The sequence below is a fragment of the Ottowia sp. genome (assembly GCF_046348305.1).
In the GTDB taxonomy this organism is placed as follows: domain Bacteria; phylum Pseudomonadota; class Gammaproteobacteria; order Burkholderiales; family Burkholderiaceae_C; genus Ottowia.
The window spans coordinates 55,946-111,301 of sequence record NZ_JAXMEM010000004.1 but is presented as its reverse complement, the minus strand read 5'-3'; the positions used below and the strand labels follow the sequence as shown (position 1 = coordinate 111,301).

53 protein-coding genes and 1 tRNA gene (2 of these 54 only partly in view) are annotated in these 55,356 nt (G+C 67.8%); 31 read left to right on the top strand and 23 right to left on the bottom strand.

From position 1 onward, the window contains the following. The 3 genes from U1F38_RS04675 to ptsP all read left to right on the top strand — a co-directional run. Positions 1 to 805: the 3' portion of an IS110 family transposase gene (locus U1F38_RS04675; protein ID WP_409985785.1), read on the top strand. Its footprint begins 167 nt before the window's first position; only the last 805 of its 972 coding nucleotides appear in the window; the start codon falls outside the window, past its left edge; its stop codon occupies positions 803 to 805. Position 806: 1 nt separating this feature from the next. Beyond that, positions 807 to 950: a hypothetical protein gene (locus U1F38_RS04670; protein ID WP_409985898.1), complete on the top strand. Its 144-nt coding sequence runs from the start codon at positions 807 to 809 to the stop codon at positions 948 to 950. 187 nt (positions 951 to 1,137) lie between these two features. Continuing rightward, a complete protein-coding gene (gene ptsP, locus U1F38_RS04665) occupies positions 1,138 to 2,871 on the top strand; it encodes a phosphoenolpyruvate--protein phosphotransferase (RefSeq protein WP_409985897.1) in 1,734 nt (577 codons plus the stop codon). A 7-nt stretch (positions 2,872 to 2,878) separates the two neighbouring features. Here the strand turns inward: ptsP and U1F38_RS04660 are convergent, their stop codons facing one another. Beyond that, positions 2,879 to 3,754: an EamA family transporter gene (locus U1F38_RS04660; protein WP_409985896.1), complete on the bottom strand. Its 876-nt coding sequence runs from the start codon at positions 3,752 to 3,754 to the stop codon at positions 2,879 to 2,881. A 158-nt stretch (positions 3,755 to 3,912) separates the two neighbouring features. Between U1F38_RS04660 and U1F38_RS04655 the strand changes: the two genes are divergently transcribed. Beyond that, positions 3,913 to 4,800, top strand: coding sequence for an amino acid ABC transporter substrate-binding protein (locus U1F38_RS04655; protein WP_409985895.1), 888 nt, complete (start codon positions 3,913 to 3,915; stop codon positions 4,798 to 4,800). An 84-nt stretch (positions 4,801 to 4,884) separates the two neighbouring features. On the opposite strand, the gene lipB is transcribed toward U1F38_RS04655, so the two are convergent. From lipB to U1F38_RS04640, 3 genes are all read right to left on the bottom strand, one after another. Continuing rightward, positions 4,885 to 5,577, bottom strand: coding sequence for a lipoyl(octanoyl) transferase LipB (gene lipB / locus U1F38_RS04650; protein WP_409985894.1), 693 nt, complete (start codon positions 5,575 to 5,577; stop codon positions 4,885 to 4,887). A gap of 189 nt (positions 5,578 to 5,766) precedes the next feature. After that, the gene (locus U1F38_RS04645; RefSeq protein ID WP_409985893.1) at positions 5,767 to 6,054 is read right to left on the bottom strand and encodes a YbeD family protein; all 288 of its coding nucleotides are present in this window, start codon (positions 6,052 to 6,054) and stop codon (positions 5,767 to 5,769) included. Then, positions 6,051 to 6,947: an aminotransferase class IV gene (locus U1F38_RS04640; protein WP_409985892.1), complete on the bottom strand. Its 897-nt coding sequence runs from the start codon at positions 6,945 to 6,947 to the stop codon at positions 6,051 to 6,053. Before U1F38_RS04640 ends, U1F38_RS04645 begins: the two co-directional genes overlap by 4 nt. Before the next feature lie 155 nt (positions 6,948 to 7,102). On the opposite strand from U1F38_RS04640, the gene U1F38_RS04635 reads away from it, so the two are divergent. The 10 genes from U1F38_RS04635 (at position 7,103) to U1F38_RS04590 (ending at position 15,217) form a co-directional block, all read left to right on the top strand. After that, positions 7,103 to 7,621 (top strand): ATP synthase subunit I, encoded by a 519-nt coding sequence (locus U1F38_RS04635; RefSeq protein WP_409985891.1) that lies wholly within the window; start codon positions 7,103 to 7,105, stop codon positions 7,619 to 7,621. A 6-nt stretch (positions 7,622 to 7,627) separates the two neighbouring features. Further along, on the top strand, positions 7,628 to 8,527 hold the full coding sequence (gene atpB / locus U1F38_RS04630; protein WP_409985890.1) for a F0F1 ATP synthase subunit A: 900 nt from the start codon (positions 7,628 to 7,630) through the stop codon (positions 8,525 to 8,527). Positions 8,528 to 8,594: 67 nt separating this feature from the next. Continuing rightward, positions 8,595 to 8,858, top strand: a complete 264-nt coding sequence (atpE, locus tag U1F38_RS04625; RefSeq protein ID WP_377479387.1) for a F0F1 ATP synthase subunit C — start codon at positions 8,595 to 8,597, stop codon at positions 8,856 to 8,858. A 100-nt stretch (positions 8,859 to 8,958) separates the two neighbouring features. After that, positions 8,959 to 9,429: a F0F1 ATP synthase subunit B gene (locus U1F38_RS04620; RefSeq protein ID WP_409985889.1), complete on the top strand. Its 471-nt coding sequence runs from the start codon at positions 8,959 to 8,961 to the stop codon at positions 9,427 to 9,429. Between the two features lie 17 nt (positions 9,430 to 9,446). After that, the gene (locus tag U1F38_RS04615; RefSeq protein WP_409985888.1) at positions 9,447 to 9,977 is read left to right on the top strand and encodes a F0F1 ATP synthase subunit delta; all 531 of its coding nucleotides are present in this window, start codon (positions 9,447 to 9,449) and stop codon (positions 9,975 to 9,977) included. A 59-nt stretch (positions 9,978 to 10,036) separates the two neighbouring features. After that, the gene (gene atpA, locus U1F38_RS04610) at positions 10,037 to 11,596 is read left to right on the top strand and encodes a F0F1 ATP synthase subunit alpha (protein WP_409985887.1); all 1,560 of its coding nucleotides are present in this window, start codon (positions 10,037 to 10,039) and stop codon (positions 11,594 to 11,596) included. Between the two features lie 24 nt (positions 11,597 to 11,620). Next, positions 11,621 to 12,499 (top strand): F0F1 ATP synthase subunit gamma, encoded by an 879-nt coding sequence (atpG, locus tag U1F38_RS04605; RefSeq protein WP_409985886.1) that lies wholly within the window; start codon positions 11,621 to 11,623, stop codon positions 12,497 to 12,499. 48 nt (positions 12,500 to 12,547) lie between these two features. Next, positions 12,548 to 13,954 (top strand): F0F1 ATP synthase subunit beta, encoded by a 1,407-nt coding sequence (gene atpD, locus U1F38_RS04600; RefSeq protein WP_409985885.1) that lies wholly within the window; start codon positions 12,548 to 12,550, stop codon positions 13,952 to 13,954. 125 nt (positions 13,955 to 14,079) lie between these two features. Then, positions 14,080 to 14,505, top strand: a complete 426-nt coding sequence (locus U1F38_RS04595) for a F0F1 ATP synthase subunit epsilon (protein WP_409985884.1) — start codon at positions 14,080 to 14,082, stop codon at positions 14,503 to 14,505. Positions 14,506 to 14,605: 100 nt separating this feature from the next. Further along, on the top strand, positions 14,606 to 15,217 hold the full coding sequence (locus tag U1F38_RS04590) for a cyclic nucleotide-binding domain-containing protein (protein WP_409985883.1): 612 nt from the start codon (positions 14,606 to 14,608) through the stop codon (positions 15,215 to 15,217). Between the two features lie 24 nt (positions 15,218 to 15,241). On the opposite strand, the gene U1F38_RS04585 is transcribed toward U1F38_RS04590, so the two are convergent. The 3 genes from U1F38_RS04585 to U1F38_RS04575 form a co-directional block, all read right to left on the bottom strand. After that, complete coding sequence (locus U1F38_RS04585) at positions 15,242 to 15,781, bottom strand: TPM domain-containing protein (RefSeq protein WP_409985882.1); 540 nt, start codon at positions 15,779 to 15,781, stop codon at positions 15,242 to 15,244. Between the two features lie 2 nt (positions 15,782 to 15,783). Continuing rightward, positions 15,784 to 16,692: a TPM domain-containing protein gene (locus U1F38_RS04580; protein ID WP_409986143.1), complete on the bottom strand. Its 909-nt coding sequence runs from the start codon at positions 16,690 to 16,692 to the stop codon at positions 15,784 to 15,786. Positions 16,693 to 17,034: 342 nt separating this feature from the next. Beyond that, positions 17,035 to 17,649, bottom strand: coding sequence for a LemA family protein (locus tag U1F38_RS04575; RefSeq protein WP_409985881.1), 615 nt, complete (start codon positions 17,647 to 17,649; stop codon positions 17,035 to 17,037). A 164-nt stretch (positions 17,650 to 17,813) separates the two neighbouring features. Here U1F38_RS04575 and U1F38_RS04570 point away from each other — a divergent pair, with 164 nt between their 5' ends. Together U1F38_RS04570 and U1F38_RS04565 are read left to right on the top strand one after the other, a co-directional pair. Then, entirely contained in the window at positions 17,814 to 18,260 is a 447-nt protein-coding gene (locus tag U1F38_RS04570; RefSeq protein WP_409985880.1) for a YybH family protein, read from the top strand. A gap of 30 nt (positions 18,261 to 18,290) precedes the next feature. Further along, a complete protein-coding gene (locus U1F38_RS04565; protein ID WP_409985879.1) occupies positions 18,291 to 18,833 on the top strand; it encodes a DUF2946 family protein in 543 nt (180 codons plus the stop codon). A gap of 43 nt (positions 18,834 to 18,876) precedes the next feature. Here the strand turns inward: U1F38_RS04565 and U1F38_RS04560 are convergent, their stop codons facing one another. From U1F38_RS04560 to U1F38_RS04545, 4 genes are all read right to left on the bottom strand, one after another. Then, positions 18,877 to 19,743, bottom strand: coding sequence for a c-type cytochrome (locus U1F38_RS04560; protein ID WP_409985878.1), 867 nt, complete (start codon positions 19,741 to 19,743; stop codon positions 18,877 to 18,879). Positions 19,744 to 19,873: 130 nt separating this feature from the next. After that, the gene (locus U1F38_RS04555; protein ID WP_409985877.1) at positions 19,874 to 21,385 is read right to left on the bottom strand and encodes an efflux transporter outer membrane subunit; all 1,512 of its coding nucleotides are present in this window, start codon (positions 21,383 to 21,385) and stop codon (positions 19,874 to 19,876) included. Then, entirely contained in the window at positions 21,382 to 24,642 is a 3,261-nt protein-coding gene (locus tag U1F38_RS04550; RefSeq protein WP_409985876.1) for an efflux RND transporter permease subunit, read from the bottom strand. The genes U1F38_RS04555 and U1F38_RS04550 overlap by 4 nt, the downstream gene beginning before the upstream one ends. Positions 24,643 to 24,660: 18 nt before the next feature. Continuing rightward, complete coding sequence (locus U1F38_RS04545; RefSeq protein ID WP_409985875.1) at positions 24,661 to 25,953, bottom strand: efflux RND transporter periplasmic adaptor subunit; 1,293 nt, start codon at positions 25,951 to 25,953, stop codon at positions 24,661 to 24,663. Positions 25,954 to 26,155: 202 nt separating this feature from the next. On the opposite strand from U1F38_RS04545, the gene U1F38_RS04540 reads away from it, so the two are divergent. Both U1F38_RS04540 and U1F38_RS04535 read left to right on the top strand, forming a co-directional pair. After that, positions 26,156 to 26,788, top strand: coding sequence for a TetR family transcriptional regulator (locus U1F38_RS04540; protein WP_409985874.1), 633 nt, complete (start codon positions 26,156 to 26,158; stop codon positions 26,786 to 26,788). Positions 26,789 to 26,816: 28 nt separating this feature from the next. After that, a tRNA-Arg gene (locus U1F38_RS04535) sits at positions 26,817 to 26,892 on the top strand. A gap of 122 nt (positions 26,893 to 27,014) precedes the next feature. On the opposite strand, the gene U1F38_RS04530 is transcribed toward U1F38_RS04535, so the two are convergent. From U1F38_RS04530 to U1F38_RS04510, 5 genes are all read right to left on the bottom strand, one after another. Next, positions 27,015 to 28,544 (bottom strand): catalase, encoded by a 1,530-nt coding sequence (locus tag U1F38_RS04530; protein WP_409985873.1) that lies wholly within the window; start codon positions 28,542 to 28,544, stop codon positions 27,015 to 27,017. Between the two features lie 147 nt (positions 28,545 to 28,691). Beyond that, complete coding sequence (gene mrdA / locus U1F38_RS04525; RefSeq protein WP_409985872.1) at positions 28,692 to 30,626, bottom strand: penicillin-binding protein 2; 1,935 nt, start codon at positions 30,624 to 30,626, stop codon at positions 28,692 to 28,694. Between the two features lie 266 nt (positions 30,627 to 30,892). After that, a complete protein-coding gene (gene mreD, locus U1F38_RS04520) occupies positions 30,893 to 31,411 on the bottom strand; it encodes a rod shape-determining protein MreD (protein ID WP_409985871.1) in 519 nt (172 codons plus the stop codon). Then, on the bottom strand, positions 31,408 to 32,403 hold the full coding sequence (gene mreC / locus U1F38_RS04515; RefSeq protein ID WP_409985870.1) for a rod shape-determining protein MreC: 996 nt from the start codon (positions 32,401 to 32,403) through the stop codon (positions 31,408 to 31,410). The genes mreD and mreC overlap by 4 nt, the downstream gene beginning before the upstream one ends. Positions 32,404 to 32,549: 146 nt before the next feature. Beyond that, positions 32,550 to 33,593 carry a rod shape-determining protein gene (locus U1F38_RS04510; protein ID WP_409985869.1) on the bottom strand — a complete coding sequence of 348 codons (1,044 nt, stop codon included), beginning with the start codon at positions 33,591 to 33,593 and terminating at the stop codon, positions 32,550 to 32,552. Between the two features lie 207 nt (positions 33,594 to 33,800). On the opposite strand from U1F38_RS04510, the gene gatC reads away from it, so the two are divergent. The 3 genes from gatC to gatB are packed head-to-tail and all read left to right on the top strand — an operon-like array spanning position 33,801 to position 37,013. Then, positions 33,801 to 34,100 (top strand): Asp-tRNA(Asn)/Glu-tRNA(Gln) amidotransferase subunit GatC, encoded by a 300-nt coding sequence (gatC, locus tag U1F38_RS04505; RefSeq protein WP_409985868.1) that lies wholly within the window; start codon positions 33,801 to 33,803, stop codon positions 34,098 to 34,100. After that, entirely contained in the window at positions 34,100 to 35,563 is a 1,464-nt protein-coding gene (gene gatA / locus U1F38_RS04500) for an Asp-tRNA(Asn)/Glu-tRNA(Gln) amidotransferase subunit GatA (RefSeq protein ID WP_409985867.1), read from the top strand. Before gatC ends, gatA begins: the two co-directional genes overlap by 1 nt. A gap of 1 nt (position 35,564) precedes the next feature. Then, positions 35,565 to 37,013 carry an Asp-tRNA(Asn)/Glu-tRNA(Gln) amidotransferase subunit GatB gene (gene gatB, locus U1F38_RS04495; protein WP_409985866.1) on the top strand — a complete coding sequence of 483 codons (1,449 nt, stop codon included), beginning with the start codon at positions 35,565 to 35,567 and terminating at the stop codon, positions 37,011 to 37,013. Positions 37,014 to 37,031: 18 nt separating this feature from the next. On the opposite strand, the gene U1F38_RS04490 is transcribed toward gatB, so the two are convergent. Both U1F38_RS04490 and pyrE read right to left on the bottom strand, forming a co-directional pair. After that, positions 37,032 to 37,748: a DUF4124 domain-containing protein gene (locus tag U1F38_RS04490; protein WP_409985865.1), complete on the bottom strand. Its 717-nt coding sequence runs from the start codon at positions 37,746 to 37,748 to the stop codon at positions 37,032 to 37,034. An 8-nt stretch (positions 37,749 to 37,756) separates the two neighbouring features. Further along, positions 37,757 to 38,440, bottom strand: coding sequence for an orotate phosphoribosyltransferase (gene pyrE / locus U1F38_RS04485; RefSeq protein ID WP_409985864.1), 684 nt, complete (start codon positions 38,438 to 38,440; stop codon positions 37,757 to 37,759). A 13-nt stretch (positions 38,441 to 38,453) separates the two neighbouring features. Here pyrE and U1F38_RS04480 point away from each other — a divergent pair, with 13 nt between their 5' ends. Next, the gene (locus U1F38_RS04480; RefSeq protein ID WP_409985863.1) at positions 38,454 to 39,245 is read left to right on the top strand and encodes an exodeoxyribonuclease III; all 792 of its coding nucleotides are present in this window, start codon (positions 38,454 to 38,456) and stop codon (positions 39,243 to 39,245) included. Between the two features lie 79 nt (positions 39,246 to 39,324). Here the strand turns inward: U1F38_RS04480 and U1F38_RS04475 are convergent, their stop codons facing one another. Continuing rightward, positions 39,325 to 40,233: a LysR substrate-binding domain-containing protein gene (locus U1F38_RS04475; protein WP_409985862.1), complete on the bottom strand. Its 909-nt coding sequence runs from the start codon at positions 40,231 to 40,233 to the stop codon at positions 39,325 to 39,327. Positions 40,234 to 40,356: 123 nt separating this feature from the next. On the opposite strand from U1F38_RS04475, the gene gcl reads away from it, so the two are divergent. The 5 genes from gcl to pyk all read left to right on the top strand — a co-directional run bounded on the left by gcl (position 40,357) and on the right by pyk (position 46,942). Then, positions 40,357 to 42,144 (top strand): glyoxylate carboligase, encoded by a 1,788-nt coding sequence (gene gcl, locus U1F38_RS04470; protein WP_409985861.1) that lies wholly within the window; start codon positions 40,357 to 40,359, stop codon positions 42,142 to 42,144. Positions 42,145 to 42,171: 27 nt separating this feature from the next. Next, the gene (hyi, locus tag U1F38_RS04465) at positions 42,172 to 42,951 is read left to right on the top strand and encodes a hydroxypyruvate isomerase (protein ID WP_409985860.1); all 780 of its coding nucleotides are present in this window, start codon (positions 42,172 to 42,174) and stop codon (positions 42,949 to 42,951) included. 38 nt (positions 42,952 to 42,989) lie between these two features. Then, positions 42,990 to 43,895 (top strand): 2-hydroxy-3-oxopropionate reductase, encoded by a 906-nt coding sequence (locus tag U1F38_RS04460; protein ID WP_409985859.1) that lies wholly within the window; start codon positions 42,990 to 42,992, stop codon positions 43,893 to 43,895. A 316-nt stretch (positions 43,896 to 44,211) separates the two neighbouring features. Continuing rightward, on the top strand, positions 44,212 to 45,507 hold the full coding sequence (locus tag U1F38_RS04455; RefSeq protein ID WP_409985858.1) for a glycerate kinase: 1,296 nt from the start codon (positions 44,212 to 44,214) through the stop codon (positions 45,505 to 45,507). A gap of 13 nt (positions 45,508 to 45,520) precedes the next feature. Next, positions 45,521 to 46,942, top strand: a complete 1,422-nt coding sequence (gene pyk, locus U1F38_RS04450) for a pyruvate kinase (RefSeq protein ID WP_409985857.1) — start codon at positions 45,521 to 45,523, stop codon at positions 46,940 to 46,942. A gap of 78 nt (positions 46,943 to 47,020) precedes the next feature. On the opposite strand, the gene U1F38_RS04445 is transcribed toward pyk, so the two are convergent. The 4 genes from U1F38_RS04445 to U1F38_RS04430 all read right to left on the bottom strand — a co-directional run bounded on the left by U1F38_RS04445 (position 47,021) and on the right by U1F38_RS04430 (position 49,644). Next, a complete protein-coding gene (locus U1F38_RS04445; RefSeq protein ID WP_409985856.1) occupies positions 47,021 to 47,236 on the bottom strand; it encodes a 4-oxalocrotonate tautomerase in 216 nt (71 codons plus the stop codon). Between the two features lie 20 nt (positions 47,237 to 47,256). Next, on the bottom strand, positions 47,257 to 48,006 hold the full coding sequence (locus U1F38_RS04440; RefSeq protein ID WP_409985855.1) for a class II aldolase/adducin family protein: 750 nt from the start codon (positions 48,004 to 48,006) through the stop codon (positions 47,257 to 47,259). An 80-nt stretch (positions 48,007 to 48,086) separates the two neighbouring features. After that, positions 48,087 to 48,419 (bottom strand): hypothetical protein, encoded by a 333-nt coding sequence (locus U1F38_RS04435; protein ID WP_409985854.1) that lies wholly within the window; start codon positions 48,417 to 48,419, stop codon positions 48,087 to 48,089. Positions 48,420 to 48,441: 22 nt separating this feature from the next. After that, the gene (locus U1F38_RS04430; protein WP_409985853.1) at positions 48,442 to 49,644 is read right to left on the bottom strand and encodes a DUF262 domain-containing protein; all 1,203 of its coding nucleotides are present in this window, start codon (positions 49,642 to 49,644) and stop codon (positions 48,442 to 48,444) included. Positions 49,645 to 49,861: 217 nt separating this feature from the next. Here U1F38_RS04430 and U1F38_RS04425 point away from each other — a divergent pair, with 217 nt between their 5' ends. The 4 genes from U1F38_RS04425 to U1F38_RS04410 form a co-directional block, all read left to right on the top strand. Continuing rightward, positions 49,862 to 50,515, top strand: a complete 654-nt coding sequence (locus U1F38_RS04425; protein ID WP_409985852.1) for an MBL fold metallo-hydrolase — start codon at positions 49,862 to 49,864, stop codon at positions 50,513 to 50,515. 198 nt (positions 50,516 to 50,713) lie between these two features. After that, positions 50,714 to 51,412, top strand: coding sequence for a helix-turn-helix transcriptional regulator (locus U1F38_RS04420; protein WP_409985851.1), 699 nt, complete (start codon positions 50,714 to 50,716; stop codon positions 51,410 to 51,412). A gap of 6 nt (positions 51,413 to 51,418) precedes the next feature. Further along, entirely contained in the window at positions 51,419 to 52,099 is a 681-nt protein-coding gene (locus tag U1F38_RS04415; protein ID WP_409985850.1) for a Crp/Fnr family transcriptional regulator, read from the top strand. 152 nt (positions 52,100 to 52,251) lie between these two features. Then, positions 52,252 to 55,356, top strand: the 5' portion of a protein-coding gene (locus U1F38_RS04410; RefSeq protein ID WP_409985849.1) for an AAA family ATPase. It continues 36 nt past the right edge of the window; only the first 3,105 of its 3,141 coding nucleotides appear in the window; it begins with the start codon at positions 52,252 to 52,254; its stop codon lies beyond the right edge, outside the window.

The following is a 55,356-nucleotide window of genomic DNA, read 5'->3' as shown; positions in this document are numbered from 1 at the left end:
TGGTGGCTACGAGCGTGAACTGGTGTGGGCGCTGCAACGTGCCGGCATTGCGGTCGCGCGTGTCAATCCGCGTCAGAGCCACGACTTCGCCAAGTCGATGGGTGAGTTGGCCAAGACCGACAAGGTCGATGCCCGCATCCTGCGCGACTTTGCCGACGTGTTGGCGCGCCACAAGGATCGAGCCAAATACATCACGCCTATGGAGGATGTCCGGCGCCAGGAGTTGGCAGTGCTGATGACACGGCGTCGGCAGCTCATCGAGATGCGAGTGGCTGAAGGCCACCGCTTGGAGCAGGCCAGCGCACGCGCCGCGCGCAGCATCAAAGCCGTCCTCGGGATGCTGGACAAGCAGATCGCGGCCATTGATGCGGACGCCGACTCGCACCTGGATCGACACTTCAAGCAGCAGCGCGCGTTGCTCGACAGTGTCAAGGGCGTCGGTCCGGTGGCGATTCTCACCCTGAGCGCGGCGCTGCCCGAATTGGGCCGGCTCAAGCGACGCCAGATCGCCAAGCTGGTGGGTGTGGCTCCCCTGGCCAATGATTCGGGCGAGCGCAGTGGCAAGCGTCGTATCTGGGGTGGGCGCGCCGAGGTGCGGGCCGTGGTGTACATGGCCGCGCTCTCAGCCATTCGCTACAACCCCGTGTTCAAGGTCTTCTATGAGCGTTTGCTACAAGCGGGCAAACCCAAGAAAGTGGCCATCGTCGCTTGCATGCGCAAGCTCTTGACGATTCTCAACGCCATGCTCAGAGATAAAACCGCCTGGGATCTGTCCAAGCATGAAAATTTCATTCAACAGACTTGACTTGAGAACACAGTTGCTCAAGGGGGCATCGCCCCTGGCCGGGGAGACCCCGGCCACGGCGATCACGGGCGTGGCCTGCTTCGCGGCCTTTGGCGTCCTTGGGTTTCATCCGCGGCGGGTCGTGCGCAGCGCCATGGACAACTGAGATGAAACACCCCCAGTCTTCACTCGCTGCGCGATGTTTCGCCCACCCCCTCGAGGGGGCATCGCCTCTGGCCGGGGGGACCCCGGCCACGGCGATCACGGGCGTGGCCTGCTTCGCGGCCTTTGGCGTCCTTGGGTTTCATCCGCTGCGGGTGGCGTGCAGCGCCATGGACAACTGAGATGACGCCATGACCTTCGCCGTCCACGGCCTGCCGGTTGCGCGTGGCATCGCGATTGGGCGCGCGGTGCTGGTGGCGTCCAGTCGGGTGGAGGTGGTGCACGACTTCATCGAGCCCGAGCAGGTGCTGGCCGAGCTGGCGCGCCTGCGCACCGCGCGCGACGCGGTGGTGTCCGAGCTGCAGCGCATGCAGCGCGAGCTGCCCAAGGATGCGCCGCCCGAACTGGGCGCCCTGCTGGACGTGCACCTGCTGCTGCTGCAAGACGAGACTATCGGCGCCGGCGTGCGCCAGTGGATCGTGGAGCGCCACTACAACGCCGAATGGGCACTGGTGACGCAGCTGGAAGTGCTGGCGCGCCAGTTCGACGAAATGCAGGACGAGTACCTGCGCGAGCGCAAGGCCGACCTGGAGCAGGTGGTCGAACGCGTGCTGCGGCGCCTCAAGGGCGTGCCGCCGCTGAATGCCATCGCCGCGCCGCGCGCCGCCCGCGCCGAAGGCGAGTCGCTGGTGCTGGTGGCGCATGACCTGTCGCCCGCCGACATGCTGCAATTCAAGAAGAGCGTGTTTGCCGGCTTCGTCACCGACGTGGGCGGCAAGACCAGCCACACCGCCATCGTGGCGCGCAGCATGGACATACCGGCCGTGGTGGGCGCGCGCGCGGCCAGCGACCTGGTGCGCCAGGACGACTGGGTCATCATCGACGGCGATGCCGGGGTGATGATCGTCGATCCCACGCCCATCATCCGCGACGAATACGCCTACAAGCAGCGTCAGGGCGAGCTCGAGCGCAGCCGCCTGGCGCGGCTCGCGCACACCCCCGCCGTCACGCTGGATGGCGAGCGCGTCGAGCTGCTGGCCAACATCGAGCAACCGGGCGATACCCAGGCCGCGCTGGCCGCGGGCGCCGTGGGCGTGGGCCTGTTTCGCAGCGAATTTCTGTTCATGGGCCGGCACGGCAAGCTGCCCGACGAGGAAGAGCAATACCAGGCCTATCGCCAGGCCGCCGAGGCCATGCATGGCATGCCGGTCACCATCCGCACCATCGACATCGGCGCCGACAAGCCGCTGGACGACCGGCGCGAAAGCACGCACCTGAACCCGGCCCTGGGCCTGCGCGCCATTCGCTGGAGCCTGTCCGAGCCGGCCATGTTCCTGACCCAGCTGCGTGCGCTGTTGCGCGCCGCCGCGCACGGGCAGGTGCACATCCTGATTCCGATGCTGGCGCACGCCAGCGAGATTCGCCAGACGCTGGAGTTGCTGGCGCAGGCGCGTGCGCAGATCGATGCGCGCGGCCAGGTGCATGGCGCGGTCAAGATCGGCGCCATGATCGAGGTGCCGGCGGCGGCGTTGACGGTCAAGATGTTTCTGCGCCATTTCGACTTTCTGTCCATCGGCACCAACGACTTGACGCAGTACACCCTGGCCATCGATCGCGCCGACGACTCCGTGGCCCACCTGTTCGATCCGCTGCACCCGGCGGTGCTGCAACTGGTGGCCGGCACCATTGCCGCGGCGCGCGCGCAGGGCAAGGGCGTGACGGTGTGCGGCGAAATGGCGGGCGACCCGCAGATGACGCGCCTGCTGCTGGGCCTGGGCCTGCGCAGCTTCTCCATGCACCCCTCGCAGATCCTCACCGTCAAGCAGGAGCTGCTGCGCGCCGACGCCGGCCAGCTGGCGCCCTGGGCGCAGGCCGTGCTGGCCAGCGACGAGCCGGCGGCGCTGCTGACGCCGCACGATCCGTGAAGGCGCTTCAGCGCGAGCGCGTGCCGATCACAGCGGCGCCCAGAATGAGTGCGGTGGCCCCGGCGATGGACAGGCTCAGCGGCCGTCCCGTGCTCCACAGCAGCAGCAAGGTGGACAGCAGCGGCGTCAGATAGCTCAGCACCCCGATGTGGCGCGCATCGCCCAGCTTCAGCGCCCTGTCCCACAAGAAGAATGCCCCGCCCAGGGGCCCCAGGCCCAGCGCCGCGATCAGTGCCACGTCGCGCGCCGACAGGCTCGTCGCCGGCTCCAGCAGCACGTGGCAAACCAGCGCCAGCAAGCCCGACACCAACCCGAACGTGCCGATGGCGGCAGTCGGAAAATTGCGCCCCGTCAGCGCCAGGCGCTTGGTCAGCAGCGAATAGCTGGACCAGATGAAGGCCGCCCCGGCCGCGCAGGCAAAACCCAGCGCCACGTTGCCCGGCGCTGCGCTGTCGCCGCCGGGCCCCACAATGGCCAACGCCGCGCCCGCAAAGCCCGCCAGCGCTGCGCCCACGTGCGCCGCCGTCAGGCGCACGCCGGGCAGGATCAGCGGCGCCATCAGCACGATGCCCAGCGGCCACAGGTAGTTCACCAGGTTGGCCTCGACGGCCGGGGCCTGCCCCAGCGCCGTGAACAGCAGAAAGTGGTAGCCGAACAACCCGTACACGCCCACGGCCAGCGTCGGCCAGGGCACCGCCAGGCGGCGCAGGTCAAAACGCACCAGCGGCAGCGCGATCAGGCTGCCGGCCAGCAGGCCCAGGCCGGTCAGCAAAAACGGGGGCACGTGGCGCAGTGCCGCGCCCAGCGCGGCCAGCGAGGCCCACAGCGCGATGGTGGCCAGCGCCAGCCAGTTGGCCGCGCGGGCGGAATGTTGAGGGGGCATGAAGCAAAAAGCCGGAAACCGTGACTTCCTGCATCTTACGGGCGGGCCAACCCGGGGAGCTTCCCTGATTGCCGGCCGCCGCGCCGCGCCGCATCATGCGCACAGCCTGCCGCACCCCGCACAGGCTTGTTGCCAACGATCTCACAAGGACCGCATCCATGAAACGCCCCGTCTTGCTGGCCGCCGCCGCGCTGGCCTGCACCGTCACCCTGCCCGCCTACGCCGCCGATACCCTGGGCACGGTGGCCGCCAACAACAAGATCACCTTTGCGTACCGCGACTCGTCGGTGCCCTTCAGCTACCTGGCCGGGGCCGACAAGCCGATCGGCTTTGGCGTGGACATCTCCAACGCCGTGCTGGCCGCCGTCAAGAAGGAGCTGGGCAAGAACGACATCCAGGTCGGCTGGCAGTCGGTCACCTCGGCCAACCGCATTCCGCTGCTGGTCAACGGCACGATCGATCTGGAGTGCGGCTCGACCACCAACAACAGCGCGCGCGGCAAGGAGGTCAGCTTTGCCACCAACTACTTCTACACCGGCACGCGGCTGATGGTCAGAAAAAGCTCGGGCATCCAGAACTGGGCCGAGCTGAAGGGCAAGAAGGTGGCCATCACCACCGGCACCACCAACATGCAGGTGGTGCGCCGCTACAACGACGAGAAGAACCTGAACCTGGAGATCATCGGCACCAAGGACCATGCCGACGCCGCCATGCTGGTGGAGACCGGCCGCGCCGACGCCTTTGCCATGGACGACATCCTGCTGTTCGGCCTGAAGGCCAACGCCAAGGATCCGGCGGCGCTGGACGTGGTGGGCGAGTCGCTGCAGGTCGAGCCCTACGCCTGCATGGTGCGCAAGGACGACCCCAAGTTCAAGGCCTTGGTCGACGGCGTGATCAACGGCATGATGAAGACGGGCGAGTTCACCAAGCTCTACAACAAGTGGTTCATGGAGCCCATCCCGCCGCGCAACCAGGCCATCGGGCTGCCGATGAGCCAGGAGCTGCAAGACAACATCAAGGCGCCGTCGGACAAGCCGGCGACATAGGCCAGGCCCAAGTCCCGCTTGCTGCGCCCGGTGCTCGCCGGATCGGATTCGCCCCTGATTTCTGAGCGCGCCGCGGATGGGGCGCTACACCGCCAGCAGGCGCTGCAATTGCCCGGCCAGTTCGCGCGCCGCCTCATCCCAGGCGGCCGCCACGCCGAGGCTTCGCAGGTCCACCGTGCGCAGGCCGGGGTAGCCGCAGGGGTTGATGCGCTCGAAGGCTGTCAGATCCATGGCCACGTTCAGGGCCAGGCCATGGTAGGTGTGGTGCCGGGTGACCTTGATGCCCAGCGCCGCGATCTTGCCCAGGCCGGTGAAGTCCGGCGGCGGCGCGGGCGTGCCGGGTGGGCGCTGCTGCGGCCGTTGCGCGAGCACGGCGTGGCTGAAGGGATCGTCCAGCCGCACGTAGATCCCGGGCGCGCCGCTCACGCGGTGCCCCACCACGCCCCACCGCGCCAGTGCGCGGATGGCCGCTTCTTCCAGCCGATACACGTATTCCTTGACGAAGATGCCGCGGCGCTGCAAGTCGATCAGCGGGTAGGCCACCACCTGTCCGGGCCCGTGGTAGGTCACCTGTCCGCCGCGGTCGGTGGCGACGACCGGGATCTCGCCAGGGGCCAGCACGTGCTCGGGCCGCCCCGCCAGGCCCAGCGTGAATACCGGTGGGTGCTCGCAAATCCATAGCTCCTCGCGCAATGTCGCCGACGGCTGGCGCGCGAAATCCTTCATGGCCTGGAAGGTGGGGGCGTACTCCACCCGGCCGAGCCATTGAATCTGCATGTTAAGTTTCTCGGTGACTCATGGCGCTGCGTGTCATCAGCTGGTGATGAAACCCAAAGAGCCGAACGGCCGCGGAGCAGGCCACGCCGGTGATCGCCGTGGCCGGGGTCTCCCCGGCAACTGGCGATGCCCCCTGCAAGGGGGTGGGCGAAACATCGCGCAGCGAGTGCAGACTGGGGGTGTGCATGATCACAGAACCCAGCGCGCCATTGGATGCGTGGACAGCGCGCGGTACAGCTCGTCGAGCTGTGCGCGGCTGGTGGCCAGCACGGTGATCGTCACGCCCAGGTATTTGCCGCCGCCGCTTTCGCGCAGCTCGATGGTCGTGGCGTCGAATGTGGGGTCGAACTGCCGCGCGATGTGGGTGATGGCATGCACGAAGCCATCCTCGTTGACGCCGACCACCTTGATGGGGAACGGGGTCGGGTACTCGATCAGGTCGTCGCGGCGCGCGCCGCTGGGCATGGCATCGGTCATGGCGTGAACAAGGCGTCCTTGGCGCGCTGGTAGCCTGCGTAGAGCTTCTCGTAGATCGGACCCGGGCGGCCATGGCCCACCGGGCGGCCATCCAGCGTGGTGACGGGCAGCACTTCCTTGGTGGCCGAGGACAGCAGCAGCTCATCGGCCGCTGACACCTCGGCCTGGGCGATGCGGCGCAACTCGAAGCCGATGCCCTGCTCGCGGCACAGCGCCTCGATGGCGCCGTAGCGGATGCCTTCCAGCACCAGGTGGTCCCGCGGCGGTCCGCAGACGACGCCGTCCTTGACCACCCACACGTTGCTGGACGCCGCCTCGCTCAGAAAACCGTCGCGGAACATCACGGTCTCCAGCGCGCCCGCGTCAAAACTGATCTGGCGCGCCATCACGGCGCCCAGCAGGCTGATGGACTTGATGTGCGCCTTCTTCCAGCGGAAGTCTTCCGCGGTGACGCAGGCCACGCCCTGAGCGCGCAGCGTCGGCGCAATGGGCTTGAGCGGCAGGCAGGTGGCAAACACCGTGGGCGTCAGGCCTTCGATCATGTGGTGTTCGCGCAACGCCACGCCGCGGGTCACCTGAAAATAGTAGAACCAGTCGTTGTTCGTGGCGTGCTCGGGGTGCGCGGCAATCAGGTCGAGCGCGATGCGCCGCCATTCATCGGGCGTGTGCGGGTTGGGGATGCGCACCTCGCGCAGGCTGCGATCCAGCCGCGCCATGTGCTGCTCGAAGCGAAACGGCTGCGGCGCGTGGCCCGGCTTGCCATAGACGGCGATGCCCTCGTACACCCCGTCGCCAAAGATGAAGCCGCGATCCAGCGGGCTGATGCGCGCGGCGTCCAGCGTGGTGACTTCGCCGTTCAGGTGACAGGGCAGGGCGGGCAAGGAGGCAGGCATGGTAAAGGGGGCGAGATGCAGTGGGGGCAGCCCGCATTCTGATCCAGCCGCAGGCGCTGCGTTTGCGCGCCACTGGATTGGGCTGCGGGTTACCACGTATAATTTCATGGCTTTGCAGCACGTTGGCTGAGAGAGTAACCGCGGCGTCAGGTGGCATGAAGAAAATCACACCCCAGTCGGCGCCCGGTGTCTCGGGTTGGGCCGATTCCGAGGTGGGCGAGGACTTGCCCACGCCGCTTTCGGCCGAGCAGGCGCGCCGCTGGCGCACGCAACATCCGCAAGTGTCGGTGGGGCGGGCGCTGGTGATGCAGGGGCTGACCGGCATGGTCGTCGCTGCTTCGGCTTGGTTGTTGACCGGTCGGGTGGAGGTGGCTTGGTCGGCGGCCTATGGCGCGCTGACCGGGATCATCCCGGCGGCGGTGGCGGCCAAGGGCACGCGGCGTTGGGCAGCGCCCGGGTTTCCCCCGGGGGCGGCACTGGCCGGTTTGCTGCTGTGGGAGGGAGTCAAGCTGGCCTTGACCGTGGGAATGCTGATGGCGGCCCCGCGATTTTTGGGAGCATTGAGCTGGCCAGCGCTGCTGATCGGCTTGGTGCTGACGATCAAGATGTACTGGGTCGGCCTGTTGTGGGCCCGGCCCAAAAAGTCCGCACACGGACAGGCGCACGAAGAGTAAACACCGATGGCTGCTGAAAACGCTGTTGCATCCGCCGCTGAGCACGGGCCCACTGCGGGCGAATACGTCGTCCACCACCTGCACTTCTGGCAGAACAAGGCGTCCAACGCCGTGGTCGACTTCTCGGTCATTCATTACGACACGGTGCTGTTTTCGGTGCTGCTGGCGGCCCTGACCTTTCTGCTGCTGTGGGCGGCCGCGCGCAAGGCCAGCGCCGGCGTACCGGGGCGCTTCCAGGCGGCGGTCGAGATGCTGGTGGAGTTTGTCGACAACGAGGCCAAGGGCATCGTCAAGAACGCCGAAAGCCGCAAGTTCGTGGCGCCGCTGGGCCTGGCCGTCTTCGTGTGGGTCACCTTGATGAACACCATGGACTTGCTGCCGGTGGATCTGATTCCCTCGATCTGGGCCAAGCTCGTCGGCGCCGCCGGCCATGACCCGGCGCACGCCTACATGCGTGTGCTGCCCACGGCCGACGTGTCGGGCGCCATGGGGCTGTCGGTGGCGGTGCTGCTGATCTGCCTGTACTACAACGTCAAGATCAAGGGCATGGGCGGCTGGGCGCACGAGTTGGTCACGGCGCCGTTCGGCACCAGCAAGAATCCGGTCATGGCGGTACTGCTGGGCATCGTCAACTTCGCGATGCAGATCATCGAATTTGCCTCCAAGACCCTCTCGCACGGCCTGCGACTGTTCGGCAACATGTATGCCGGCGAACTGATCTTCATGCTGATCGCGCTGATGGGCGGCGCCTTCGCCCTCACGGGCACCGGCATCGGCCTGGCCATCGGCCACATCATCGCAGGCCTGGCCTGGGCCATCTTCCACATCCTGATCATCATCCTGCAGGCCTTCATCTTCATGATGCTGGCTCTGGTGTACATCGGCCAGGCACACGATCACCACTGATCGGCGATTTCGTTTTCCCTTTCGTTTTCATCCTCAACTCAACCAACCACGTCCCTTAGGAGTCATCATGGAAGTTATCAGCTTTGTCGCTCTGGCCGCCGGCCTGATCATTGGCCTGGGCGCTGTCGGCGCTTGTATCGGCATCGGCCTCATGGGCAGCAAGTTCCTCGAATCGGCCGCACGCCAGCCCGAGCTGATGGGCGAATTGCAAACCAAGATGTTCCTGCTGGTCGGCCTGATCGACGCGGCCTTCATCATCGGCGTGGGTATCGCCCTGTGGTTCGCCACGGCCAACCCGTTCCTGGGTCAGCTCGCCCAGATCGCCAAGTAAGTTCCGGGTCGGGTTGGGATGAGGCCCGCGCCTTCACGGGCGCGGGCATCCCGCGAATGAGTCTTGCGGCCCCAGCGCCGCTGCAATCCAAGGAACCACCGTGAGCATCACCGGTACCCTCATCATCCAGATCATCGTGTTTCTGCTCCTGGTGGCGTTCACGATGAAGTTTGTGTGGCCGCCGATCGCCAACGCGCTCGACGAGCGCGCGCAAAAGGTCGCCGACGGCCTGGCCGCCGCCGACAAGGCCCGCACCGAGCTGGACGCCGCCAACAAGCGCGTCGAGGCGCAGCTGGCCGAGTCCCGCAGCGAAAACGCCCAGCGCCTGGCCGATGCCGAGCGCCGCGCGCAAGCCATCATCGAAGAGGCCAAGGCCCGTGCCAACGACGAAGGCGCCAAGATCATCGCCGCCGCCCGGGCCGAGGCCCAGCAGCAGACGGTGCAGGCGCGCGAAGCGCTGCGCGACGAAGTGGCCAAGCTGGCCGTGCGGGGCGCCGAGCAAATCCTGCGCAAGGAAGTCAACCCTGCCGTGCACGCCGATCTGCTCAATCGCCTGAAAACCGAGCTCTGAGCCACGAGGACACCCAGATGGCCGAACTTGCCACCATCGCCCGGCCCTACGCCGAAGCGCTGTTCGAAACCTGCCGTGGCGACGCCGCCGGCACGCAAAGCTGGCTCGACACCATTGCGGCCGCCGCGCAAACGCCCCAGCTGCTGCAATTTGCCGCCAACCCCAAGGTGGGCGCGGCCGAGGTCTTCAAGCTGGTCACCTCGGTGCTGCCGCAGGCCCTGTCCGAGCGCGGTGCCAACTTCCTGCGCACCGTGATCGACAACGGTCGCCTGGCGGCGCTGCCCGAGGTGGCCGCGCAGTTTCGCGAACTGGCCAATGCGCAAAGCGGACGTTCGGACGCGCAGATCTACAGCGCGTTTCCGATCGATGGCGGCGAGCTGGCGCAACTCAAGACCGTGCTCGAAAAGCGCTTCGGCCGTCAGCTCGAGACCCAGGTGCACGTCGATCCCGAGCTGATCGGCGGCGTGCGCGTGGTCGTGGGCGACGAGGTGCTGGACACCTCCGTGCGCGCGCGCCTGCAACAAATGAAAGCGGCCCTCACCGCCTGACGCCTTGCGCATCGGCACGAGAGTCCTCGATAACCATCTAGCTTTGTAAGGAAAGAGTCATGCAACTCAATCCCACCGAAATTTCCGAACTGATCAAGAGCCGCATCGAGGGCCTGGGCGTCAGCGCCGACGTGCGCAACCAGGGCACCGTGGTGTCCGTGACCGACGGCATCGTGCGCATCCACGGCTTGTCCGATGCGATGCAGGGCGAAATGCTGGAGTTTCCGGCCACCGCCGACGGCCAGCCCACCTTCGGCCTGGCGCTGAACCTCGAGCGCGACTCCGTCGGCGCCGTGATCCTGGGTGAGTACGAGCACATTTCCGAAGGCGACACGGTCAAGTGCACAGGCCGCATTCTCGAGGTGCCCGTCGGTCCCGAGCTGATCGGCCGCGTGGTCAACGCGCTGGGCCAGCCCATCGACGGCAAGGGCCCCATCAACGCCAAGATGACCGACGTGATCGAGAAGGTCGCGCCGGGCGTGATCGCGCGTCAGTCGGTCAGCCAGCCGGTGCAGACCGGCCTCAAGTCGATCGACTCGATGGTGCCCATCGGTCGCGGCCAGCGCGAGCTGATCATCGGCGATCGCCAGACCGGCAAGACCGCGGTGGCGATCGACACGATCATCAACCAGAAGGGTCAGAACATGACCTGCGTGTACGTCGCCATCGGCCAGAAGGCGTCGTCCATCAAGAACGTGGTGCGTGCGCTGGAGCAGGCCGGTGCCATGGCCTACACCATCGTGGTGGCCGCATCGGCTGCCGAATCGGCCGCCATGCAGTACGTGGCCGCGTATTCGGGCTGCACCATGGGCGAATACTTCCGTGATCGCGGCGAGGATGCGCTGATCATTTATGACGACCTGTCCAAGCAGGCCGTGGCCTATCGCCAGGTCTCGCTGCTGCTGCGCCGCCCGCCGGGCCGCGAAGCCTATCCCGGCGACGTGTTCTATCTGCACAGCCGCCTGCTGGAGCGCGCTGCGCGCGTCAACGCCGACTACGTCGAGGCCTTCACCAAGGGCGAGGTCAAGGGCAAGACCGGCTCGCTGACCGCGTTGCCCATCATCGAGACGCAGGCCGGCGACGTGTCCGCCTTCGTGCCGACCAACGTGATCTCGATCACCGACGGCCAGATCTTCCTGGAGACCAGCCTGTTCAACGCCGGTATCCGCCCCGCCATCAACGCCGGTATCTCGGTGTCGCGCGTGGGTTCGGCGGCGCAGACCGACCTGATCAAAAAGCTGTCGGGCGGCATCCGTACCGACCTGGCGCAATACCGCGAACTGGCCGCGTTTGCGCAGTTTGCGTCTGACCTGGACGAGGCCACGCGCAAGCAGCTGGATCGCGGCGCGCGCGTGACCGAGCTGCTCAAGCAGCCGCAATACAGCCCGCTGCCCATCAGCCTGATGGCCGCCTCGCTGTTTGCCGCCAACCAGGGCTACATGGACAGCCTGGAGATCAAGCAGGTGCTGCCGTTTGAATCGGGCCTGCACGCCCACCTGAAGGACAAGCACGCCGCGCTCTTGCAGCGCATGGAAGGCGGCAAGGCGCTGGACAAGGACAAGGAAGCCCAGGCCGAGCTCACCGCCGCCATCGAGGCGTTCAAGAAGTCCTTCGCCTGATCGGCCGCACAAGGAGCATCCGCCATGGCAGTCGGCAAGGAAATTCGCGGCAAGATCAAATCGGTGGAGAACACCAAGAAGATCACCAAGGCGATGGAAATGGTCGCCGCGAGCAAGATGCGCAAGGCGCAGGATCGCATGCGCGCGGCGCGTCCTTACGCCGAGAAGGTGCGCAACGTCGCCACCCACCTGGGCGAGGCCAACCCCGAGTACGTGCATCCCTACATGAAGGCCAACGACGTCAAGCGCGCCGGCCTGATCGTGGTGACCACGGACAAGGGCCTGTGCGGCGGCATGAACACCAACGTGTTGCGTCTGGTCACCACCAAGCTCAAGGAGCTGCAGGCCAGCGGCGTCGCGATCGACGCGGTGGCCATCGGCAACAAGGGCTTGGGCTTTCTCTCGCGCATCGGTGCGCGCGTGGTGGCTCAAACCACGCAACTGGGCGATACGCCGCACCTGGACAAGCTGATCGGGCCCGTCAAGACGCTGCTCGACCTCTACGCCAAGGGCGAGCTCAGCACCGTCTACATCGCCTACACCCGCTTCATCAATACCATGAAGCAGGACTCGGTGGTCGAGCAACTGTTGCCCCTGTCCGCCGAGACCATGCAGCAGCAGACGCGCGACAGTGGCGCCGACCACGCTTGGGACTACATCTATGAGCCCGACGCGCCGTCGGTCATCGACGAGTTGCTCAAGCGCTACGTCGAGGCCCTGGTGTATCAGGCCGTGGCCGAGAACATGGCGTCCGAGCAGTCGGCGCGCATGGTGGCCATGAAGGCCGCCACCGACAACGCCGGCAACGTGATCGACGAGCTGAAGCTGATCTACAACAAGACCCGCCAGGCGGCGATCACCAAAGAACTGTCCGAGATCGTCGCCGGCGCCGCCGCCGTCTAAATCCCGTCTGACCCCCGTCAACACGAATCACATCATTTGGAGCACCACATGGCTCAAATTCAAGGAAAAATCGTTCAGTGCATCGGCGCCGTGGTCGACGTCGAATTCCCGCGCGAGCACATGCCAAAGGTCTATGACGCCCTCAAGATGGACGGCTCGACCCTGACGCTGGAAGTGCAGCAGCAGCTGGGCGACGGCATCGTGCGCACCATCGCGCTGGGCTCCTCCGACGGCCTGCGCCGCGGCATGATGGTGGTCAACACCAACCATCCGATTACCGTGCCCGTGGGCCCGGCCACGCTGGGCCGCATCATGGACGTGCTGGGCAACCCCATTGACGAGCGCGGCCCGGTCGACCAGAAGCAAACCGCCGCGATCCACCGCAAGCCCCCGGCCTATGACGAACTTTCGCCCTCGCAGGAGCTGCTGGAGACCGGCATCAAGGTGATCGACCTGATCTGCCCGTTTGCCAAGGGCGGCAAGGTGGGCCTGTTCGGCGGCGCCGGCGTGGGCAAGACCGTGAACATGATGGAACTCATCAACAACATCGCCAAGGCGCACAGCGGCTTGTCGGTGTTTGCCGGCGTGGGCGAGCGCACCCGCGAGGGCAACGACTTCTATCACGAGATGAGCGACTCCAAGGTCGTCGTGCAAGAAGACCTGAGCCAATCCAAGGTGGCCATGGTCTACGGCCAGATGAACGAGCCGCCGGGCAACCGCCTGCGCGTGGCGCTGACGGGCCTGACCATTGCCGAGTCCTTCCGCGACGAAGGCAAGGACGTGCTGTTCTTCGTGGACAACATCTACCGCTACACCCTGGCCGGCACCGAGGTGTCCGCCCTGCTGGGCCGCATGCCTTCTGCCGTGGGCTACCAGCCGACGCTGGCCGAGGAAATGGGCCGCCTGCAAGAGCGCATCACCTCCACCAAAGTCGGCTCGATCACCTCCATCCAGGCCGTGTACGTGCCTGCCGATGACTTGACCGACCCCTCGCCCGCCACCACGTTTGCCCACCTGGACTCCACCGTGGTGCTCTCGCGCGACATTGCCTCGCTGGGCATCTACCCCGCCGTGGACCCGCTGGACTCCACCAGCCGCCAGCTCGACCCGCACGTGGTTGGCGAGGAGCACTACACCGTCGCCCGCGCCGTGCAGGGCACGCTGCAGCGCTACAAGGAGCTGCGCGACATCATCGCCATTCTGGGCATGGACGAACTGGCCCCCGAGGACAAGCTGGCCGTGGCGCGCGCGCGCAAGATTCAGCGTTTCCTGTCTCAGCCCTTCCACGTGGCCGAAGTGTTCACCGGCTCGCCCGGCAAGTACGTGCCGCTGAAGGACACCATCCATGGCTTCAAGATGATCGTGAACGGCGAGTGCGACCACCTGCCCGAGCAGGCCTTCTACATGGTCGGCACCATCGAAGAGGCCATGGAAAAGGCGAAGAAAGTCGCTTGAGCGGCGCATACGGGCGACCCGCGTCGTTGCCTTGCTCGCCGTACGCTTGTACGGCTGTGCGTGGCGCCTAGCGGCTCATCTCGTCTGCTTGCTCAACCGGCTTTCTTCAGACTGGAGCAAACCAAATGGCCAATACCATTCATGTCGATGTCGTCAGCGCCGAGGAGTCGATCTTCTCGGGCGAGGCGACGTTTGTCTCGCTGCCCGGCGAGGCGGGTGAACTGGGCGTGTATCCGCGCCACACGCCGCTGATCACGCGCATCAAGCCCGGCTCGGTGCGCATCCAGAAGGCCGGCGGCGGCGAGGAATTCGTCTTCGTGGCCGGCGGCATCCTCGAGGTGCAGCCCCACGTGGTCACCGTGCTGTCCGACACCGCCATCCGCGGCAAGGACCTGGACGACGAGCGCGCCAACGCCGCCAAGAAGGCTGCCGAAGAGGCGCTGCGCAACGCCAAGAGCGAGATCGACGTGGCGCGCGCCACCTCGGAGTTGGCCATCCTGGCGGCCGAGCTGGCGGCCCTGCGCAAATACCGCGAGCGCCCCAAGCACTGAGCAAGCGAAGCTCGCAAGCGTGAAAACCCACCGCAAGGTGGGTTTTTTCATGCGCCCGACGGTTTCCTTTTCCTGGGGCGGTCTCCATAATCACCTGCATATGTTTGCGCGCAAACCCCGAGACGACCACGACGTGCAGGAGCGCGCGGCGCTGCTGCTGGTCACGCCCGGCGCCTTGGTGGAGCTCGCGGCCCCGGACGCCCTGGCCGTCGTGCGCTGCATGCGCCCGCACCGCATTCCCGCCGGCACCGTCTTGATGCGTGCGGGCGAGCACGACGACTCCGGCCACGCGCGCGATGCCCAGGACGGCATGTCGCTGATCCTGGACGGCGAGGTGACGGTCGAGAGCGATTCGGCCGCCGAAGGTTTCGTGGTGTCGGTGCTGGGTCCGGGCAGCCTGATCGGCGAGCTGGGCCTGATCGACCAGGCGGCGCGCTCGGCCACCTGTACCGCCGCCACCGATCTGGCGTTGGCGGTGCTCTCGCGCGATGCGCTCAACCAGCTCGTTGCCGAGCAGCCGGGCGTGGCCGCACGCCTGCTGTCGGCCATCGCCATGCGCGTGGCCGGTCATTTGCGCGAGACCAATCGCAAGCTGGTGGCGCTGGCGCGCGTCAACAAGGCCATGCAGCAAGAGCTGGACGCCGCGCACTCCATCAACCGCCGTCTGCTACAACAGCAGGAGCGCGCGGCGGGCCGGGAAAGCCGGCTGTAGCGCAACGCTGTTGATCAACCGCCGTCAGCGAAACACCGGCTCGTCGGGCAGTTCGTTGACCACGGGCGCGGCACCGGCCGGCAGGCGGGGGAAATGCTGCTCCAGCAGCGCGGACACCTCGGCAATCGCGTCGTGCAAGCCCTGCTCGACACGCCCGTCGCGCAGGCATTGCTCCAGGCGGCCCGTCATGGCCTGCCAGGCGTCGGGCCCGACGATGCGCGCCAGGCCGCGGTCAGCCACCAGCTCGATGGCGCGTTCGGCCAGCAGCAGGTAGATCAGCACGCCGTTGTTGTGCTCGGTGTCCCACACGCGCAGCTTGGCAAACATCATCACCGCGCGCTGGCGTACCAGCTCGGCGCGCGACAGGCGTTGACGCCAATGGCGCCAGAGATAGCTCAGCGGCAGCCCGCCCTCGATGCAGATGCGGATCTGGCCGGTGTGCAGCCGCTCGCTGGCCGCCACCTGCTCGCGCAGGCGCGCGGCCTCGGCCGGCCCCACCAGGCGGCGCGCGTCGGCCTGGTCCAGCCAGCCGTGGCGCAGCATGCGCTTGAACAATCCGGCCATGCTCACCAACTCCCGCTGGCGCCGCCGCCGCCAAAATTGCCGCCACCGCCGGAGCTGAAGCCCCCGCCGCCCGAGCCGCCGCCAAAACCGCCGCCGCCGCCCCAACCACCACCGCCCCAGCCACCGCCCGAGCGCCCCATGGGCAATGCCGCCGTGACACCGGCAATCAGCGCATACACAAACGCCGCCACGCCAAAGCCCAGCGCCAGCAACGTCCCCACGCCGGCCAGGAACGCCAGACCTCCGGCGCCGATGCCGGCAACCAGGGCGCCCAGCTTGCGCCCCAGCACGCCGCGCAGAATGCCGCTGGCCACGGGCACGAAAAAGAAGAACACGATCAGCAGTCCCGGCCAGCCGAAGTCGTCGGCGCTGGCGCTGCCCCGCGCCGGCGGCGCCGCAACCGGAGGCAACGCTTCGCCACGCACGCGTGCGGACAGCTGGTCCACCGCCGCGTTCAGCCCGCCGGCAAAGTCGCCCTGCCGAAAAAACGGCACCAGAGCCTCGTCGATGATGTGCCGTGCAGCGATGTCGGGCACGGCGCCTTCCAGCGTCTTGGCCACCTCGATGCGCGCCAGCCGGTCCTTCAGCGCCACCAGCAGGATCAGGCCATCGCCCACGCCCTGGCGGCCGATCTTCCAGGTGTTGCCCACGCGGTTGGCGTAGGCGGCAATGTCCTCGGGCGCGGTGGTGGGCACCATCAGCACCACCAGTTGCGCACCCTTGTCCTTTTCGAGCGCGGCCAGCTTGGCCTCCAGCGCCGCGGCCTGCGCGCCGTCCAGCGTGCCGGTGGTGTCGATCACATGGCCAGTCAGCGGCGGCACCGGCTGCACGCCCTGCGCCAGCGCCGCGGCGCACCCGATAACTATCAAAACGATAGCTATCAGCGCCCGCCCCATGCGCGCAATGGGCATCATTTCAGTGATCCATGGCGCGGCGCACCATCTGCAGAGAATGAGGCCCAAAGAGCCAATAGGCCGCGGAGCAGGCCAAGCCAGCGGACGCCGTGGAGCGGGCTTTGCCCGGCCACCGGCGTCGTCCCCCTTCAGGGGGAAGGCGCCGAAGGCGACGCAGGGAGTGTCCCATTTCAGCTATCCATGGCGCTGCGCCCCACCCGCAGCCGATGAAGTGCAAAGAGCCCCATGGCCGCGGAGCAGGCCAAGCCAGCGGACGCCGTGGAGCGGGCTTTGCCCGGCCACCGGCGTCGTCCCCCTTCAGGGGGAAGGCGCCGAAGGCGACGCAGGGGGTGTCCCATCTCACCGCGACGCCGCCGGAGTGGGGCCGAAGTTGACCTTGGGCGCCGTGGAGATCGCCGCTTCATTCGTCACGGTGAAGTTCTCCTTGGGCTTGTAGCCGAACACCATGGCCGTCAGGTTGCTGGGAAAGCTGCGCGTCAGCACGTTGTACTCCTGGACCGACTCGATGTAGCGCCCGCGGGCCACGGCGATGCGGTTCTCGGTGCCCTCCAGCGCCACGCGCAGGTCGGAGAACGCCTTGTTGGCCTTCAGGTCGGGGTAGCGCTCCACCGTCACCATCAGGCGGCTGAGCGCGCCCGAGAGTTCGCCCTGTGCGGCCTGGAACTGCTTGAACTGCTCGGGGTTGTTCAGCGTCTCGGGCGTGACCTGGATGCTGGTGGCCTTGGCGCGCGCCTCGATCACCCGGGTCAGCGTGCTTTGTTCGAAGTCGGTTTCGCCCTTGACGGTGCTCACCAGGTTGTCGATCAGGTCGGCGCGGCGCTGGTACTGGTTGACCACTTCGCTCCAGGCCGATTTGGTCTGCTCGTCCAGCCGCTGAAAGTCGTTGTAGCCGCAGCCGCCAAGGGAGAGGGCCAGCGCCAGCACGGCGCCCAGTCGGATGAGCCAGTGATTCATGAAAACGGTCCTTTGCGGAAGGTTCGAGCCAGGGCGCAACATAGCACGCTTGAGGCGCTTCGGCGCTGCGCCGGCGCGCCGCAACCCGACATGGTTCACGTTGGCAGCCCCGGCAGCGCAGGCACAATGAGGCTTGGTCCATCCGCCCACCGATTGCCGCCGCCATGCCCAAGTCCCGCCAACGCGCCGCCGTGCTCGGTGGTTCCGCCGACGATGTCGAGGCGGCGTTCTATGAAGCGCTGCAGCATGGCGACATCGAGCGGCTGATGGCCTGCTGGGCCGACGAGGACGAGATCGTCTGCGTGCACCCGGGCGGACCGCGGCTGGTGGGCGTGCAGGCCATTCGCGTCGCCTTCGAGGCCATGTTCGCCCAGGGCAGCATCCGGGCCACGCCCGAGCGCGTGCGCCGCATCGACGCGCTGGGCGCGGCCGTGCACAACGTGCTCGAGCGCATCGATTTGCTGACCGCCGAAGGCCCGCAGCATGCCTGGGTGGTGGCCACCAACGTCTATTTCAAGACGGTCGCCGGCTGGCGGCTGGTGGCGCACCACGCCAGCCCCGGGCGCAGCGAGGTGGTGGAGGTGACGGCGCCGGGGCAACTGCTGCATTGATTGCGGCGCCATTGTTTGGAGGACGCTCTCATGGACGACATCGTCAGGCAAGCCATCGCCAAATGGCCCAGGGTGCCGCATTGCTTTGGCTGGCTGGGCCTGGACGCGCGCGGGCGCTGGTATCTGCGCGACGCCGCCGCGCAGGCGCTGGGCGCGTTCGGCAGCGGTGTGCCGGGCGCCCGGGGCGAGCTGCTGCGGCACGACAAACTGATTGATTTCATCGGCCGCAATTACGAGGCGGACGAGTTCGGCCAATGGTTTTTCCAGAACGGCCCGCAGCGCGTGTACGTGGAGCTGGAGTGCACGCCCTGGGTGTGGCGCGTGCATGCGGATGGCCTGGTTCTTGCGCACACCGGTCAGCCGGCGGCGGTGCAGGGCCTGTGGCTGGACGAGGCCGGCCGCGTGTATTTGCAGACCGACCGGGGGATCGGCCTGGTGCACAGCCAGGATGTGGTCCTGATCGCCACGGCGCTGGAGCAGGGCCGCTGGAGCCCCCAGTCCATCCTGGCGGCCGAGGTGCCTGCGCGCTTTGGCTTTGTCCTGAGGCCCGAGCGCCGATCCGGCGCGGCATGAAAAAGCCGCCCGGAGGCGGCTTTGTTCAGCGGCGCGCGAGCGCTTATTTGGCAGCGTTGACCAGGTACTCCACGGCTTGCTTGAAGTCCGCGTCCGACGCGGTGGAGCCACCCTTGGGCGGCATCGCCCCCTTGCCCTGGGTGGCGATCTTCAGCACCTCGTCAAAACCGGCCGCCAGGCGCGGCGCCCACGCGGCCTTGTCGCCGAACTTGGGCGCGCCGGCGACACCCGTGCCATGGCAGGCCACGCAGGTGGAGTCGTAGATGGCCTTGCCGGCCGCCAGGTCGCCGCCACCGGCGGGGGCCGCCGCGGCGGCCGGTGCTGCCGCGGGAGCCGGCGTCGCGGCCGCCACTGCGGCGGGCGCTGGGGTGGCGGGCGCTGCCGGTGCGGCCGCCGCCTCGGCGCCGCTGGCCGCGGGCGCGGCCGGTTCGGCAAACTTGGCGCCGCCGGCGTTGGCCATGTAGACCACGGCGCGGCCGATTTCGGTGTCGGAGAAGTTGCCGCCGCCTTGCGGGGCCATGGCGCCCTTGCCCTTCAGGGCCGATTGCAGCAGCGCATCGTAGCCGGCCTTGATGCGCGGGGCCCAGTCGCCGGCGTTGCCGAACTTGGGCGCTCCCGACACGCCGGTGGCGTGGCAGGCCGAGCACTGGGCCTTGAACACGTCCTCGCCGCTGGCCAGCGGGCGGTTGGCGTCGCGGATCTCCACGGTGCCGACCTTCTGGAGGCGGGCGGCGATCTTTTGCTCGGTGTTGGTTTCGCCCGGGGAGGCGTCCGTGCCCGACGTGAAGTAGGTCACCAGACCGATGATGACGAAGATCGGCAGCGCGAAGGCCAGCATGCTGACCCAGAACACCTGATTGGGGGTTTTGATGAGGCCGGTGTGTTCTTCCTCGTGCGTGCTCTCGCTCATGGCGTCCTCGGGGGCTCGGTCGTGAATGTTCTGGGGGCTGTGCGCACAGACCAAGGCAGCTGAAGTCCCCAGTCCCGCGCGCAGGCGGTTTTTGATTATAGGGCGCGCCCAGCGGCGCCCGTGCGCGGCTTCAGCGCGCCGATGCCGATGTTTGCGTCTCGGTCCAGCCGCCACCCAGCGCCTTGTACAGCAGCACCTCGTTGCTGCGCTCGGCCAGTTGTCCCTGCGCCAGCGCCTGCTCGATGGAGAACAGCGAGCGCTGCGCGTCCAGCAGGTCCAGATGGCTGGCCACGCCGTTGCGGTAGCGCAGGTCGGTCAGGCGGTAGCGCTCGCGCTCGGCCGTGGCCTGCGCCTGCAGGGCATCGAGCTGGTCCATCAGCGTGGCGCGGCCGGCCAGGGCATCGGCCACTTCGCGAAACGCGCTCTGGATGGCTTTTTCGTACTGCGCCACGGCAATGGCGCGGCCTGCCTTGGCGACGTCCAGGTTGGCCTGGTTGCGCCCGCCGTCGAAGATCGGCAGGCTGATGCTGGGCGCGAACGTCCAGGCGCCAGTGCCGCCCGAGCCCAGCAGCCCGTCCAGGTCGGTGCTCACGCGCCCCACGCTGGCGGTGAGCGTGATGCGCGGAAAGAAGTTGGCGCGCGCGGCGCCGATGTTGGCGTTGGCGCCGATCAGCTGCTGCTCGGCGGCGCGGATGTCGGGACGGCGCAGCAGCAGATCCGAGGGCAGGCCGGCCGGCACCGGGGCAAAGGCGGGCAGGGCGGCCACCGGCGCGGGCACCGAGGCCATTTGCGCCAGATCCGGTTGCGGCGCTGGGGCCGCGGCGGCCGGCACGGCGGGCAGCAGGCGCTCGGGCAGCGGCTGGCCGACCAGCAAGGTCAGCGCGTTGATGTCCTGGGCGCGCAGACGTTGCTGTTGGGCGCGCGCGGCCTGCGCATTGGCCACCTGGGACTGCGCCAATTGCTGGTCGAGCGCCGTGGCCGCGCCGTTGTCCAGGCGCAGCTGGGTCAGTTGCAGCGACTGCTCGCGCGTGGCCAGCGTGCGTTCGGCCAGGCCCAGCAGCTCGGTGTCGGACTTCAGTTGCAGCCCGGCGGTGATCACGTTGGCGATGAGGCTCATCTGCGTGGTCTTGAGCGCTTCCTCGGTGGCCAGATAGCTGCTCAGGGCCACGTCCTTGAGCGCGGCCACGCGGCCGAAGAAGTCCAGCTCCCAGCTCGAGATGCCCACGCCGAGCGTGTAGAGCGAGGACACCTTGGGCTGCCCGTTGGCGTCGGCGTTGGCGTTGGGCACCGTGCGCTGCTCGCTCAGCGAGCCGGTCAGCGCGGGCAGCTGCGCGGCGCGCTGGATCTGGTATTGCGCGCGGGCCTGCTCGATGTTCTGCACCGCCACGCGCAGGTCGCGGTTGTTTTGCAGCGCCAGCTCCACCAGCTCGCGCAAGGCGGGGTCCTGCACGAAGTCCTGCCAGGGCAAGTCGGCGGCGGCGCGGGTGGCGTCCGTCGGGTCGGCGCCGCTGGGTGCGGGCCACTGGCTGGCGACCGGGGCGGCCGGTTGCTGATAGGGCGGGATGAACGAGCAGCCGGCCAGCATGGCGGCCAGCGCGAGGGCGGCCAGGCGGCCCGGGGGGGTGATCGATGCGGGCTTCATGAGGGGTCCTTCGCGTCCGGTGCGGGCGCGGGCTTTGGGTCTTCCAGGGCGCGGCGCTGCTCGGGGGTCATCTCCCCTTCGACGTCGGGCGCGACGTGTTGCGCCGCCTCGCCGCTGATGCCGGCGTGCGCCGCGTGTTCGGCGTAGCGCTCCTGCTGGCGCGCCGAGCCCTTGAAGAAGCGGCGCACCACGACGTAGAACATGGGCACGAAGAGCACCGCCAGCAGCGTGCCGACGACGATGCCGCCCATCACCCCGGTGCCGATGGCGTGCTGGCTGGCCGCGCCCGCGCCGCTGGAGATGGCCAGCGGCAGCACGCCCAGCGTGAAGGCCAGCGAGGTCATGATGATCGGGCGAAAGCGCAGGTGCGCCGCCGTCAAGGCCGACTTCAGGGCACTGGCGCCCTGCGCCTGCAGGTCCTTGGCGAACTCGATGATCAGGATGGCGTTCTTGGCCGACAGGCCGATGATGGTGATCAGCGCGACCTGGAAGTACACGTCGTTGGACATGCCGCGTCCGGTGATCGCCAGCAGCACGCCCAGCACGCCCAGCGGCACCACCAGGATGACGGCCAGCGGGATCGACCAGCTTTCATACAGTGCGGCCAGTGCCAGCACCACCGCCAGGATGGCAAAGCCGTACAGGATCATGGCCTGGTTGCCGGCCAGCTTTTCCTCGCGCGACTGGCCGGTCCACTCGTAGCCGAAGCCTTCGGGCAGCTTGGTGGCCAGTTGCTCCATTTCGTGCATGGCGTCGCCCGTGCTGTAGCCGGCCGCGGCGCCGCCGGCAATGCGCATGGCCGGATAGCCGTTGTAGCGGATGGTCTGCATCGGCCCGGTGATCCAGCGCGTGCTGGCAAACGCCGACAGAGGAACGGCCTGGCCCTTGGTGTTGAGCGCCGTCAGCTTGAGGATGTCCTCGGGCTGCATGCGCGCCGGTGCGTCGGCCTGGACGACCACGCGCTGCAGGCGCCCCTGGTTGGGAAAGTCGTTGACGTAGGCCGAACCCAGCGCGGTCGAGATGACGGTGTTGATGGCGGCAAAGCCCACGCCTTGCGCGGCGGCCTTGTCGCGGTCGATGTCCACCTGCAGCTGCGGCGCGTCTTCCAGGCCGTCGGGGCGCACGCCGGTCAGCACCTTGCTTTGCATCGCCATGCCCAGCATCTGGTTGCGCGCGGCCACCAGGGCGTCATGCCCCTTGCCGCCGCGGTCCTGCAGGCGGAAGGTAAAGCCCGAGCTCACGCCCAGCTCCGGGATCGGCGGCGGGTTGATCGGGAAGATGAACGCGTCCTTGATGACGGACAAAGCCCCCATGGCCCGCCCGGCCAGGGCCGAGGCGCTGTGCTGCGCGCCCTTGCGCTCGTCCCAGGGCTTGAGCGTGACGAAGGCCAGCCCGGCGTTTTGCCCCTGGCCCGAGAACGAGAAGCCCATGACCGCGACCATGCCGGCCACCTCGGGCTGCTTGAGCAGGTAGTCTTCCACCTGCTCGACCACGGCCCGCGTGCGGTCGAGCGTGGCGCCCGGCGGCAGCTGCATGTTGACCAGGATGGTGCCCTGGTCTTCCTGCGGCAAAAACGAAGTGGGCAGGCGCTGATACATCCACGCCACCACCAGGCCCAGCGCCACATAGACCACCATCAGCCGGCCGGCGCGCCCCAGCAGGCGTCCCAGAAAACTCTCGTAGCGCTTGGCGGTGCGGTTGAAGCGCCGGTTGAACCAGCCGAAGAAGCCGCGCTTCTCATGGTGGTGCCCGGCCTCGACCGGCTTGAGCAGCGTGGCGCACAGCGCCGGCGTGAGCGACAGCGCCATGAAGGCCGAAAAGAAGATCGACACGCCCATCACCGCGGCGAACTGCCGATAGATGTTGCCCGTGGCGCCCGAGAAGAAGGCCAGCGGCACGAACACCGCGATCAGCACCACCGTCACGCCGATGATGGCGCCCGAGATCTGGCTCATGCCCTTGCGCGTGGCCTGCAGGGGCGGCAGGCCTTCTTCGCTCATGATGCGCTCGACGTTCTCGACCACCACGATGGCGTCGTCCACCACGATGCCGATCACCAGCACCATGCCGAACATGGTCAGCACGTTGATCGACATGCCGAAGGCCAGCAGCGCGCCAAAGGTGCCCAGCAGCGTGATGGGCACCACGATGGTGGGGATCACGGTGTAACGCCAGTTCTGCAGGAACAGGAACATCACCAGGAACACCAGCACCACCGCCTCGAACAGCGTCTGGACGACGGAGCCGATGGAAATCCGCACGAAGTTGGAGGTGTCGTAGGGGATGGTCCAGCTCATGCCGGCGGGGAAATACTTTTGCAGCTCGGTCAGGCGCTCGCGCACCAGCCGCGCCGACTCCAGCGCGTTGCCGCTGGTCGACAGCTGCACGCCCAGACCGGCGCCGGGCTTGCCGTTCAGGCGCGCGGCGGTGGCATAGGTTTGCGCACCCAGCTCGATGCGCGCCACGTCCTTCAGCCGCACGGTGCTGCCGTCGGCGTTGGCACGCAGCACGATGTCGCCGAACTGCTCCACGGTGCTGAGCTGGCCGGGCACCACCACGGTGGCGCTCATGGTCTGCCCAGCGGCCAGCGGCAGGTCGCCGATCGAGCCTCCGGCGACCTGCGCGTTCTGCTGCGCGATGGCGGTGGAGACGTCGGCGGCCGACAGACTCAGTCCCTCCAGCCGGGCCGGCTCGATCCAGATGCGCATGGCGCGCTCGGCGCCGAACAGCTGCACCTGGCCGATGCCGCGCAGGCGCTGCAGCTCGGGCTGCACGTTGCGCGAGGCATAGTCGGAGATGGCCGTGACGTCGGTGTCCGGGTCGCTGGACGAGAGCATCACGAACAGCAGGAAGTTGGAGTTGGACTTGTCCACCCGCACGCCCTGCTGCACCACGGCGGAGGGCAGGCGCGGGCTGGCGCGCGACAGGCGGTTTTGCACGTCCACCTGCGCCAGGTCGGCATTGGTGCCCGGCTCGTAGCTGAGCGTGATCGTGCCGGTGCCGTTGGCCTGCGCTACCGACTCCATGTAGGCCAGGCCGGGCGAGCCGTTCATCTCGCGCTCGATCACCGAGAGCACGGCGTCTTCCAGCGTTTGTGCCGACGCGCCGGGGTAGGTGGCCGACAGCACGATGGTGGGCGGCGCCACCGGCGGGTATTGCGCGATCGGCAGCTGGGTGATGGACACACCGCCCAGCACCATGATGAACAGGGCGATGACCCACGCGAAGATGGGTCGGTCAATGAAAAACTTGGCCATGGGGTGCGAGCGCGTTGATCAGCGGGAGGCAGCGGAGGCGGCGGCCTGCGGAGCGGCGGCAGATACTCCTGAAGCAGGAGCTTGCGACGCTTGCTGTGCGGGCGCTGCGGCTGATTTTGCTTGCCAGGGCACGGGTTTGACCACCTTGGCGCCCATCATCAGTTTCATGGCGCCTTCCACCATCACCTGCTCGCCGGCCTTCAAGCCGTCGGTGACGATCCACTGGTCGCCCTTGGCGCCGCGAATCTTGACCGGCCGCGGCGTGACCTTGCCGTCGTCGGTCACCACCATCACGGTGTCGCCGCTGCTGCCGCGCGTGACGGCCTGCTGGGGCAGCAAGATGGCGTTGTCCACCTCGGCCTGCTGCAGGCGTGCGCGCACGTACATGCCCGGCAGCAGCAGGCCGCGCGGGTTGGGCACCTCGGCGCGCAGGTTGACCTGGCCGGTGGCCGGGTCCACGCTCAGGTCGGTGAACAGCAGGCGGCCGGCCTCGCCGTAGGTCTGGCCGTTTTCCAGCAACACCTGCACGCGGGCGGCCTCGGCCTTGCCGGCGCGCTCCAGCTGGCCGGCCTGCAGCGCTTCGCGCAGTTGCAGCACCTGGGCGGCGGGCTGGGTGATGTTCAGGTACAGCGGGTTGATCTGCTGGATAGTGGTCAGCTGGGTGCCGTCCTGCGCGCTCACCAGCGCGCCCTCGGTCACCAGCGTGCGGCCGATGCGGCCCGTGAGCGGCGCCGTCACCGTGGCATAGCCGCGGTTGATGCTGGCCGTGCGCACGGCCGCCTGGCCGGCGGCCACCTGCGCCTGCGCGGCTTTCTCGGCCGCCACCGCCGCGTCATAGTCTTGCTGGCTCACCGCCCGCACGGCCACCAGCGGCTTGTAGCGCGTTGCCGTGGCGCTGGCCTGTGCCAGTTGCGCCTGCGCCTGCGCCAGCTGTGCCTGGGCGCTTTGCAGCGCGGCCTCATAGGGCGCCGCGTCGATCTGGTAGAGCGTCTGTCCGGCCTTGACGTCGCTGCCTTCGGTGAAGGTGCGCTTGAGCAGAATGCCGGTGGCGCGGGCGCGCACCTGCGCCACGCGCGAGGCCTCCAGCCGGCCGGGCAACTCGGTGCTCAGCTGCACGGTGCCCGGCTGCACGGTGACCACGGCCACCTCCGGCGGCGGCGGCGCGCCGGCGCCCGCACCATTGGCCGCGCCGGCCGGGCTCTTGGCGTCGCCGCACGCGGCCAGGCCGGCGGCCAGCGCAAGAAGGGCGGCTGCGCTGCACACGCGGCGGCGCAGCGGCAGGGTGCTGGGAGCTTGAAGGTCGGGCTTCATGGTGTTTTTCATGAGAAGGGCAGACAAACCCGCCATCCGGACAAGCCGGTGGCGGATACGAAACAAGATGATGGATGGTCGGCAGGCTACATCGACAGGAACCCCGAATTATACATACATTCTCGAATGTATGTAATGTAGAATTGGGATTCTTGCTTGCGCCGCATTGTCGCGGAGGCATTGATATTTTGCTCGCCCAGCCATGGCCCGACGTACCAAGGAAGACGCCCTAGCCACCCGCACCGCATTGCTGGACGCGGCCGAACACGTGTTTTTGCAGCGCGGCGTGTCACGCACCTCGCTGGCCGACATCGCCCAGGCTGCCGGCGTCACGCGCGGGGCGCTGTACTGGCACTTCAAGGACAAGGCGGCCTTGTTCAACGCCATGCTTGATCGCGTGGCGCTGCCGCTCAGCGCTGAGCTGGAGGCCCTGCTGGCCCGCGAAGGCGACGTGCTGGCGCCTTGGTGCGCGCAGATGGGCCACGCGCTGCACCAGATCGTCAACGACGCGCAGACCCGCCGCGTGCTGCAAATCGCCATGCAGAAGGCCGAGCACGCGCAGGACTTGGCGCCGGTGCTCGAGCGCCATGTCGCCATGCTCCGCATGAGCGCCGACTGCGCGCGCCAGCTGCTGGAGCGCGCCGCGGACGCGCGCGGCATCCGGCTGCCGGCCCCGGCCTTGCAACTGGCGCACGGCCTGGACTCGATGGTGCACGGCTTGATCTACAGCTGGCTGCTGGACCGCAGCTTCGACCTGGAGAGCACCGCCCAGGCGGCCATCGATGCTTACCTGCGCGGCATCGGCCTGGCCGCGGTGCCGGGCGTCAGCGCTTGATCGGCGATAATCGCCAACTCCCATCCAAGCGGCTGTAGCTCAGTGGATAGAGTATCGGCCTCCGAAGCCGAGGGTCGTGGGTTCGATCCCCGCCAGCCGCGCCACATCTCCTCATCACCAAGCCTTGGTCCGGCGTCAAGGCTTTTGTTTTGCTATAAATAATATAGCTGCCAGCGCTTGTCCATAAAGCGCTGGAGCCTGATTTGCCTTGAAATCGGGCCAATGATCAGACCGGCAGCGCTACCTGCGGATTGCCGAACATGGGGTCGTCCTTTTGCGAGGCCAGCGCCTTCGCGAGATCGAGGCCCAGCGCCCGGGCCACACCGGCGCCGTAGGCCGGGTCGGCGGCGTGGCAGTTGCGGATGTGGCGGTGCTTGACGAACTCGGGCGCGTCGCCCATGGCGCGGCCGGTGTTGCCGAACAGCGCATCTTTTTGGGCGTCGGACATCAGGCGGAACAGATCGCCGGGCTGCTTGAAGTAGTTGCTGTCGGATTCGTGAAAGCTCCAGTGCGCCGCGTCGCCGTTGATCTTGAGCGGCGGCTCGGCAAAGCTGGGCTGGCCCTGCCATTGGCCAAAGCTGTTGGGTTCGTAGTGCGGCGCGCTGCCGTAGTTGGCGTCCACCCGGCCCATGCCGTCGCGGTGGTTGCTGTGCACGGGGCAGCGCGCGCGGTTCACCGGGATCTGCTGGTGGTTCACGCCCAGGCGGTAGCGCTGCGCGTCGGCGTAGTTGAACAGGCGCGCCTGCAGCATGCGATCGGGCGACACGCCGATGCCGGGCACCAGGTTGCTGGGCGAGAAGGCCGATTGCTCCACGTCCAGGAAGAAGTTTTCGGGGTTCTTGTCCAGCGCGAACTCGCCCACTTCGATCAGCGGATAGTCCTTGTGCGGCCAGACCTTGGTCAGATCGAAGGGGTGATACGGCACCCTCTCGGCATCCTGCTCGGGCATGACCTGCACGTACATCGTCCACTTGGGGAAGTCGCCGCGCGCAATGGCATCAAACAGGTCGCGCTGGTGGCTTTCGCGGTCCTTGCCGATCAGCGCCTCGGCCTCGGCGTCGCTCAGGTTCCGGATGCCCTGCTGCGTCTTGAAGTGGAACTTGACCCAGAAGCGCTCATCCCGGGCATTCCAGAAGCTGTAGGTGTGCGAGCCAAAGCCGTGCATGTGGCGGTAGCTGGCCGGAATGCCGCGATCGCTCATGACGATGGTGATCTGGTGCAGGGCTTCGGGCAGCAGCGTCCAGTAGTCCCAGTTGTTGGTGGCGCTGCGCATATTGGTGCGCGGGTCGCGCTTGACGGCCTTGTTCAGATCGGGGAACTGGCGCGGGTCGCGGATGAAGAACACCGGCGTGTTGTTGCCCACCATGTCCCAGTTGCCTTCCTCGGTGTAGAACTTCAGGGCAAAGCCGCGGATGTCGCGCTCGGCGTCGGCCGCGCCGCGCTCGCCGGCCACGGTGGTGAAGCGGGCGAACATCTCGGTCTGCTTGCCGACCTGCTCGAAGATTTTGGCGCGGGTGTAGCGGGTGATGTCCTTGGTCACCGTGAACGTGCCGAACGCGCCCGAGCCCTTGGCGTGCATGCGTCGCTCGGGGATGACCTCGCGCACGAAGTTGGCCAGCTTTTCATTCAGCCACACATCCTGCGCCAGCAGCGGGCCGCGCGCGCCGGCGGTGAGGCTGTCGCGGTTGGTGCTGACGGGGGCGCCAAAGTCGGTCGTCAGGTGCGTGACGGGGCACTTCTTGCTGCTGTCGGTCATGTCGATCTCCTGGGTTGGGGTGGCATGCCTGGGTGCCTGCGCACCCGGTGCCGCCATCGTAGGCCAGGAGTCGAAATTCGCAAACCCAATCGTGTCTATTGGTGCGATAGATCAACGCGATGATTCGGCGATCCACGCCGCGGCCGGTCAGGGCGATGGCAGTTCGGACACCGGCCGCGGCGCTCCGATGGGCGTGGTGGCCTGGCCGCGTTGCACGGCTTTCATGTCTTCGGCGCTGGGCACCAGGCCCGCGATCCAGTAGTCCATCACGCGGCGCACGATGGGCGCGGCGGCGACGGCGCCGAAGCCGGCGTTCTCGACGATGGCGGCCACGGCGATGCGCGGCTTGTCGGCGGGCGCGAAGGCAATGTAGAGCGAGTGGTCGCGCTGGTACTCGGACAGCTTGGCGGCGTTGTATTTGCTGTTGGCCCCGATGCTGACGGCCTGCGCGGTGCCGGTCTTGCCGCCCGACAGATAGGGCGCGCCCACGAAAACGGCGCGCGAGGTGCCGCCCTGGGTGACGCCGACCATGGCGCGCAGCACGGTGGCGACGTTCTCGGGTCGGTAGCCCATGGGCTCGCTGGCGGGCTCCGGCTCGGCCACGAAGGCGCCGGTCTTGGGGTCCTGGTGGCCCTTGATCAGATGCGGCTTGTGGTGCGTGCCGCCGTCGGCCAGCGTGGCCGTGGCGTTGGCCAGCTGCAGCATGGTGAAGTTGTTGTAGCCCTGGCCGATGCCCAGCGAGATGGTCTCGCCCGCATACCACTTTTGCTGCTCGGGGCGGCGGTAGGTGCGGCGCTTCCAGTCGGTGGAGGGCAGCACGCCGCGTGCCTCGCCCGGGATGTCGATGCCGGTGATCTGCCCGAAGCCCAGCGGCTTCATGAAGTCGTGGATGGCGTTGACGCCCAGGTCGTTGGCCAGCATGTAGTAGTACACGTTGCTGGAATGCACGATGCTGCGATACAGATCGACCGAGCCCAGCGCGTGGCCCGAGCGGAAGGTGTGGCCGCCGAAGGTCCAGGAGCCGCCGTCCATGATGGTGGTGGCGGGGGTGCGCTTGCCGCTTTCCAGCGCCGCCATGGCCATGAAGGGCTTGTAGGTGGAGCCGGGTGGATACGTGCCGCGCAGCGCGCGGTTGAGCAGGGGCTTGTCGATCGACTGGTTCAGCTCGTCCCAGCTTTCCTGGTCGATGCCGTCGATGAACAGGTTGGGGTCGAACGTGGGCTTGCTCACCAGCGCCAGCACCTCGCCGTTTTGCGGGTCGATGGCCACCAGCGCGCCGCGGCGCTCGCCGTACAGGTCTTCGACCAGCTTTTGCAGGCGGATGTCGATGGACAGCTGGATCGAGTCGCCCGGCGTGGCCGGCTGGCTGGCCAGGCGCCGCACGGCGTAGCCGCCGGCCGAGGTTTCCATCTGCTGCACGCCCGTCGTTCCGTGCAGCAGCTTCTCGTAGCTGGCCTCCACGCCCAGCTTGCCGATGTAGTCGGTGCCGCGGTAGTTGGCCGCGTCGTCCGAATCCTCGATGCGCTCCTTGTCGCGTTGGTTGATGCGGCCGATGTAGCCGATCAGGTGCGCACCGGTCTCGCCCAGCGGATAGGTGCGAAACAGCCGCGCCTTGATCTCGACCCCCGGAAAGCGCCAGCGCTGCGCGGCAAAGCGCGCCACTTCCTCGTCGGTCAGGCGCATGCGGATGGGCAGCGACTCGAAGCTCTTGGAATCCTCGCGCAGGCGCTTGAAGCGCTTGCGGTCGCGCGCGCTGATCTCCACCACTTCGCCGATGGCGTCGATCGCCTCGTCCAGCGGCCGCGCCAGGCGCGAAGGCGTGATCTCCAGCGTGTAGGAGCGGTAATTGGTGGCCAGCACGATGCCGTTGCGGTCGAAAATCTCGCCCCGGTTGGGCACGATGGGCACCACGGCCGTGCGGTTGGTCTCGGCCTGGCGCGCCAGGTCGTCGTGGCGCTGCACCTGCAACACATACAGCCGCCAGCCCAGTAGCGCAAAGGCCAGCAGCATCACCGCCGCAAACGCCAGCAGACGCAGGCGAAAGCGCGTCAGCTCGGCTTCAAGGTTGCGCAGTTCAGTCATGGCGATGGGTGGGGGAGGCTGCTACCAAGCAACGAGTGACCCGCAAACCACGGGTGCGAGCAATTGGCTGGTATTTTCTTTGTTTTCATCCATCGTGGCGCGGCGCTGTGCCCGACGGGCATGAAATCCAATGAGCCAAAAGGCCGCGGAGCAGGCCAAGCCAGCTCATGCTGCGGCCGGACCTGTGCCGGACACTGGCGTTGTCCCTCCTCCAAGCGAAGCGCCAGAGAGGAGGGAAGGCGCGCAGCGACGCAGGGAGGTGATCGTCATATAGGCCGATCGGCGTCAGGGTCGGGCGCGCGCCGCTGCGGCGCCAGCAGCAGCACACTCACGGGCAGCCAAAGGGCCGCCTCCAGCGCCGGCGCCAGCAGCACCGACCAGCCCGGAAACACGCCGCCGCCAATCAGCCGCAGCACGATGGTGATGGCGTGGGCGGCGGCAAACAGGGGCAGCAGCTGAATGGCCTGGCCCGGCACCGAAAACCACAGGATGCGCCGGTGCAGCATGATGGCGAAGTAAATCAGCACGGAAAAGGCCAGCGCGTGCTGGCCCAGGCGCGCGGCTTGGTGCACGTCCAGCATGAGGCCGAACACGAAGGCGGCCACCATGCCCACGCGCCGCGGCTGGTGGATGCTCCAGAACACCAGCACCACGGCCAGAAAATCGGGCATCCACGGCACGCGGCCCAGCGGCAGCAAGTCCAGCATCAGGGCGGCCAGCAAGCTGCCCCAGATGAAGCCGGGGCTGGCGGGCAGCAGCAGCTGTTGGCCGCGCGGCATGATCATGGCGAACTCCTGCCCGGGGTGTTGCGGCCCGGCTTGGGGGGTGTCGCGGCGCGGCCGGCCTTGGAGGTGGCCGCGGCGCGGCGCTCGGCGGGCGTGGCGGGCGCAGCCGCCGCGGGAACTGTCGGCGCGGGCGCCACGTCGGCCATGGGGGTGAGCACCATCACGTGCGTCACGCCCTGCAGCCGGGCCAGCGGCTGGCAGCGGATGTGGGCAAAACTGGTGTCGCTTTGCCGGTCCACGCTGACCACGCGCGCCACCGGCAGGCCGGGCGGATACACGCCGTCGATGCCGCTGGTGGCCAGCAAATCGCCCTCCTTGACGTCCGCCGTGGCGGGCATGTAGCGCAGTTCCAGCATGCCGCTTTGCGCGCTGGGGTCGCCATAGGCCACGCCGCGCACGCCGGTGCGGGTGTTGACCACGGGGATGACCTGGTCGCGGTCGATCAGCAGCGTGACCTCGCTCACGAAGGGATAGACCTGCGTGACCTGGCCCAGCACGCCCGATTCGTCCAGCACCGGCGAGCCGGGCGCAATGCCCTGCAACTGCCCCTTGTCGATGACGACGCGGCGGCTGAACGGGTCGGTCGCGTCGTACAGCACCTGCGCCGCCTGCGAGGGCACGGCGGTGCGCTCGCGCAGCGCCAGCAATTCGCGCAGGCGGCTGTTTTCCAGCAGCAGCTGCTCCACCTGGCCGGCGCGCTGCGACTGCGCCGCCAGTTGCACGCGCGCGGCCTCCTCGGTCTTGCGCGCGGTCTTCAGATCGGTCAGGTAGCCGCTGGCCGTCTCGACCCACTGCACCGGTTGCAGTGCCAGCCACTGGGCCGGGTACAGCACCGTGGCAATCACGGCGCGCAGCGGCTGCATCAGATGAAAGCGCGCGTCAGCCACCATCAGGAACAGCGCCAGCGCGCTCAGCAGCACCAGCTTGGACAGCGCCGACGGCCCCTGCTTGAAGAAGGGCGGCGGGGCGCGGTCAAGGGTGTCCAGCGGCATGGCGGGTCATGGCCTGCGGTGGCCACATGCGTCATGGTCGGAAGGCCGCGGAGCAGGCCAGGCGAGTGCGCTCGTGGCCGGGGTCCCCCCGGCCACTGGGCGCGTCCCCTTGAGGGGAAGGCGCGCCAGCGCCTCAGGGGTGGGCGTCATTCATTCGTGAAGATGTTGCCCAGCCGCTCCATGCGCTCCAGCGCCATGCCGCAGCCGCGCACCACGCAGGTCAGGGGCTCCTCGGCCACCAGCACGGGCAGGCCGGTTTCCTCGGCCAGCAGGCGCTCCAGGTCGCGCAGCAGAGCGCCGCCGCCGGTCAGCATCATGCCGCGCTCGGCAATGTCGGCGCCCAGCTCGGGCGGGGTCTCTTCCAGCGCCTTTTTTACTTCCGACACGATGGAGTTCAGCGGCTCGGTCAGCGCCTCCAGGATCTCGTTGCTGCTGATGGTGAAGCTGCGCGGCACGCCCTCCGACAGGTTGCGGCCCTTGACTTCCATCTCCTTGACCTCGCTGCCCGGAAACGCGCTGCCGATCTGCTTCTTGATGGCCTCGGCCGTCGGATCGCCGATCAGCATGCCGTAGTTGCGGCGGATGTAGTTGATGATGGCGTCGTCGAACTTGTCGCCGCCCACGCGCGCGCTGCCCTTGTAGACCATGCCGCCCAGGCTGATCACACCCACTTCGGTGGTGCCCCCGCCGATGTCCACCACCATCGAGCCGCTGGCCTCGCTGACCGGCAGGCCGGCGCCGATGGCCGCGGCCATGGGCTCCTCGATCAGGTAGACCTCGCTGGCGCCGGCTCCCAGTGCCGACTCGCGGATGGCGCGGCGCTCGACCTGGGTGGAGCCGCAGGGCACGCAGATGATGATGCGCGGGCTGGGCTTGAACAGGCCGCGCGGGTGCACCATCTTGATGAACTGCTTGAGCATCTGCTCGGTGACGGTGAAGTCGGCGATCACGCCGTCCTTCATGGGACGAATGGCCTCGATGTTGCCCGGCACCTTGCCCAGCATGGCCTTGGCCTCGCTGCCCACGGCCTGGATCGTCTTCTTGCCCTGGGGGCCGCCTTCGTGACGGATCGACACCACCGAAGGCTCGTTCAGCACGATGCCCTTGCCGCGCACGTAGATCAGGGTGTTGGCCGTGCCCAGGTCGATGGCCAGGTCGGTGGAGAAGTACCGACGGAAAGCTCCAAACATGAAAGATCCTTCTGGGCGCGTCGGCCAATACCGCTCGCCGCCGCCCCGGCGCAATGGGTTCGCTGCGAAATGGGTGGGAATTGTGCGCAAATCCGGCCGTTTGCAGACCGTTTCGGCAAAGGCGAGATAATAACCGATTGGCCTGACGAAATGCCCGGAAATTGGGCACGAAAGGCCCGTCGTATTCCCCGATTTGCTGCTTGTTACATGGCCCTGACCCTGACCGACATCGACCGCATCGCGCACCTGTCGCGGCTGGCGCTCCCGGATGCTGAACGCGCGCCCATGCTGGAGCGCCTGAACGGATTTTTCGGCCTGGTCGAGGCCATGCGTGCCGTGGATACCACCGGCGTCGAGCCGCTGGCGCACCCGCTGGCCGCCGTGCAGGACGTGCAACTGCGCCTGCGCCCGGATGTGGTCAGCGAGAGCGACCAGCGCCAGGCCAACCAGCAAAGCGCGCCCGCCGTCGAGGACGGCCTGTTCCTCGTGCCGCGGGTGATCGAGTGATGGCGGCCGACCTGCATCACCAAAGCGTGGCCCAACTGGCCGCCGCCCTGCGCGCGCGCCAGGTCTCGGCCGTCGAGCTGGCCCGGCACTTTCTGGGCCGCATCGCGCAGCACGCCGATCTGGGGGCCTTTCTGGCCGTGGATGAGGCCGTGACGCTGGCGCAGGCGCAGGCCGCTGACGCGCGCCTGGCCGCGGGCGAAGCCCCGCTGCTGGCAGGCGTGCCGCTGGCGCACAAGGACATCTTCGTCACGCGCGACTGGCCCACCACGGCCGGCTCGCGCATGCTGGCGGGCTACCGCTCGCCCTTTGACGCCACCGTGGTGCGGCGCCTGGCCGATGCCGGCATGGTCGGCCTGGGCAAACTCAACTGCGACGAGTTCGCCATGGGCTCGGCCAACGAAAATTCCGCCTTCGGCCCGGTGAAAAACCCCTGGAACCCGGCGCACGTGCCCGGCGGCTCCTCGGGCGGCAGCGCGGCCGCCGTGGCCGCCGGCCTGGCGCCCGCCGCCACCGGCACCGACACGGGGGGCTCCATCCGCCAGCCGGCCAGCTTCTGCGGCCTGACGGGCATCAAGCCCACCTACGGCCGCGCCAGCCGCTACGGCATGATTGCCTTTGCCTCCAGCCTGGACCAGGCCGGCCCCATGGCGCGCACCGCCGAGGACTGCGCGCTGCTGCTCTCCAGCATGTGCGGGCCCGACCTGGACCGCGATTCCACCTCGCTCGACCTGCCTGCCGAGGACTTCAAGCGCCATTTGAATGATTCGCTGGACGGCCTGCGCATCGGGGTGCCGCGTGAATTCTTCGGCGAGGGCCTGGCCGCCGACGTGCGCGCCGCGGTCGATGCCGCCCTGGCCGAGCTGGAAAAGCGGGGCGCGCGCCGCGTGGAAATCTCGCTGCCGCGCACCGAGCTGGCCATCCCGGTCTACTACATCATTGCCCCGGCCGAGGCCAGCTCCAACCTCAGCCGCTTCGATGGCGTCAAGTTCGGCCACCGCGCCAGGGACTACGCCGACCTGGAAGACATGTACAAGAAGACCCGCGCCGAGGGCTTTGGCGCGGAGGTCAAGCGCCGCATCATGACCGGCACCTACGTGCTCTCGCACGGCTACTACGACGCCTACTACCTGCAGGCGCAAAAGCTGCGCCGCATGATCGCCGACGACTTTCAGGCCGCATTCAAGCAGTGCGACGTCATCGCCGGCCCGGTGGCCCCGACCGTCGCCTGGGCCCTGGGTGCCGAGCGCGATCCGCTGGCCGATTACCTGGCCGACATCGACACCCTGCCCGCCAGCTTGGCCGGCCTGCCCGGCATGAGCGTGCCGGCCGGCTTTGGCGCCAAAGGCCTGCCCGTGGGCCTGCAACTCATCGGCAACTACCTGCAGGAAGGGCGCCTGCTGAACGTGGCGCACCAGTTGCAGCAGGTGACGGATTTCCACCTCCGACGCCCGGAGGGATTTTGAGATGACAGCGCCCAAATTGATTCAAGGCTACGAAGTCGTGATCGGCTTCGAGACCCACACCCAGCTGCAAACCCAAAGCAAGATTTTCAGCCGCGCGCCCACGGCCTTTGGCGCCGCGCCCAACACCCAGGCCTGCGCGGTCGACCTGGCCCTGCCCGGCACGCTGCCGGTGATGAACCGCGAGGCGGTGCAGTGTGCTATCAAATTGGGGCTGGCCCTGGGCTCCCACATTGCGCCACGCAGTGTTTTTGCCCGCAAGAATTATTTTTATCCCGACCTGCCCAAGGGCTACCAGATCAGCCAGTTCGAGATCCCGGTCGTGCAGGGCGGCACGGTGTCTTTCTTCGTTGGTGACCAGAAAAGAACCGTGCGCCTGGTGCGCGCCCACCTGGAGGAAGACGCCGGCAAGTCGCTGCACGAGGACTATCAGGGCATGAGCGGCATCGACCTGAACCGCGCCGGCACGCCCCTGCTGGAGATCGTGACCGAGCCCGACATGGGCTCCGGTGAAGAGGCCGTGGCCTACGCGCGTGAGCTGCACAAGATCGTCACCTGGATCGGCATTTGCGACGGCAACATGCAGGAGGGCAGCTTTCGCTGCGACGCCAACGTCAGCGTGCGCAAGCCCGGCCAGCCGCTGGGCACGCGCCGCGAGATCAAGAACCTCAACAGCTTCAAGTTCATGCAGCAGGCGATCGACTACGAGATCCGCTGGCAGATCGAAGAGATTGAGGAGGGCCGCGCGATCCAGCAGGCCACCGTGCTGTTCAACCCCGACACCGGCGAGACGCGCGCCATGCGCAGCAAGGAAGACTCGGCCGACTACCGCTATTTTCCCGACCCCGACTTGCCGCCGCTCTGCATTTCAGAGCAATGGATCGAGCAGACACGGGCGCAAATGCCCGAATTGCCGCGCGCCATGGCCGAGCGCTTCGTGCAGCAGTACGGCCTGCCCGAATACGACGCCACCACGCTGACGCAGTCGCCCGCCATGGCCGCGTACTTCGAGGCGGTGGCCACGGCCAGCGGCCAGGCCAAGCTGGCCAGCAACTGGATCATGGGCGAGCTGTCCAGGCGCCTGAACGCCGACGAGATCGGCATCGAAGCGGCCAAGGTCTCGTCCGCGCAACTGGCGGCATTGATCGGCCGCATCCAGGACGGCACCATCAGCAACGCCGCCGCGCGCCAGGTGTTCGATGCGCTGTGGGCGGGCGAGGGCCAGGCGGTGGATGCCGTGATCGAGGCCAAGGGTCTCAAGCAGATGAATGACATCGGCGCGTTGGAGAAAATCGTCGACGAAGTCATCGCCGCCAACCCGGACAACGTGGCCCAGTTCAAGGCCGGCAAGGACAAGGCCTTCAACGCCCTGGTCGGCCAGGTGATGAAGGCCAGCAAGGGCAAGGCCAATCCGCAGCAGGTGAACGATCTGCTCAAGGCCCGGCTGGCCTGACGCGCAAGCTTTGCCCGGTCATCGACCGCCGGACGCCGAATGACGGTGCCGTCCCTCAGGGGCGGCTGGCGCAGCGGGTGGGGGCGGCGGGGCCACGCCGGCCCACAGGCTTTTCAGGTGCGCCGCCTCGGCGTCGAAGCGCGCGTTGATGCGCGCCTGCTCTTCCTGCTGGATGGCAATGGCGCGGCGCTGCTCCTGCAGGCTCTGTTCGTTGTCCTCGATGGCGCGGCGCACGTGGGCCGGGGCCCTGGACGGGTTCTTGCGGTAGAACTCCATCTCTTCGTCCAGGCCCTTGCGGTCGGCCAAGAGTTCGTCGATGCGTTTTTGCGCCGTGTCGATGACGCCTTGCGTTTGCTCCAGCGCCTTCTTGCGGTCGGCTTCGTGGGCGGCCGTGTTGGGGTAGCGGTTGACCAGGCCCTGGTCGCGCCGCAGGGCGTCGCGCGCGCGCTGGCGCTCCAGCACGGCCTCGCGCTCGCGCGCCTGCTGCGCCTCGCGCTCGGTGGCGGTGGGGCTGGGCGGGATGACCCGCACCGTGGTGCCGCTGCGGTTGAGTTCGCTCTGCGGCCGGTCGATGCAGGCGGCGATGGGGCGGTCGGCCGTGATGCGCCGACCCTGCGCATCCACGCAGCTGTAGATGGCCCCGCTCGTCGTCGGCGTCTGGGCGTGCAAGGCGGCTCGCGCCAGCAGGAGAGAGGCAGCCGCGAGGGTGAGGCAGATCGTCCGGCGTGCGGTCATGGTGTGGGTCATTCGACCCCGTAGCGCGCCCGGTAGGCGGCCACGGCATCGTAGTGTTGCAAGAAGTGCTCCGATGTCTTCAATAGTTGCAACAAATGTGCCAGTTTGGCAATGGCACAAACCTGCAAACCCAGCTGATCGCGGACGTAATTCACGGCGCTCCAGGCCACGTCCTGGCCGCCCTCGGTGGCTTTTTCCTGGCGGTCCAGCGCAATGGCGACGGCGTGCGGCACGGCGCCAGCGGCGCGGATCAGGGCGATCGACTCGCGCACGGCGGTGCCCGCCGAAATCACGTCATCGACGATCAGCACCCGGCCCTGGAGCGGCGCACCCACCAGGGTGCCGCCCTCGCCGTGGTCCTTGGCCTCCTTGCGGTTGTAGGCAAAGGGCTTGTTCACGCCCAGGCGCGCCAGCTCCACCGCCACCACCGCGCCCAGCGGAATGCCCTTGTAGGCCGGACCGAAGATCACGTCGAACTCGATGCCCGAGGCCAGCAGGGTGCGTGCATAGAATTGCGCCAGGCGGCCCAGCTTGGCGCCGTCGTCAAACAGGCCGGCGTTGAAGAAATATGGCGACATGCGCCCTGCCTTGGTCTTGAACTGGCCAAAGCGCAGCACGCCGCTGTCGATGGCGAATTGCACGAATTCACGCGCCAGCTCGTCTTGCGGGTCCACCGTCCCTGTCGCGCTCATTGGAGATGTTTCCTTGTTCAAGCTCACCAGTCTCAACCTCAACGGCATCCGCTCGGCCGCGACCAAGGGGGTCGAAACCTGGCTGGAGGCGCACGCGCCGGATTGTATTTGCGTGCAGGAGATCAAGGCCCAGCAGAGCGACCTGGCCGGGCGCTTCGAGCAGCTGGCCGGCATGCGGGGCCACTTTCACCTGGCCGAGAAGAAGGGCTACGCCGGTGTCGGCATATACACGCGACACACCCCCAGCGATGTCATCACGGGCTTTGGCATGGCCGAATTCGACGCAGAGGGCCGCTACGTCGAAGCCCGCTTCGACACCCCCCGGCGCAAGTTCTCCGTCATCAGCTGCTACTTTCCCAGCGGCTCCTCGGGCCCCGAGCGGCAACAGGCCAAGTTCCGCTTTCTGGACGGCTTCTACCCCGTGCTGCAACGCCTGAAGGCCGAGCGCGAGTTCATCCTGTGCGGCGACGTCAACATCGCGCACCAGCAGATCGACCTGAAGAACTGGAAGAGCAACCAGAAAAACAGCGGCTTTCTGCCCGAAGAGCGCGCCTGGATGACCCGCGTGCTGACCGATGGTGGTCTGGTGGACGTGTACCGCCGCCTGCAGCCCGACGCCACCGACGCCGCCTACACCTGGTGGAGCAACCGTGGCCAGGCCTATGCCAAGAACGTGGGCTGGCGTCTGGACTACCACCTGGCCACGCCAGCCGTGGCCGACAAGGCCCGTCGCGAGGCGATCTACAAGGACCAGAAGTTCAGCGACCATGCGCCGATCACGGTGGAGTACGAGATGAGCCTGTGATCCGTTGGCGCGTTTTACTACTGAATTGATAGCTTCTTGCGCTTGATGGACAAGCGATCGGGTTTGTTTTTGTGCCAGGTCAGAACGCCCGCGTCCACCACGGCCCGTCGAGTTGCTGCTGCAGCCAGGCGATGAAGCCCGTCACCTTGGCCGGCACCAGCTTGGGTGACGGGAACACGGCGTGCATCTCTTGCGCGGGCAGGGTGTGGTCTTGCAGCACCGGCACGATGTGGCCCTCGATCATCGATTCGCGCGCCACGTACCAGGGCAGCATGGCCAGGCCCATGCCGGCGCGGCAGGCGGCCAGGATCGTGGACAGGTTGTTGGTGCGCAGCGGGCCGTGGATCGGCACGGACTCGTCCGCGCCGCCCGGCACGTGCAGCAGCCAGCGGGCGTCGCCCTGCACGCTGCTGTAGATCAGGCACGCATGGCGCGACAGTTCGGCCGGAGCCGTGGGCTGGCCGTGCGCGGCCAGGTAGGCGGGGGCGGCGGTCAGCACCCAGGGGTTCACGCCCAGATGGCGCGCGCCCAGGCCCGAGTCGGCCAGGCGGCCGATGCGGATTGCGACGTCGACGCCGTGCTCCACCAGATCGACGTAGCGGTCGTCAAAGCCCAGGTCGATCTGCAGGCGCGGGTGCTCGGCCATGTAGCGCAGCACCAGCGGTGTCAGCACGCGGCGCCCGAAGGCCACGGACGAGTTGATGCGCAGCGTGCCGGTGGCGCCCTCCTGCACCAGGCCGGTCAGGTTCTCGGCGTCTTCCACCTCGTGCAGGATGGCCTTGCAGCGCTCGTAGTACAGCGCGCCGGCCTCGGTGGGTGTCACGCCGCGGGTGGAGCGGTGCAGCAGCCGCGCGCCCAGGTGGCGCTCGGCCTCGGCCACGGCCTTGGTGGCGGTGGGCTGGGTGGTGCCCAGCGCGAGCGCGGCCTTGCTGAAGCTGCCCGTCTCCACCACCCGCACGAACACCTGCATGACTTGAAAGCGATCCATGGCGCCTCTTCATTGTCGGGCTATTCCGACTGGGAATAAATCATATGCCCGTGCTGACCTTCCCTTGCCCGCACGCCGACGGCACCATCGCGCCATAGCGACAGACTTCAAGGAGACTCGATCATGGCGAAGATGAAAGCGGCAATGGCCGCCGTGCTGGTGATGGAAAAGGAAGGCGTGACCCAGGCCTTCGGCGTGCCCGGCGCCGCCATCAATCCCCTGTATGCGCAACTGAAGGAGCGCGGCACCATCGGCCACGTGCTGGCGCGCCACGTCGAGGGCGCCTCGCACATGGCCGAGGGCTACACCCGCGCCTGCGCCGGCAACATCGGCGTGTGCATCGGCACCTCGGGCCCAGCCGGCACCGACATGATCACCGGCCTGTACTCGGCCAGCGCCGACTCCATTCCCATCCTGTGCATCACCGGCCAGGCGCCGCGCGCGCGCCTGCACAAGGAGGACTTCCAGGCCGTGGACATCGCCAGCATCGCCAAGCCCGTCACCAAGATGGCGACGACGGTGCTGGAGCCGGCGCAGGTGCCGCGCGTGTTCCAGCAGGCCTTTCACCTGATGCGCTCGGGCCGCCCGGGCCCGGTGCTGATCGATCTGCCCTTTGACGTGCAGATGGCCGAGATCGAGTTCGACATCGACACCTACGAGCCCATGGCCGCCTACAAGCCCGCCGCCACGCGCAAGCAGGTCGAAAAGGCCCTGGCCATGCTCAACCAATCGGCCAAGCCCCTGATCGTGGCCGGCGGCGGCATCATCAATGCCGACGCGTCCGAGTTGCTGGTCGAGCTGGCCGAGGTGCTGGGCGTGCCCGTCATCCCCACGCTGATGGGCTGGGGCACCCTGCCCGACGACCACCCCCTGATGGCCGGCATGTGCGGGCTGCAAACCAGCCACCGCTACGGCAACGCCAACATGCTGGCCAGCGACTTCGTGCTGGGCATCGGCAACCGCTGGGCCAACCGCCACACCGGCAGCCCCGAGGTGTATTGCAAGGGCCGCACCTTCGTGCACGTGGACATCGAGCCCACGCAGATCGGCCGCGTCTTCACGCCCGACCTGGGCATCGTCTCCGACGCCAAGATCGCGCTCGAGCTCTTCGTGCAGGTCGCCAAGGAATGGAAGAAAGCCGGCAAGCTGCGCGACTTCTCCGCCTGGGTCAAGGAATGCCAGGCGCGCAAGGCCGACGTGCAATACCTGCGCAAGACCAACTTCGACAACGTGCCCATGAAGCCGCAGCGCGTGTACCAGTGCATGAACAACGCGTTCAGCAAGGACACCTGCTACGTCTCCACCATCGGTCTGTCGCAGATCGCCGGCGCGCAGTTTCTGCATGTCTACAAGCCGCGCCACTGGATCAACGCCGGCCAGGCCGGCCCCCTGGGCTGGACGGTGCCCGCCGCGCTGGGCGTGTGCGTGGCCGACCCCAGCCGCAAGGTGGTGGCGCTGTCGGGCGACTACGACTTCCAGTTCATGCTGGAAGAATTGGCCGTGGGTGCGCAGTTCAAGCTGCCCTACATCCACATCGTGGTCAACAACAGCTATCTGGGGCTGATTCGCCAGAGCCAGCGCGGCTTCACCATGGACTACTGCGTGCAACTGGCGTTCGACAACGTCAACTCACCCGAGGTCAACGGCTACGGCATCGACCATGTCAAGGTGGTCGAGGGCCTGGGCTGCAAGGCGATCCGGGTGCATTCGCCCGACGAAGTGGCCCCCGCCATCCAGCGTGCCGAGGCGCTGATGGCCGAGTTCAAGGTGCCGGTGGTGATCGAGATGATCCTCGAGCGCGTCACCAACATCTCCATGGGCACCGAGATCGACAATGTGACCGAGTTCGAGGAGCTGGCCGGCGGCAAGCAAGATGCGCCCACCGCCATCGCCGTCTCCATGCTCGACTGATGAATTGACGACAAGGAAATCCGAGCGATGACAAAACTGGCTGCCAACCTGACGATGCTCTACAACGAAGTGCCGTTTCTCGAGCGCTTCGAGCGGGCCGCGCGCGATGGCTTCACGGCGGTGGAGTTTCTGTTCCCCTACGCCTGGCCGGCCGAAGAGCTGCGCCGGCGCCTGGACGGCAACGGCCTGCAACTGGTGCTGCACAACCTGCCGGCCGGCAACTGGGACGGCGGCGAGCGCGGCATCGCCTGCCACCCCGACCGCACGGCCGAGTTCCGCGAGGGCGTGGCCACCGCCATCGGCTACGCCCGCACCCTGGGCGTGAGCCAGCTCAACTGCCTGGCCGGCAAGGCGCCTGCCGGCGTGCCCGACGCCGTGCTGCGCCAGACCCTGGTGGACAACCTGCGCTACGCCGCCGCCGAGCTGAAGAAGGCGGGCCTGAAGCTGCTGGTCGAGCCCATCAACACCTTCGACATTCCGGGCTTCTACCTGCATGGCAGCGCGCAGACCCTGTCCGTGCTTGACCAGGTCGGCTTTGATAACGCCTATCTCCAATACGACATCTACCACATGCAGCGCATGGAGGGCGAGCTGGCCGCGACCATGCAGGCGCACCTGCCGCGCATTGCCCACATCCAGCTGGCCGACAACCCCGGCCGCAACGAGCCGGGCACGGGCGAGATCAACTACGCCTTTCTGTTTGCATTCCTCGACCGCATCGGCTACACCGGCTGGATCGGCTGCGAATACAAGCCGGCCGCCAGCACCGAGGCCGGCCTGGGCTGGCGCCAGCAGCTGATCAGGTAAAACCCCGGCATCTCCATTCGACACAAGGAAGACAAGCAATGAGCAGCGCATCCCTGAACATCGGTTTCATCGGCCTGGGCATCATGGGCACGCCCATGGCGGGCCACCTCATGAAGGGCGGGCACAAGCTGGCCGCCCACACGCACGGCAAGGTGCCCGACGAGGTCGCCCAGGCCGGCGCCAAGGTCTGCGCCAGCGGGCGCGAGGTGGCGCAGGCGAGCGACATCATCATCATCATGGTCCCCGACACGCCCGACGTGGGCAAGGTGCTGTTTGCCGAAGACGGCGTGGCCGCCGGCCTCACCAAGGGCAAGCTGGTGATCGACATGTCCTCCATCTCGCCGGTGGAGACCAAGGAATACGCCAGCAAGATCGAAGCGCTGGGCTGCGACTACCTGGACGCGCCCGTCTCCGGCGGCGACGTGGGCGCGCGCAACGCCACGCTGTCCATCATGTGCGGCGGCAAGCCCGCCGTGTTCGAGCGCGCCAGGCCCGTGCTGGAGCTGATGGGCAAGAACATCACGCTGGTGGGCGGCACGGGCGACGGCCAGACCTGCAAGGTTGCCAACCAGATCGTGGTGGCCCTCACCATCAATGCCGTGGCCGAGGGCCTGCTGTTTGCCGCCCGCGCCGGCGCCGATCCGGCCAAGGTGCGCCAGGCGCTGCTGGGCGGCCTGGCCACCTCGCGCATTCTGGAGGTGCTGGGCGAGCGCATGATCAAGCGCACGGTCGAGCCGGGCTTTCGCATCGCGCTGCACCAGAAGGACCTGAACCTGGCGCTCACCGCCGCGCGTCAGCTCGGCTTGGCGCTGCCCGCCACGTCCAACGCGCAGCAGCTGTTCAGCGCCTGCGTGTCGCACGGCGGCGCGGCCTGGGACCACTCGGGCATGGTGCGCGCGCTGGAGAAGCTGTCCAACTTCGAAATCGGCCAGAAGCCGACTTGAGGGCTGAAAGCAGCCGGACAGCCGGACAGCCGGACAGCCGGACAGCCGGACAGCCGGACAGCCGAACAGCCGAACAGCCGAACAGCCGAACAGCCGAACAGCCGAACAGCCGAACAGCCGGACGCAGAGGACGCAAAGGAATCGCAGAGGACGCAAAAGAACAGCCGAAAATCACTATTAAATAAGTAGCTGATTGCGCTTGTCACGTGAGGGCTTGAGTGGTTTTCTTTATTCTTTGTTTTTTCTGCGTCCTTTGCGATTCCTTTGCGTCCTCTGCGTCCGGTTTTAAAAGTATGAGCAACCCGTGGAGCCCTGCATGACGGCCAGCCCGAATTCGCGTGACCTGCTGCGGCGCATGTTTGATGCCGCCGTGGCCAGCGCCCAGCCGGCGCTGTGCATTCCGCCGCACCTGCCGACGCCCGGGCAACTGGGCGGCGGGCGGCTCATCGTCATTGGCGCCGGCAAGGCCTCGGCTGCGATGGCGCAGGCGGTGGAGGAGAACTGGTCAGGCCCCGTGTCGGGCCTGGTCGTCACCCGCTATGGTTATGGCGCGCCGTGCAAGCGCATCGAGATTGTGGAGGCCGCCCACCCCGTGCCCGACGCCGCCGGCCTGGCCGCTGCCCAGCGCCTGCTGGAAGTCGTCAAAGGCCTCACGCCGCAAGACCTGGTGCTGTGCCTGATCTCCGGCGGCGGCTCGGCGCTGGCGCCGCTGCCCGGGCCGGGCCTGACTTTGGAACACAAGCAGGACGTGAACCGCGCCCTGCTCAAATCCGGCGCCACCATCAGCGAGATGAACTGCGTGCGCCGGCATCTGTCGGGCATCAAGGGCGGGCGGCTGGCGGCGGCCTGCCACCCGGCGCGCGTGCTCACGCTGCTGATCTCCGACGTACCGGGCGACAACCCGATCGACATCGCCTCGGGCCCCACCGTGGCCGACCCCACCACCTGCGCCGACGCGCTGGCCGTCATCAAACGCTACGGCATCGAGCTGCCCGCGCCGGTGCGTGCCCTGCTCGAGAGCGGGCGCGGCGAATCCATCAAGCCCGGCGACCCGCGCCTGGCCGGCCACGAAGTGCGCATCGTCGCCGCGCCGCAAATGGCGCTGGAGGCCGCCGCCCAAGTCGCGCGCCAGGCCGGCGTCACGCCCTTCATCCTGGGCGATTCGCTGGAGGGCGAGGCGCGCGACGTCGGCAAGGTGCTGGCCGGCATGGCCCTGCAGGTGGCGCGCCACGGCCAGCCCGCGCCCGCGCCCTGCGTGCTGCTGTCGGGCGGTGAGACCACCGTCACCGTGCGCGGCAAGGGCCGCGGCGGGCGCAACGTCGAATGCCTGCTGTCGGCCGCCATCACCCTGGACGGCCAGGCGCGCGTGTACGGCATCGGCTGCGACACCGACGGCGTGGACGGTGCCGAGGACATTGCCGGCGCGCTGATCGACCCCAGCACCCTGGCGCGCGCCTGGGCCAAGGGCTTGCCCCCCAAGGACGCGCTGGACAACAACGACGGCCACGGCTTTTTCCAGGCGCTGGGCGACTCGGTCATCACCGGGCCCACGCGCACCAACGTCAACGACTTTCGCGCGCTGCTGATCGAAGCGGCGGCACCCACAACCTGAGCCAAACCGCACCATGCGCCGCACCCGCAACGCCAAGATCGTCGCCACCCTGGGCCCCGCCAGCAGCGAGCCCGCCGTCATCGAGCAGCTGTTTCTGGCCGGCGTCGATGTGTTTCGCCTCAACTTCAGCCACGGCGTGGCCGACGACCACCGCGCCCGCGTGGCGGCGCTGCGGGCCGTCGAGCAAAAGCATGGCCGCCCGATCGCCATCCTGGCCGACCTGCAAGGCCCCAAGCTGCGCGTGGGCACGTTTGACGGTGGCCCCGTCATGCTGGCCGAGGGCCAGGCCTTTCGCCTGCAACTGGACGCCATTGCCGGCACGGCGCAGGCCGTCCAGCTGCCGCACCCCGAAATTTTTGCCGCCCTGGTGCCCGGCGCCGAGCTGCTGCTGGACGACGGCAAGCTGCGCCTGAAGGTCGAGCGCTGCGACGCCAAGAGCGCCGACACCACCGTGCTGGTGGGCGGCAAGCTGTCCGACCGCAAGGGCGTCAACGTGCCCGGCGTGGTGCTGCCCATTTCCGCGCTGACCGACAAGGACCGGCGCGACCTGGCCGTGGCGCTGGAGCTGGGCGTGGACTGGGTGGCCCTCAGCTTCGTGCAGCGGCCCGAGGACATCCACGAGGCGCGTGCGCTGGTGGGTCAGCGCGCCGGCCTGGTGGCCAAGCTCGAAAAGCCCGCCGCCATCGAGCGCCTGGAGGAGGTGATCGCCGCCACCGACGCCGTGATGGTGGCGCGCGGCGACCTGGGCGTGGAGATGCCCGCCGAGAGCGTGCCGCCGCTGCAAAAGCGCATCGTGCGCGCCTGCCGCAAGCAGGGCCGCCCCGTCATCGTCGCCACGCAGATGCTCGAATCCATGATCGAAAGCCCGGTGCCCACGCGCGCCGAAGCCTCCGACGTGGCCACCGCCATCTACGACGGCGCCGACGCGGTGATGCTCTCGGCCGAATCCGCCGCCGGCAAGCACCCCATCGAGGCGGTGCGCATCATGAACCGCATCATCGAGCGCGTGGAGGCCGACCCGCTGTACCGCCAGTTTCTCGAAGCCTCGCAAAGCGCCAATGTCCCCGGCCAGACCGGCGTGCCCGACGCGGTGTGCTGCGCCATGCGCCGCGCCGTGGCTCTGCTGCACCCGGCCGCCATCGTCTGCGCCACGCATTCGGGCGCCACCAGCCTGCGCGTCGCGCGCGAGCGCGCCGAGGCGCCCATCCTCAGCCTGACGCCCCAGCTGTCGGCCGCGCGCCGCCTGGTGCTGGCCTGGGGCGTGCATTCGCTGCACGTGAGCGAGGTCACCGAGTTCAACGAGGTGCGCATGCTGGCCGGTGACCTGGTGCGCCGAGAAGGCTTCGGCCAGGCGGGCGACCCCTACGTCGCCATTGCCGGCGTGCCCTTTGGCCAGAGTGGCACCACCAACCTGATGCACATCGGCATTGTTTGACGATTTCTGGCTCCAGCGCTTATCGGTACTCCGCGGGCAGCTCCGTTAAACGTAGCAAATCGGCTCTCGCGCGTCGACTCAGGAGCTGCTGCTTGCCGGCGGCGGCGCACCCTTGTCGCTCCACAGCACGCCGCCCGTGGCCCAGTCCTGGCGGGCGATGTCGAAGAACAGCACGTCCACGCCGTCGGCCGAGCCGCCCAAGGTACGCACGGTGGCTTCGGTCAGGGCGGCGGCCAGGGCGCGCTTTTGCTCGGGGGTGCGGCCTTCGAACAGTTCGACGCGGATGGTGGGCATGGCGGGGGTGCTCCAAAAAATCAGGTGTTGAAACCGGGTGACAGGCGCTCGATGCGGCGCAGCAGGGCGGGCCACTCCAGATCCCCGTCCCACTCGCTGCCGTCGCCCACCCATTGGTGGTAGGTCAGGGCGGCCAGTGCGGGCGTGGCCTGCATCACGCGCCCGCCGGTGGCGGCCATGGCGCGCAGTTGCGCCTGCGCGGCGCGCTCCAGGATGTGCATCAACATCCAGGCTTCGGCCACGCTGCGGCCGACGACCAGCGGGCCGTGGTTTTCCAGCAGCAGGCCATCCAGGTCACCCAGCGCGGTCACCAGGCGGGCTTGTTCATCGGCGCCCAGCGCCAAGCCTTCATACGGGTGGCGGCCCAGGCGTTGGTACAGGCGCATGGCCCATTGCGATGTGGGCTGCAAGCCGCCGGGCAGCATGGACAGGGCCACGCCCCAGGGCGTGTGCAGGTGAATCACGCATTCCACGTCGGGGCGCGCCGCATGCACCGCGCCGTGAATGGCAAAGCCGCTGGGGTTGACGCGGGCGCCCGAGCCATCGACCACCTGCCCGGCGGTGTTGACCTTGACCAGGCGGCTGGCGGTGATCTCGTCGAACGCCGCCCCAAACGGGTTGATCAGGTAATGCCCCGGCTCGCCCGGCACGCTGGCCGACAGGTGGGTGTAGATGGTGTCGTCCCAGCCATTGACGGCCGCCATGCGGTAGGCGGCGGCCAGGTCGATGCGCACCTGGCTTTCGGTGCGGGGCGGGCGGGCGGTGGGCATGGCAGGTTTATCTGGGGCGACGAAGGTAGAAGCGCGTCTTGTCGGCTTTGTTGCTCGCACCGGTTGAGCCGCGCTCTGATTCAACGGTTGGTGGCGGACCACAATCGCCGTTGTGGCAACTTCTTCTGAACGAAATCGTTGAAAGACTCGGCCAGGAGTTCGCGGCGTGCGCGCCAGAAGTCGACTGCGCGATCGATTCTCCACAAGTCTCGATCCAACGGGACGCACTGTGACTTGAGGGTCTTCAGTTCAATTTTCCCGAGGTAGACCTCCGGGCCCGATTGACCGATCGACTTGTTGACTTCGGAGGTTATGAACGCAATGTTGGCGATGTTGTCTGCACTGGTGCGCTCGACTTCCGAAAATTGCGCCCGCGGCAGGATGTGATGCCGATCGATGTTTCCCTGCAGCAATACCTTCGATCGCGTAAAGAAATCAAGCCCTCCGCGATTCGTACTGGCGATGTACAGGGTCAGCAGGCCACTGCGGTCGTTGAGCGAACCGGAAAAAATCCTTGGGTTCGGCCAGCAGGGTGCTTCGGTGAGTGCGGAGGTTGGCCAGAAGTGCGCGAACGGGGTCGCTTTGCTTGCATGCCCGCAAGTCTTGTTCCAGGGCCGTTTCACTGGCTCCGCTGTAGCGACGGCACAGTGCCGCCAAGGCAAGCCACCCCACCAGTTCATCGGCCTTGCGATCGCGCGCCTTGACGGTGGCGCAGATGGCGATCAGGGGCACCATCAACGCGCCTGACCACAGAATGTCCATGTTGATCAAACCCAGTTCGCTTCGGATCAAGGCAATGGCCTGCCCGGTGGCTTGCTTGGTTTGCTTCCAGGCACCGACGACTTCCTTGCGGTCCAATTCGTGCAAAGGTGTTCGATTTCGTCCATCTGGTCGCGCGATGAAGGCGCACGCACGAAACAGGTGCATGACGTTCAAGCGCTGGAATCCTTGTTGGCGAATCTGGTGGAGGTAGGGAACAATCTCGTCGGCAATCAACCGCTGATGCCGTGCAGCGACCCGCGCGCTCTCGATGTCTTCCTTCTTGAGGCGTACCCCCAAGGTGTTGATGCGCTCGAACGCCTTGACGGCATCGTCGAAATCGTGATCGACCATTTCAACGATCGGAACCTCATAGTCCCGGATGCGGCGCACGCGTTCCAGCCTGGCTTCGAAGCGCTCAGCCTGTCGTGAACCATCGAATTGGCGGCGCAGTCGTCGAAAGGCTTCGTCGCTCCAAATGTCGGCGACACGAATCCAATCTGGATTTTTTCTCGTGGCGGCGTTCGAGAGCTTGAATTCCTCTGTGTCCGGATTGAAACCGCCGTCGATCCCATCCTCTCCATCAATGGTCTTGGAAAGCGTGATGACCCGTTGCTGACCGTCGATCAGCCAACTCGTTGAACCTGATCGGTTGGCACGTGGAGTGGCTCGACGAGCATGAACCTCGGCGTCGCTGCGCCAGAGCAGAAGCGACGATATTGGAAAGTTTTGATAGATGGAATCGATCAGCAGCGGCGCCTTGCTCTTGCGCCAGACGTACTCGCGCTGAAATTCGGGAATGACGATGCGACCAGCGCGATAGTCCTCCACCAGATTCTTGATTGTTCGGCTTTCATGTTTGAGGCGAGACTCTTGCACGTTTCAGGTTCCCTTCCAGTCGTCCGTGCGTGATGGTATCGGCTCGCGACGATCGTCCGCACAAGGCCCTTGACGGCGCGGACGAACCGAACGTGTCGCTGACTTTCTGTTGTGCAGTAGACATTGGTCGAGGTGCGCGGTTGCGCGCCCTGATTTCGCCAGCGGCATTTCCGATGGGGAACCATGGACAATGGGGTGACTCGATTCATCGCTCGCCATGACGTCCGCCCCACGCCTGCATTACCAGACCATTCCCGTCACCCCCTTCCAGCAAAACTGCTCCATCGTGTGGTGCGAGCAGACCCTGGAAGCCGCCGTCATCGACCCCGGCGGCGACCTGCCGCGCATCGAGGCAGCCGCGCAGGCGCTGGGGGTGGACTTGCGCCAGATCTGGCTCACGCACGCGCACATCGACCACGCCGGCGGCACGGCCGAGCTGGCGCGCCGCCATGGCCTGCCCATCGTCGGCCCGCACCCGGGCGACCAGTTCTGGATCGACGGCCTGGCCGAGCAGGGCCGCATGTTCGGCTTTCCTGCCGCCGAACCCTTCACGCCCACGCGCTGGCTGCACGATGGCGACACGGTGCAGGTGGGCCACTGCGTGCTGAACGTGCGCCACTGCCCGGGCCACACCCCCGGGCACGTGGTGTTTCATTCGCCGCAGGCCGAGCGTGCCTTCGTGGGCGACGTGCTGTTTGCCGGCAGCATCGGTCGCACGGATTTTCCGGGGGGCAACCACGAGCAGTTGCTGGCCAGCATCCGCCAGCGTCTGTGGCCCATGGGCGACGAGACGGTATTCATCCCTGGCCACGGGCCTGAGAGCACGTTTGGCGAGGAGCGCCGGCACAACCCCTTCGTGCGCGATCGTTGACCGGCGCGTGAAACATGGCACGACCGCGTGGCGCCAAAGCAGCAATGCAAGGTCACATCGCACACTGCAAGCGGGCGCGCACCGAAAGGTGAATGGATCACAAAACGCGCGTGACCCAGTCACTGCAATTCATGGCGCGACTTCCTAGACTGCCCCCATGCGCCAAGAGCCGCGCGCCAAGCGCCGATGGAGAACACCATGGAAGTCGTCGCAGCAGTCAGGGAGGAGACCCGCCAGCCCGTCAAGACCGAAAAGGCCGACGACCTGCAAGCCAGCTTCGTGCTGCGTTTGCTGGACGAGATCGACTACGGGCTGGTGCTGGTCACTGCACAGGGCACGGTGCTGCACGCCAACCACCTTGCCCGCCACGAACTGGCCATCGGCCGCCTGCTGTTCGCCAGCCCGGGCGGCGTCGTCACCGGCCGCAACTCGGCGCTGACCGAGCAGTTGATGGCGGCCATCCGGGGTGCCGTGCAGGGCCACCGTCGCCTGCTGTACCTGACGCATGGCGAGCAGTGCCTGCCGCTGTCCGTCATCCCGGTGGCCCCCGCGCCGGGCGCCGCCGCCGGCAGCGTGCTGCTGGTGATGGCGCGCCAGCGCATCGGCGACAACCTGGCGCTGCAGCTGTTTGCGCGCGAGCACTGCCTGACACCGACCGAGGAATCCGTGCTGCGCGCCCTGTGCGATGGCCGCGAGGTGGACGAGATCGCCGTGCAGCACGGCGTGGCCGAATCCACCGTGCGCACCCAGGTGCGCGCGCTGCGCGACAAGACTGGCGCCAGCGGCATCCGCCAGCTGGTGCAGTGCGTGCTCAGCCTGCCGCCGGTGGTCGGCGCTTCGTGCGGCGAGGGCGCCGCCGTGCGGCGATCGGCATCCGCGGGATTTCAATTTGTATGATGGGGCATGCCGCCCCCCGCGCCTGAAGGCCCGAACCCCGCGCCTGCCACCGGTTTGCCCGCCTTGGGCCACGCCTCGGCCCATGTCGAGGCGCTGGCGCGCCGCGGCACCGAGCGCCGCTACCGGCGCGGCACGCTCATCATCCAGGAGGGCGAGCGCGGCGACACCCTCTACATCGTGCGTTCCGGTCGGCTGCGCGCCTTCGTGGCCGACGCCAGCGGCAAGGAGCTGACGCTGGGCCTGTATGGCCCGGGTGAGTACGTGGGCGAGATGGCGCTCGACGGCGGCCCGCGCTCGGCCAGCGTGGAGGCCGCCGAGCCCACGGTCTGCGCCGTCGTCACGCGCGAGCAGCTGCTGGCGCACATTGCCGCGCATCCCGACTTCGCGCTCGAGCTGATGGCGCGCCTGATCCGGCGGGCGCGGCTGGCCACCGACAACGCCCGCAGCGTGGCCCTGATCGACGTCTATGGTCGCCTCACGCGCCTGCTCGATCAACTGGCCGACCCGCCGGATGCGCAAGGCTGGCGCACCCTGCGCGAGCGCCTGACGCACCAGCAGATCGCCAGCCACCTGGCCTGCTCGCGCGAGATGGTCAGCCGCCTGCTGAAGGACCTGGAGACCGGCGGCTACGTCGCCACGCGCGAGCGGCGCCTGGTGCTGCTCAAGCCGCTGCCGGCGCGGTGGTGAGGGCGCATTTATCCCTCCCTTGAGGGATGACAAAAACGCCCTCGCAAGGTAGGTGCGCTGCCATCCAACGCGGTTAGCATCCGGACATGTCGCCGCTGCTTCCGGTTTTGCACGCACCCACGCCGCGCCTGTGGGCGCACGGCGCCTGAGCGATGGCCCGCCGTTTCTGCACCCATTGCCATGCGGCCTGCGGCCCAGCCGACCGCTTTTGCGCCGCGTGCGGACAGCCGCTGGCCGCTGCCGCCGCGTCGCCGTCGGGCGACTGGGGTGAAGTCAAGGCGGCGACCATCCTGTTTGCCGACATCGTCGATTCCACCCGGCAGATTGCCGAGCTCAGCCCGGAGCAGGCCATGCAGCGGCTGCAGCCCGCCGTCGAGCGCATCGTGCGCATCGTCGAGCAGCACCACGGCACCGTGCTGCGCACCCTGGGCGACGGCATCATGGCCTTGTTCGGCGTACCCCTGGCGCTGGAGCAGCACGCCGAGCAGGCCTGCCTGGCGGCGGCGCGCATGCAGCAGGCTTTCGACCCCGTGCAAGGGGGCGCCGGCCTGGCGCTGCGCGTGGGGCTGCACACCGGCAAGGTGGCCTCGGACCCGACCGAGGCCGGCGACCGGCGCGGCGGCGGCGCGCACGGCGTGGCCATCCACCTGGCCAGCCGCGTGGCCGCGCAGGCCGATCCCGGCCAGGTGCTGTTGACCGAGGAGACGCGCCACCTGCTGCGCCCGGGCCTGCTGGCGGCGCGGCCGATCGGCAGCTTTCCCCTGAAGGGCATCGCCCATCCCGTGGCGCTGTTCGCGCTGCGCCTGGACGTCGGCAGCGCATCGATGCCCGACCCGGCCGCGCGTGCCGGGCGCTTCGTCGGCCGCGGCGACGAGATGGCGCAACTGGTGCACGCGCTGGGCCGCACGCGCGCCGGCCAGGGCCAGATCGTGTGCGTCAGCGGCGAGGCCGGCAGTGGCAAGACGCGCCTGTGCGCCGAATTCGCGCGCCGCTGCCAGGACATCGGTGCGCGCGTGGTCTGGGTCCAGGTCCACCCGCTCAGTCACGCCCTGCCGCTGCGGCCGGCGCGCGAAGTGGTGGCATCCCTGTGTCTGGGCGCCTCGCCCGATCTGGCGGCGGACGACTTGCGTCGGCGCATCGATGCGGCGCTGCAGCGTGCCGGCCACCCCGACGCCGCCGACGCGGCCCTCGTGCACGATCTGATGGGCGTCGCCGACGACGCGCAGCGGCACGGGCATCGGCTGGCGGGCCAGGACTCGCGTCAGTTGCAGCTGCTGGCCTTGTTGGCCGATCTGGTGCGCGCCGATGCCGAGACGCTGCGCCTGCTCGTGGTCGACGATCTGCATTGGCTCGACCTGGCGAGTTGGCCCATCCTGAACGTGCTGGCCGATGCGCTGGTCGCCACGCAAACCCTGCTGGTGGTCAACCATCGACGCAGCCTGCCGCCGCCGTGGTTGCATCTGCCTCACGCCGCCGTGTTGCCGCTGGTCGCGCTGGCGCCGCTGGCCATGTGCGCCATCGTGGCTGAGCGGCTGGCCGTGCCACAACGGCCGGATGCCGTGGCGGCGATGCCTGAAGGCGACCAGGAGGTCTGGATCGACCGCATTGCTGCGCGCAGCCAGGGCAACCCATTTTTTGCGCAGGAGTTGGTGCGTCACCTGCGCCGTACCGGCGTCGATCCCGCGCGCTGGGCGGCCGAATTGCCAGACAGCATCGAGGCGTTGGTCACCACCCGCATCGATGCGTTGCCGGCGGCCGACAAGCGCATCCTTCAGACGTGTGCGGTGATCGGCAAGCATGTCGATGTCGCGGTGCTCGCACGCGTGGCACGTCTGCCGTTGGGCCGGCTGGCGCCCGCCCTGCGTCGGCTCCAGGCGGCCGAGCTCATTGCACCGGCCCAAGGTCTCCACGGTGCGCGTGCGCTGACGTTCATGCACCCGGTGATCCAGGAGGCTGCGTACGGCGCGCAATTGCGCGTGCGCGTGAAGGGGGTGCACGCGCGCGTGGCTGCCGTGATGGAGGAGCGCTTCGCCCACGGCCCGCATGCCGGGGAGTTGGCCGCACTGACGGCGCACCATTGGGAACAGGCCGGCCGGTTTCTGCCGGCGGCGCGTCAGGCCGTGCGTGCCGCGCAATGGCTGCGCACCGGCGATGCGGGCGCGTCCATCGCGGCGTGGCGCAAGGTGCTGATGCTGCTGGAGCGCGAGGCGCACGGCGACGAGGCTCGGGCACTCAGTGCGCTGGCGGCCGGGCGGATCGTGTTTCTGGGCTGGCGCGTGGGGATCAGCGCGCAAGAAGTCACGCAACTTGTCGACCGTGCGCTCGCGCAGGCCAGCGGGGCTGACCCGCGCCTGCCTCAGTTGCTGCGCTTCGCGCACGCGCGCATGATGCAGTCCGGCGGCGGTTCGGCCGATGACTACGTGCACGCCGTGCAAGACGTGCTCGCGATGCCCACCCCGCCGGGCGACGCGGGGCGTCGGGCCATGCTGCATGTGGTGCTGTGCCAGGCTTACAGCTGGGCGGGGTTGCTGCGCGAGGCACTGGCCGCCAGCGACATCGCCTTGGCCGGCATCGCGCAGGTCAGTGCGTTCGACAGCGATTTCATCGGTTTCAACGTGGAGCAGTGGGCTGTCGGTCTGCGCATGCGGGTGTTGTGCCGCATGGGACGCCTGTCCCAGGCGCAGGCGTGTCGCGACCGGCTGGCGGTGTTGTCGCGCCATGAGCCTGACGTCGTGATGAAGGGGATCGACCGAAGCCTCGCTCTGGAGCTGGATTGTCTGCAAGGTCGCGCGCGGCATGCCTGGGGCAGGCTGCGCCAGCAGGGCCGCGCCGCGGGTCCGCAGAACGACTACCTGCGCGTCACGGACGCCTACTTTCTCTCGTTTCTGGAAATGGCTTGTCACCGTTACGCGGTTGCGTGCAGCCAGATTCAGGAAGGGCTGGCTTATTTGCGAGACCGGCGGGTCGCGATCGACTTCGAGGTTGAGTTGCGGGCGCTGTGGTCCGAGGCGCTGGCCGCGCGTGGAGCGTGGAGTTCCGCCGCGCAATCCGCCCAGCAGGTCATTGGTCTGTCGCGCCAGCGCGGCAACCGCGTGGTCGAATGCCGCGCGGCACTCGTGTGCGCGCGAGCCCAAGCGCATGGCGTGGCGATCGGGCAGCCCGGCGCCACACGGCACAGCGACTGGATTGCCTACGCAGGCGAGTTGCTGGACGTGACCGGAGCCGACCTGTGGCGTCCGATGTGGAACGCTGTGCGT

Excerpts from the sequence above, each read along its gene's own strand:
- atpE (WP_377479387.1), top strand. The coding sequence starts at position 8,595 with ATGGAAGTTATCAGCTTTGTCGCTCTGGCCGCCGGCCTGATCATTGGC.
- U1F38_RS04660 (WP_409985896.1), bottom strand. The coding sequence starts at position 3,754 with ATGCCCCCTCAACATTCCGCCCGCGCGGCCAACTGGCTGGCGCTGGCC.
- mreD (WP_409985871.1), bottom strand. The coding sequence starts at position 31,411 with ATGATCATGCCGCGCGGCCAACAGCTGCTGCTGCCCGCCAGCCCCGGC.
- atpA (WP_409985887.1), top strand. The coding sequence starts at position 10,037 with ATGCAACTCAATCCCACCGAAATTTCCGAACTGATCAAGAGCCGCATC.
- U1F38_RS04575 (WP_409985881.1), bottom strand. The coding sequence starts at position 17,649 with ATGAATCACTGGCTCATCCGACTGGGCGCCGTGCTGGCGCTGGCCCTC.
- U1F38_RS04585 (WP_409985882.1), bottom strand. The coding sequence starts at position 15,781 with ATGGCCGGATTGTTCAAGCGCATGCTGCGCCACGGCTGGCTGGACCAG.
- U1F38_RS04655 (WP_409985895.1), top strand. The coding sequence starts at position 3,913 with ATGAAACGCCCCGTCTTGCTGGCCGCCGCCGCGCTGGCCTGCACCGTC.
- U1F38_RS04615 (WP_409985888.1), top strand. The coding sequence starts at position 9,447 with ATGGCCGAACTTGCCACCATCGCCCGGCCCTACGCCGAAGCGCTGTTC.
- U1F38_RS04550 (WP_409985876.1), bottom strand. The coding sequence starts at position 24,642 with ATGGCCAAGTTTTTCATTGACCGACCCATCTTCGCGTGGGTCATCGCC.
- U1F38_RS04580 (WP_409986143.1), bottom strand. The coding sequence starts at position 16,692 with ATGCCCATTGCGCGCATGGGGCGGGCGCTGATAGCTATCGTTTTGATA.
- gatC (WP_409985868.1), top strand. The coding sequence starts at position 33,801 with ATGGCCCTGACCCTGACCGACATCGACCGCATCGCGCACCTGTCGCGG.
- U1F38_RS04455 (WP_409985858.1), top strand. The coding sequence starts at position 44,212 with ATGACGGCCAGCCCGAATTCGCGTGACCTGCTGCGGCGCATGTTTGAT.
- U1F38_RS04570 (WP_409985880.1), top strand. The coding sequence starts at position 17,814 with ATGCCCAAGTCCCGCCAACGCGCCGCCGTGCTCGGTGGTTCCGCCGAC.
- gcl (WP_409985861.1), top strand. The coding sequence starts at position 40,357 with ATGGCGAAGATGAAAGCGGCAATGGCCGCCGTGCTGGTGATGGAAAAG.
- atpB (WP_409985890.1), top strand. The coding sequence starts at position 7,628 with ATGGCTGCTGAAAACGCTGTTGCATCCGCCGCTGAGCACGGGCCCACT.
- hyi (WP_409985860.1), top strand. The coding sequence starts at position 42,172 with ATGACAAAACTGGCTGCCAACCTGACGATGCTCTACAACGAAGTGCCG.
- U1F38_RS04460 (WP_409985859.1), top strand. The coding sequence starts at position 42,990 with ATGAGCAGCGCATCCCTGAACATCGGTTTCATCGGCCTGGGCATCATG.
- gatA (WP_409985867.1), top strand. The coding sequence starts at position 34,100 with ATGGCGGCCGACCTGCATCACCAAAGCGTGGCCCAACTGGCCGCCGCC.
- U1F38_RS04490 (WP_409985865.1), bottom strand. The coding sequence starts at position 37,748 with ATGACCGCACGCCGGACGATCTGCCTCACCCTCGCGGCTGCCTCTCTC.
- U1F38_RS04540 (WP_409985874.1), top strand. The coding sequence starts at position 26,156 with ATGGCCCGACGTACCAAGGAAGACGCCCTAGCCACCCGCACCGCATTG.
- pyk (WP_409985857.1), top strand. The coding sequence starts at position 45,521 with ATGCGCCGCACCCGCAACGCCAAGATCGTCGCCACCCTGGGCCCCGCC.
- U1F38_RS04555 (WP_409985877.1), bottom strand. The coding sequence starts at position 21,385 with ATGAAGCCCGCATCGATCACCCCCCCGGGCCGCCTGGCCGCCCTCGCG.
- lipB (WP_409985894.1), bottom strand. The coding sequence starts at position 5,577 with ATGCAGATTCAATGGCTCGGCCGGGTGGAGTACGCCCCCACCTTCCAG.
- atpG (WP_409985886.1), top strand. The coding sequence starts at position 11,621 with ATGGCAGTCGGCAAGGAAATTCGCGGCAAGATCAAATCGGTGGAGAAC.
- mreC (WP_409985870.1), bottom strand. The coding sequence starts at position 32,403 with ATGCCGCTGGACACCCTTGACCGCGCCCCGCCGCCCTTCTTCAAGCAG.
- U1F38_RS04510 (WP_409985869.1), bottom strand. The coding sequence starts at position 33,593 with ATGTTTGGAGCTTTCCGTCGGTACTTCTCCACCGACCTGGCCATCGAC.
- U1F38_RS04640 (WP_409985892.1), bottom strand. The coding sequence starts at position 6,947 with ATGCCTGCCTCCTTGCCCGCCCTGCCCTGTCACCTGAACGGCGAAGTC.
- gatB (WP_409985866.1), top strand. The coding sequence starts at position 35,565 with ATGACAGCGCCCAAATTGATTCAAGGCTACGAAGTCGTGATCGGCTTC.
- U1F38_RS04645 (WP_409985893.1), bottom strand. The coding sequence starts at position 6,054 with ATGACCGATGCCATGCCCAGCGGCGCGCGCCGCGACGACCTGATCGAG.
- U1F38_RS04595 (WP_409985884.1), top strand. The coding sequence starts at position 14,080 with ATGGCCAATACCATTCATGTCGATGTCGTCAGCGCCGAGGAGTCGATC.
- U1F38_RS04415 (WP_409985850.1), top strand. The coding sequence starts at position 51,419 with ATGCCGCCCCCCGCGCCTGAAGGCCCGAACCCCGCGCCTGCCACCGGT.
- U1F38_RS04560 (WP_409985878.1), bottom strand. The coding sequence starts at position 19,743 with ATGAGCGAGAGCACGCACGAGGAAGAACACACCGGCCTCATCAAAACC.
- U1F38_RS04530 (WP_409985873.1), bottom strand. The coding sequence starts at position 28,544 with ATGACCGACAGCAGCAAGAAGTGCCCCGTCACGCACCTGACGACCGAC.
- U1F38_RS04545 (WP_409985875.1), bottom strand. The coding sequence starts at position 25,953 with ATGAAGCCCGACCTTCAAGCTCCCAGCACCCTGCCGCTGCGCCGCCGC.
- pyrE (WP_409985864.1), bottom strand. The coding sequence starts at position 38,440 with ATGAGCGCGACAGGGACGGTGGACCCGCAAGACGAGCTGGCGCGTGAA.
- U1F38_RS04425 (WP_409985852.1), top strand. The coding sequence starts at position 49,862 with ATGACGTCCGCCCCACGCCTGCATTACCAGACCATTCCCGTCACCCCC.
- U1F38_RS04565 (WP_409985879.1), top strand. The coding sequence starts at position 18,291 with ATGGACGACATCGTCAGGCAAGCCATCGCCAAATGGCCCAGGGTGCCG.
- U1F38_RS04475 (WP_409985862.1), bottom strand. The coding sequence starts at position 40,233 with ATGGATCGCTTTCAAGTCATGCAGGTGTTCGTGCGGGTGGTGGAGACG.
- atpD (WP_409985885.1), top strand. The coding sequence starts at position 12,548 with ATGGCTCAAATTCAAGGAAAAATCGTTCAGTGCATCGGCGCCGTGGTC.
- U1F38_RS04445 (WP_409985856.1), bottom strand. The coding sequence starts at position 47,236 with ATGCCCACCATCCGCGTCGAACTGTTCGAAGGCCGCACCCCCGAGCAA.
- U1F38_RS04420 (WP_409985851.1), top strand. The coding sequence starts at position 50,714 with ATGGAAGTCGTCGCAGCAGTCAGGGAGGAGACCCGCCAGCCCGTCAAG.
- U1F38_RS04440 (WP_409985855.1), bottom strand. The coding sequence starts at position 48,006 with ATGCCCACCGCCCGCCCGCCCCGCACCGAAAGCCAGGTGCGCATCGAC.
- U1F38_RS04635 (WP_409985891.1), top strand. The coding sequence starts at position 7,103 with ATGAAGAAAATCACACCCCAGTCGGCGCCCGGTGTCTCGGGTTGGGCC.
- ptsP (WP_409985897.1), top strand. The coding sequence starts at position 1,138 with ATGACCTTCGCCGTCCACGGCCTGCCGGTTGCGCGTGGCATCGCGATT.
- mrdA (WP_409985872.1), bottom strand. The coding sequence starts at position 30,626 with ATGACTGAACTGCGCAACCTTGAAGCCGAGCTGACGCGCTTTCGCCTG.
- U1F38_RS04590 (WP_409985883.1), top strand. The coding sequence starts at position 14,606 with ATGTTTGCGCGCAAACCCCGAGACGACCACGACGTGCAGGAGCGCGCG.